Source organism: Bradyrhizobium sp. HKCCYLS3077, from assembly GCF_051167555.1.
GTDB lineage: Bacteria > Pseudomonadota > Alphaproteobacteria > Rhizobiales > Xanthobacteraceae > Bradyrhizobium.
The window spans coordinates 1,181,630-1,236,503 of sequence record NZ_JBNPTH010000002.1; the positions used below are offsets into that span (position 1 = coordinate 1,181,630).

Consider the following 54,874-nt stretch of genomic DNA (forward strand, 5'->3'; position numbering starts at 1 on the left):
TCAGCGATGCCGTCTTGCCCTCCAGCCCCTTCTTGCCCCAATCGACCACCATGCAGCCGATCGCGGCATCCGTCTGCACCGCGATCTCGGCGTCCTCCAGCTTGCGGGCGCGCACGACCTCGAAGCCCGAACGCTGGATCTCCTCGATGATCTGGTTGAAGCGGACGCCGGCGAGGTCGTCGGTCTCGAACACAGGTGCGGCGAACAGGAAGGTGAAGCGGCGGAAATAATCCATGGGCATCTTTCGGCTGGGTGGGGCAGAAACCTGTCGGATGGTTCGATGACAGTTGGATGACAGCCGGGCGCTGGCCGGAGGGAGGCGGTCGTCCGGCTGCCGGTTCCGCAGAAGCTGCCGATGCGCTTGTCTTGGCGGTGCGCCGGTGGCAATCGTCCGCGACCAGGAACGCTGAAAGGACCCATCTTGCTCCCCGACTGGATCAGCGCCGAATGCCCAGCGCCCTCCCACTCGCATCGCGAGGCAGCCCTGGCGCGCCAGGCGCAACTGACCAAGCCGCTCGGCGCGCTCGGGCGGCTGGAGGAGGTCGCGGTCGAGCTGGCGGCGCTGCAGGCCTCCGAGCGGCCGGCGGCGGAGCGGGTTCCGGTGGTGCTTTTTGCCGGGGACCATGGCATCGCCGCCCAGGGGGTCTCGGCCTATCCGCCGGAAGTGACGGTGCAGATGCTGCACAACTTCGCCGGCGGGGGCGCGGCGATCTCGGTGCTGGCGCGCAGTTTGGGCTGTCCGCTGGAGGTGGTCGATGTCGGAACGCTCGCCGTCGACGCGGTGCGTGGGGTTTCCGTCGACAAGCCACGGCGCGGCACTCGTGACTTCAGCGCGGAGCAGGCGCTGACGCCGGAGGAGGTCGCCTTCGCCTGCGAGGCCGGGCGACGCGCGGTCGCTCGGCAGGCCGACCACGCGCCCGATCTCGTGATCTTCGGCGAGATGGGCATCGGCAATACGACATCGGCCGCAGCGATTGCAGCAGCGCTGCTGTCCTGCGCGCCGCACGACATCGTCGGCAGCGGCACGGGGCTCGATGCTGACGGGCGAGCCAGGAAAGCCGCGGTGATTTCCGCAGCCCTGGCGCGGCATGGCTTGATGCCGAATGCGGCCGTGGCCGATGTCCTGGCCGCCGTCGGGGGCCTCGAAATCATCGCGATGGCCGGCGCGATGATCGCGGCCGCGCAGCGGCGCTGGCCGGTGCTGGTCGACGGCTTCATCGTCTCGGTCGCAGCCCTCGTGGCGGTCAGGCTCAATCCGTCGTGCCGGCCCTGGCTGTTGTTCTCGCATCGCTCCGCGGAGCGCGGCCATGCGGTCGTGCTCGACGCGCTCGGCGCCCGCCCGCTGATCGACCTCGATCTCAGGCTCGGCGAAGCCTCGGGTGCTGCCACGGCGCTGCCGATCATCCGGCTTGCCTGCGCGCTCCACAACGGCATGGCCACGTTCGCGGAGGCTGCCGTCTCCGGTCGCGAAACCTGATGCGGATCGATCTGCTGCGGCACGGGACCACCGGGCGAGACGGCCATCTCGATGGCCGCACCGATCCGCCGCTGAGCGAGGCGGGCTGGGATCAATTCCGGCAGCAGACCCAAAGCGGGGAATGGAGCCGCGTCGTGAGCTCGCCGTTGGTGCGCGCGCGTGCTGCGGCTGAGGATTATGCCCGACGGACCGGCTGCGCGCTGCACGTCGATCCGGATTGGAGCGAGCTCGATTTCGGGCAATGGGATGGACGCAAGCGCAGCGACATTATGAGCGCACCGGAAGAGGCTGCCTTGCTCGAGGCCTTCTATGCTGACCCGATGGTGGCGGCACCGGATGGGGAGAGCTGGGCCGATCTGCAAGCGCGGGTATCGCGCGCAGTTGACCGCATTCTCGTGACACCCGAACTGGCGTCGGTCCTCGTCGTCACGCATGGCGGGGCGATCCGCGCCGCGCTGGCGCACCTGCTCGGATGGCCCTTGCGCCAACTGTGGAGCCTGCGCATTCATCCTGGCACCCGTCTCACCCTGGAAGCCGGGCAGGGCGCGGATGGCGCGCCATGGGCCGAAATCGTCGAGATCATCCAGCCATGAGCTTGCGTGAATTCTGGATCGCCCTGCAGTTTCTGACGCGTCTGCCGACACCACGCGTGGCCGACTCTCGGCCCGATGATCTCGCGCGAGCGTCGCTGTGGTTTCCAGCCGTCGGCCTCGTGATCGGCGCCTGTCTCGCGATTGTCGCTCGAGTCTTTCAGAGTGCCGATCCCTGGATCGTCGCGCTCGCCGTACTGATCGCGTGGATCTGGATCACGGGCGCGCTGCATCTCGACGGGCTTGGCGATGTCGCTGATGCGTTCGGCGCATCGCATGGCAAGCCGGAGCGCTTCGTCGCGGTGCTCGGCGATCCCCATGCCGGCAGCTTCGCCGTCGTTGCGATCGCGCTGCAGATTGCCGCGAAGCTGGTGCTGATCGCCGAATTGGCGACCGGGCCGACGGCCTGGGCGCTCCTGCTCGTTCCGGCCTGGGCGCGCCTGGGGACGCTGGTCTGCACCAAGACGCTGCTGTCGTTGAAGCCAGGGATGGGCGCGAGCGTTACGAACGGCGTCGGCTGGAATGTCATCGTGATCTGGGGCGGCGTGCTCGCGGTCGCCGCACTCGCCGGAGCGCCGGCGACGCTCTTGGCCATCGCATTGATCCCGGCGATCGCGTTCTATTGGCAATGGCGGCTCGGCGGCATCACCGGCGACTGTCATGGCGCCAGCATCGAAGTGACGGAAACGCTGCTGCTCGCAGCCTGCGTGCTCGGCTAGCGTTCAAGCGCCTGTCCGAGCCGCTGCCACTGGGCTTCGTCGCCGGGCAGGCCGAAGCGGAGCCAGTTCGGACGTGCCGGGAAGCGTCGGACGTGGATGCCACGGCGCGCAAGCCGCTCGGCGATATCGGGCGCACCATCCGCGGCGACCAGCCGGAACAGCGGTGTGCCGCCGATCGCGCGGCAGCCGGCTGTAGACAGAAGCGCGTCGAGGCGCGCGCAATCCTGGGCCAGCCGCGCGCGGGTCTGTTGCAGCCAGGTGTCGTCGGCGAGTGCGGCCGTTCCGATGGCGAGCGCGGGCCCCGAGACCGCCCACGGTCCGAGGTCGTCGCGAATATGCTGGATCACGTCGTCGGAGCCGAGCGCGAAACCGAGGCGCACACCGCCAAGGCCATAGACCTTGCCGAACGAACGCAACACGATCGTGGCTGGCGGCAGATCGGCGGTGAGGCTTGCGTCAGCGGGATAAAGGTCGATGAAGGCTTCGTCGACGATCAGCAGGCCGTCATGTCGGCGCAAGGTCGACGCCAGTCGGACGAGCGCATCGCGCTGATACAGACGGCCGGTCGGATTGTTGGGATTGACCACGACCGCCACGTCGGCATCGGCGAGTGCCGCGATGTCATCGACGAGGTCGACCCGATGACCGCAGCGGCGCCAGCATCGCGCGTGCTCCTCATAGGTTGGCGCGAGCACGGCGACGGTCGAGCGCGGGCGCAGCCGCGGCAGGATCTGCAGCAGGGCCTGCGTGCCCGGCGCGGCCGCGATCATCTCGGACTGCGGGACGCCGTAGCGCGCCGCGGCCGCCGCGCGCAGCGCGCGTTCCTCGTCCTTGCCCGGCAGGCGCGACCAGCTTGCGGCGGAAAGTTCGGGCACAGAGTAGGGGATCGGGTTGATGCCGGTCGACAGATCGATCCACGGACGCGGCGCATCGGGGTAGCGGCGGCTGACCGCATCGAGATCGCCGCCGTGAACGATCGCTTCCGGCGCCTCGAAACGCGTGCTAGTCGCTCTCTGGTCCATATCTGTCCTTCAGCGGAGATCGATGTTCGTCTCTCTCGCGCTTACGGCGCTGCTCATCGAGGCGGCCGCCGGTTATCCCCAGATCCTGGTGCAGCGCGTCGGCCATCCCGTGATGTGGATGGGCGCGCTGATAGCATGGGCCGACCGCCACTGGAACGGGGACGGCGACAGCTTTGCCGTGCGTCGGGCGTCCGGCGTCGGGCTCGTGGCCCTGCTCGTGGCCGTGATGGCCGCCATCGGTCTCGCCGCCACCTGGCTCATGACCGCGCTTCTCGGCAACATCGGCGCAACGATCGTCCTCGGTATATTGGCCAGCAGCCTGCTGGCGCAGCGCAGCCTCGACACGCACGTTGCCGCTGTCGCGGAGGGGTTGGAGACCGGCGGGCTCGAGGGCGGCCGCCGTGCGGTGGCGATGATCGTCGGGCGTGATCCGGAACGGCTGGATGAGGCGGGCGTGTCGCGCGCCGCGATCGAGAGCTTGGCGGAGAATTTCTCCGATGGTATCGTCGCGCCGTTGTTCTGGCTGTTCATGGGCGGGCTTCCCGGGATCCTGATCTACAAGGCGATCAACACCGCCGACAGCATGATCGGCCATCTGTCCGATCGGCATCGCGCGTTCGGCTGGGCGGCAGCGCGGCTGGATGATCTGATCAACCTGCCGGCCTCGCGCCTGTCAGCAGTGTGGATCGCAGCGGCCGCTCGCCTGATTCCCGGAGCATCCTCGTCGTCGGCGCTGCATGCCGTCGCGCGCGATGCCTCGCGACACCGGTCGCCGAATGCCGGATGGCCGGAGGCCGCGATGGCGGGAGCCTTGGGCCTGCGCCTGGCTGGGCCGCGCACCTATCATGGACATCTGGTGACCGATGCGTGGATGGGCGACGGACGCGCCAATCTGAACGCGTCGGATGTCCGGCGCGCATTGCGCCTCTACCGGATGGCTTGCCTGATCCAGGCGCTGTTCGTCGCCGTCATCTTCCTCGTCAAGGTGCTGTAGGCGAGTCTCGGCGCCACGGCTCGGTGGCGAGCGCGAGAATGCGGCTGACGTCGACGTGGCGCTCGAGGTGTTCGGCCAGGGCATCCAGCGTCGCCTCGACATCGCTGTCATAGGCCAGACCGTTCGCCGTGGCGCCGAGTCCGCGCAGCCAATGCGCGCGCAGCCCATCATCGGCGAACAGGCCGTGCACATAGCAGCCGGCGATCTGGCCGCCGCGCGCGACCGCACCATCGCTGCGGCCGTCGGCGAAGGTGAGGAAGGGATGCCGGGCGGCCGGCCCCTCGGTGCGGCCGATATGCATCTCGTAGCCGCGGAACGGGATCTGCTCCGTCGTCAGCCTGCCGCTGACGTCGCGCAATGCCTTGTCATCGGTCAGGGTGGTGTCGACATCGAGCAGGCCGAGCCCTGCGACCGATCCGGGCGCGCCTTCGCGTCCGTCGGGATCACTGATGGTCCGCCCGAGCATCTGGTAGCCACCGCAGATGCCGAGCACGCGGCCGCCGCGCCGCAAATGCGCTGAGAGATCGATGTCCCAACCTGTCTCGCGCAGAGCGGCGAGGTCGGCGATGGTCGCCTTCGATCCCGGCAGGATCACGAGGGCGGCGTCGCCGGGAATCGGCATGCCTGGCCGCAGGAACTGCAGATCGATCCCGTCTTCGAGCCGCAGCGGATCGAACTCGTCGAAATTGGAGATGCGGGGATAGGCGAGCACGACGACCTTCGGACGCTGTCCGCCGGTAGCGGCATGTCCCGGCAACCCCAGCGCATCCTCCGCCGGCAGGCGTCGGGCATCGGCAAAGTGCGGGATGAGCCCGAGCGAGGCCCATCCCGTCCGCGTCGCGATCTCATTCATGCCCGAGGCGAACAAGGTCGGATCGCCGCGAAACCGGTTCACGAGAAAGCCGGCGACGAGCGCTGCATCGTCAGGTGCGAGCACGGCCTTTGTGCCGACGAGGCTTGCGATAACCCCGCCGCGGTCGATGTCGCCGATGACGACCACCGGAGTTCGCGTCGCCTGCGCGAACCCCATGTTGGCGATGTCGCCGGCGCGCAGGTTGATTTCCGACGCCGAGCCGGCGCCCTCGACCAGCACGACATCGGCATCCGCCGCGAGGTGATGGAAGCTGTCGAGCACCGCCGCCATCAATTGCGGCTTCATTGCCTGATAGGCGGAGGCCTTGGCGTTGCCGATGACGCGGCCCTGCACCACGACCTGCGAGCCGATCTCGCTCTGCGGCTTGAGCAGCACCGGGTTCATGTGCACCGTCATCGGCCGCCGCGCGGCGCGCGCCTGCAGCGCCTGGGCGCGGCCGATCTCGCCGCCATCGGCGGTGACGGCAGCGTTGTTCGACATGTTCTGCGGCTTGAACGGCGCCACCTTCAGTCCGCGCAAGGTCAGCGCGCGCGCCAGCCCCGCGACGATCAGCGATTTGCCGACGTCCGAGCCGGTTCCCTGGAACATGATCGCGCGCGCAGCCATCGCTTAGAACTCGATGCCTTCCTGCGCCTTCACGCCAGCCGAGAAGTGATGCTTCACGAGATTCATTTCAGTCACGAGATCGGCGGCCTCGATCAGCTCCGGCTTGGCGTTGCGGCCGGTGACGACGACGTGCAGATCGGCACGGCGCGCGGCGAGCGTCGCGACGACATCGGCAATCGGCAGGTGATCATAGCGCAGCGCGATGTTGAGCTCGTCGAGGATCACGAGCCGGATCGACGGATCTGCCATCAATTCTTTTGCCTTGGCCCAGGCGCGTTCCGCCGCGGCCACGTCGCGCGCGCGGTCCTGCGTTTCCCAGGTGAAGCCTTCGCCGAGCGTGTGCCAGGAGACCTGGTCGCCGAACGCCGCGATTGCCTTGCGCTCGCCGGTTTCCCACGCGCCTTTGCCGAATTGCACGACGCCGATGCGGAAGCCGCGGCCGAGCGCGCGCAGCATCAGGCCCCAGGCGGCCGTCGACTTGCCCTTGCCCTTGCCGGTGTGGACGATCAGCAGGCCTTTCTCCATGGTCTTCGAGGCGACCTCGGCATCCTGAATCGCCTTGCGATTTTCCATCTTGGCCTTGTGGCGCGCATCGTCGGCGTTCTCGGTCATCGGCAAGTCCTTCCTTATTTCAACGTCAGCGGCAGGCCGGCCGCCATCAGGATCACGCGGTCAGCCATCGCCGCGACATCCTGGTTGAGCCGTCCCTGCGCGTCGCGAAACGCGCGGGCCAGCGCATTGTCCGGCACGATGCCGAGCCCGACTTCATTGGAGACGGTAATGATCGGACCGCGCGCGACTGAGAGCGCCTCGACGAGCTCGGCGGATGCGGCCGGTACGTCCATGTCGGCGAGCATCACATTGCTGAGCCAGAGCGTGAGACAATCGATCAGGATCGGAGCGGACGCATCTGTGTGCGCGCGGACGAGGCCGGCGAGATCATGCGTGGTCTCCAGCGTCTGCCATCCCTCGGCGCGCCGTGCCTTGTGTTGTGCAATGCGCTCGGTCATCTCGTCGTCGAACGCCTGCGCGGTCGCAACATAGATCCAGGGTGGCGGATTCGCGGTGATCAGCGCCTCGGCGTACCGGCTCTTGCCCGAGCGCGCGCCGCCGAGCACCAAAGTGAGGCGCGGCAGGGCGGGGAACGGCGGGGCAGGGGGCATGGGGACGATTCCGATTGACGGGCTTTGGCCCGCCCCGTATCTAACAGATGACGGTTCTCCGAAAGGAGAGATTTAGGGAACACGGTGCGGGTCCTTCGGACCCCAGGCCGCGGCTGCCCCCGCAACTGTAATCGGCGAGTGTGAGGCCAAGACACCACTGGGAAACCGGGAAGGTGGTTTCACGCAGCGACCCGAGAGCCAGGAGACCTGCCGTCGACATTGCTGTTGGCCGACCCGTCGCGCGGGGCGTCGCGATGCTGGTTTTGATCCTGCCGAGGATTCGGCGGGATGCCGTCGGATGCAGCGCATCGTCCGGTCCTCTGGGGGAGCCGGCAAGCGACGGAGACGGCCATGAGATTCACCCGTAGCACCACTTTTGCCGTCGCGAGCTTCGTCCTGCTCGCGGCCCAGCCCGCGTTTGCGCATCACATGATGGACGGCAAGCTGCCGCAGACCTTTGCGCAGGGCCTACTCTCCGGCCTCGGCCATCCCGTGATCGGGCTCGATCATTTTGCCGCCATCATCGGTGCCGGCATCGTCGCGGCGCTGCTCGGCCGCGGTTTCGCGCCGGTGCTCGCCTTCACCACGGCGATGATCGCGGGCGTCGGGCTGCATCTGGCCAAGGCCAACATTCCCGCTGCCGAGCTGCTGGTCGGTCTCTCGACCGCCGTGGTCGGCCTCGTCGTGGTGATGCGCGGCCGGTTCGGCGTGCTACCCGTCGCGGCCCTGTTCGCGCTGACCGGCCTCGTGCATGGCTATGCGCTGGGCGAGTCGATCGTCGGTGCCGAGAATACGCCGCTCGGCGCCTATTTCGCCGGCCTGCTCGTGATCCAGACCTTGATCGCAGCCGGCGCGTTTGTCGCCACCCGGCTGCTGTCGGCGAAGGCTGATACACTTGCACCGATGGCGCTGCGCGTGGCCGGCGCGGCCATCGTGCTGGTGGGCGGTATCGCCGCGGCGACCGCCGCGGGCGTGATCGGCTGATTGATGACCGCTTCAGAGACTGGGCAGACGACGCTGTTCGTCTGCATCACCTGCCGCACGCAGGCGGCTGACGTCACGCCGCCTGAGCAGCCGCGCGCGGGAGCGCGCCTGCTCGCCGCGATCGAAGCCGTGCCGCCCGAACAGCGGGACGGTGTCACGGTGGTCGGCGTCGAATGCCTGTCGAACTGCAATCGGGCCTGTACGGTGGCCGTGACGGCGCCGGGCAAATGGACCTATGTGCTCGGCGCGCTCGATCCGGACTTTCATGCGCGGGATGTTTTGACATTCGCGCAACTGCATCAGCGCCACGAGGCGGGGCTGCCGGCCTGGCGCGAGCGTCCCGAATACATCCGCAAGAACACCGTCGCGCGTGTGCCCGCGCTGCCGGCGATGTCCTGAACACGAGAGAACTGATCCTCATGACCAAGTCGTTCGCGAAGACGCCGTGCACCATCGTCACCGGCTTCCTCGGAGCCGGCAAGACCACGCTGGTGCGCAACCTGATCGAGACCGCCAACGGCCGGCGGCTCGCGATCATCGTCAACGAGTTCGGCGATGTCGGCATCGACGGCGACATTCTGAAGGGCTGTGGCGTGCCGGACTGTCCGGAGGATCGCATCGTCGAGCTCTCCAACGGCTGCCTGTGCTGCACCGTGGCCGATGATTTCGTGCCGGCGCTGAAGAGCCTGCTCGACCAGAAGGAGCCGCCGGAGCACATCGTGATCGAGACCTCCGGCCTGGCGCTGCCGAAGCCGCTGGTGCAGGCCTTCAACTGGCCTGAGATCGCGACCCGCGTGACCGTCGACGGCGTCGTCGCCGTGGTCGACGGCCCCGCCGTGATGGCCGGCCGTTTCGCCGATGATCCGGAGGCCCTGGCCGCCCAGCGCGCGGCCGACGATTCGCTCGACCACGACAACCCGCTCGAGGAGGTCTACGAGGACCAGCTGCTCTGCGCCGATCTCGTCGTGATGAACAAGAGCGACCTGATGAACGATGATGAACGCAAGAGCGTCGCCTCCGAGATCGCTGCCACCGTCCAGCGCTCCGTCAAGGTGATCGCGACCGAGCATGGCAGGCTGTCGGCCTCCATTCTGCTCGGGCTTGGCGCGGCGGCGGAAGCCGATCTCGCGGCGCGGCCGTCGCATCACGACAACGAGGCCGAGCACGATCATGAGGATTTCGAGAGCTTCGTTCTCGACGTGCCCGCGCAGGCCTCACCGGATGTGCTCGTCGATCGCATTGCGGCCGCCGTCGATGCGCATGACGTGCTGCGCGTGAAAGGCTTCGTCGAAGTCGCCGGCAAGCCGCTGCGCCTCCTGGTGCAGGCTGTCGGCAACCGCATCCAGCATCAGTTCGAGCGCCCGTGGCGTGCGGGCGAGGCGCGGCAGGGACGGCTCGTGGTCATCGGCGAGCGCGGTCTCGACGCGGCTGCCATCAAGAGCCTGATCGCGGGCTAGGCGGGGGACATGCATCTCCTGGCGACCACAGGCGCTGATCTCGACGACCTCGAACAGGCCGTCGATCTCGCGCAGTCGCCGGCCGAGATCGTCGTGCTGTCGTTCTCCGACAGCGACCTGTCGGCGCTCGCAGCAGCGTGGACGGCGCATGCGGACGAACTGCCGAGCCTGCGGCTCGCCAGCCTGAAGCGGCTGAAGCACCCGATGTCGGTCGATCTCTATATCGACCGTGTCATCACCGGCGCGCGAGCCGTCGTGGTGCGTTGCCTCGGCGGGCTCGATTATTGGCGTTATGGAATGGAGCGGATCGCCGCGGTCTGCCGCAGCCGCAACATCCTGTTCGCGGCGTTGCCGGGCGATGATCGTGCCGACGACCGGCTCGACGCGCTCTCCACGCTGCCGCAGCAGGCAACCGCGCGGCTGTATGGCTATCTGCACGAGGGTGGCGTCGGCAACGCGCGCGAGGCGCTGCGCTATCTCGCCGTGCTGCTCGGACATGACGCGGCGTTCGCGGAGCCGGTTGCGGTCGGATCGATCGTCGGCTTCGTTCCGGAGCGCGGCGCCGTCATGGTCGACGATCTCTGCCTTAAGCAGGATGGCCGAGCAGTCGCGCTGATCGTGTTCTATCGCGCGAGCCTGCTCGCCGCGGACACCGCTGGCATCGCCGCGCTGATGCAGGCGATCGAGCGCGAAGGGCTCGCTGCATTGGCCGTGGCGGTGACGAGCCTGAAGGACCCGAGCATCCGCGACGCCATCGAGCGATTGGTCGCGGCGCGCCGTCCCGCCGTGGTGCTGAATGCCACCGCGTTCTCGGCGTTGCGTGACGATGGCTCTACGGTGCTCGATGTCGCCGACGCGCCGGTGCTGCAGGTCATTCAGGCGCAGAGCACCGAGGAGGCATGGACGTCGTCATCGCGCGGGCTGTCGCCGACCGACCTTGCTATGAACGTCGTGCTGCCGGAGCTGGACGGCCGGCTGCTGGCCCGCCCGATCGCCTTCAAGGGCGAGGCCGCAGTGGACGAGCGGCTGCAGTTCGGCGCGGTGCGCTACGTGCCGCAGTCCGATCGCATCGCCTATGTCGCGCGCCTCGCTGCGAATTGGGCGCGGCTGCGAACCACGCCCGCGGCCGACCGCCGCCTTGCGCTGGTCCTGTCGGACTATCCGGCGCGTGGAGGCCGGCGCGGCTACGCCGTCGGCCTCGACACCAGTGCGAGTGCTGCCGCGATTGCGCAGCATTTGGCGGAAGCCGGATGCGATCTCGGCAATGAGGTTGCCTCTGTTCAGCAGGTCGAAGCGCTGCTGCGTGACGAGGCGGATGAACTGATCGTTCCGCTCGCCGATTACCAGCAGGCGCTCGGCCGGCTGCCGGACGATCTGCAGCGCGGGCTGCATGAGAGTTGGGGCGAGATCGATGCCGATCCGGCCTTCCGCGACGGCGCCTTTCGCTTTCCCGTGCTGCGTGCGGGACGACTCGCCATCCTGCTGCAGCCGGATCGCGGCAGCCGCGGCGATCGCAAGGCGGGCTATCACGACACCAGCGTGCCGCCGCGGCACGCTTTTGTCGCGCTCTACACGCATCTGCGCGAGGCCGAGCGCATCGACGCGCTGATCCATCTCGGCGCGCATGGCACGCTGGAATGGCTGCCCGGCAAGGCGCTGGCGTTGTCGAATGCCTGCTGGCCCGAGGCCGTGCTGGGGCCGCTGCCCGTGATCTATCCCTTCATCGTCAACAACCCGGGCGAGGCGATGCAGGCCAAGCGGCGGCTGTCGGCGCTGACGCTGGGGCATCTGACGCCGCCGCTGTCGCAGGCCGGCCTGCATGGTCCGCTGCTCGAGCTGGAAGGGCTGGTCGAGGAATATGCCGAGGCCGACGGGCTCGACAAACGCCGCCTGAAGCTCCTGGAAGACGAGATCGTCGCGCGCGCCTGGCAGAGCGGCCTGGCCGCCGATTGCGGACTGGACCGTACCATGAACGGGCGCGAGGCGATTGCACAGCTCGACGCGCAGCTCTGTGACATCAAGGAGCTGACGGTGCGCGAGCGCCTGCACGTGTTCGGGCAGGCGCCCGATGCCGCGGCGAATGCCTTGCTCACCGATGCGATCACCGCCGCGGGCGCCACGATCGACCGGGTCGAGATCGGCGGCCGCATCGCCGCCAGCGCGGCATCGGAGCAGAGCGCGCTGCTCGCGGCCCTCGACGGCCGCCGTGTGGCGGCAGGTCCGGCCGGCGCGCCCAGCCGCGGCCGGCTCGACGTGCTGCCGACGGGGCGCAATCTCACTGCGGTCGATCCGCGCGCGATCCCGACGCGCACGGCCGCGCTGGTCGGCGCGCGCGCCGCCGACGAGGTGATCCGGCGCTATCTTCAGGACCATGGCGACTATCCGCGCGCGCTGATGCTCGATCTCTGGGCGTCCGCCTCGCTGCGCACCGGCGGCGACGATCTCGCCCAGGCGATGGCCTATCTCGGCGTGCGTCCGCGCTGGGATCTCAATTCCAACCGCGTCACCGGCGTCGACGTGCTGCCACTCGCGATGCTCGATCGTCCGCGCATCGATGCGACGCTGCGGATCTCCGGGCTGTTTCGCGACCTGTTCGAAGCGCAGATCGCGCTGTTCGATCTCGCCGTGCAGAAGGTCGCGGCGCTCGACGAGGACGATGCCGATAATCCGCTGGCGGCGGCGCGGCGGCGCGGCGAAAGCCTCGCACGCGTGTTCGGCGGCGCGCCCGGCAGCTACGGCGCCGTGGCCGCCGATCTCGCGCTTGGCATGGCTTGGGAGAGCCGGGCTGAGCTCGGTGACGCTTATCTCGACGCCACCGGCTTCAGTTTCGGCGGCGCGCATGACGGCCTGTCGGCCGCCGAGACGTTTCGAGCCCGCGTCCGCGGCGCCGATGCGCTGGTGCATCCGCAGGACGATCGCGAGCGCGACCTGCTCGATGGCGAGGAGGTCGCCGACTTCGCCGGCGGCTTCGCCGCGGCGGCCGCCGCGCTCGGCGCCACGCCGGCGCTGCTGCATCTCGACACCAGCCGGCCCGAGGCGCCGAAGGCGCGCACCTTCAGCGAGGAGATCGCCCGCGTCGTGCGCGGCCGCCTCACCAATCCGCGCTGGATCTCGGGCATGCTCGGCCACGGCTACCGCGGTGTCGCCGAGATTGCGCAAGGCGTCGACGCGCTCTATGCCTTCGCGGCGACCTCGGACACCGTGCCCGAGCACCTGTTTGATCTGGCGCATGGGGCGCTCTTGCGCGACGAGGCAGTGTTGGAGGCGATGATCGCGCGCAACCCGGCAGCGGTCGCGTCGATCGTGTCGCGCTTCGAGGATCTGCTGCGCCGGCAGCGCTGGGTGCCGCGCCGGAACGCAGTCGCTGACGAACTCGCGTCGGCCCGCGAGCGTCTGACCGAGAGGGAGAGTGTCTCGTGACCGCCGCCGAGATCAAGGGCTGGTGTCCGGGCGCGCGTCGGCCGATGCCGAGCGGCGACGGCCTCATCGTCCGCGTCCGACCGCATGGCGGCGCGCTGCCGGTCGCGGCGCTGCGCGAGTTGGCCGACGCCGCGCAGCGCTTCGGCAACGGCCAGATCGACCTGACACGCCGCGCCAATCTGCAGATCCGCGGCGTCTCGCAGCAAACCCTGGCGCCGTTGTGGGACGTCATGGCCTCGCTCCAACTGCTCGACGACAGCGCCGAGCTGGAGGCGATCCGCAACATCGTCATCAATCCGCTGGCGGGACTGGACCCGGCTGAGATTGCCGACATGCGCCCGATTGCGGCCGATCTGGAAAACCGGCTGGCCTCGGAGCCGGAGCTGCAGGCGCTGCCGGCCAAGTTCAGCTTTGCGCTCGACGGCGGTGGCAGACTGCCGCTGTCCGGTCTCGCCGCGGATGTGCGTCTCGTCGCCTGTGGTCCTGCGGGCAGCAACCGTATCGCGATCGGACTTGCCGCTGCCGACGGCGTGACATGGCTCGGCACGACCGTGATGGCTGGCGCCGCAGCCAAGGCCGTGCGTCTCGCGCGCTGTGTGCTGCAACTCAGCCCCACGCGTCGCGCCACTGCGCTGCCGCGTCCCGCGATCGCGGCCATCAGCGCCGAACTTGATCTCGATGTATCCAACGCAATCCCGCCGCAGTCGGCGTCGCCATCGCAGCGCTGCGGGCTGATTGCCTTGACGGACGAGCTCAGCGTCACGGGACTCGGTGTGCCGTTCGGCCGTCTCGACAGCGACACGCTTGCGCATCTTGCAGAGATCCTCTCCGCCCATGCTATCGGTGAGGTCCGCTTGTCGCCGTGGCGCACGCTCTATGTCGCCGCCGGGCGCGCGGTGGCCGGGCAGATCATCGCCGATGCGGCAACCCTCGGCCTGATCGTCGACGATGCTGATCCGATGATGCGGATCGATGCCTGTTCCGGCGTCGGCTGCTGTTCATCGACCGCGCTCGCCACGCGACAGCATGCGCGCGTGCTCGCGGACGCGATGGCTCGCACCAGGTTTCAAGGCTCGCTGCATGTCTCCGGCTGCGCCAAGGGGTGCGCGCGCTCGGCGTCTGCCGACGTCGTGCTGATCGGCGAGGGCGACCATTATCGCATCGTGCGCAACGGCACCGTGAGAAGCGAACCCTGCGGCATTGTCGATCCGGCTCATCTCGACCAGGTGGCGGTTGCGCTGTTCAAGGCAAGAGAGAAGGCCGATGTCTGACCTGCGCGACTACATCAAGGATGGCGCGGAGATCTATCGTCGCTCCTTCGCCACCATTCGTGCCGAAGCCGATCTGTCGCGCTTCCACGGATTGGAAGAGAAGATCGCCGTGCGCATCATCCATGCCTGCGGCATGGTCGAGATCACCTCGGATATCGAGATGTCCGATCATTTCGCCGCCGCGGCGCGCGCCGCGCTCGATCGCGGCGCGCCGATCCTGTGCGACGCCAAGATGGTGGCGCAGGGCATCACGCGCGCACGCCTGCCGGCCAGGAACGAGATCATCTGCACGCTCGATGACCCGCAGGTGCCGGCGCTGGCGGCAAAGCTCGGCACGACGCGTTCGGCCGCGGCGCTGGAGCTGTGGCGGCCGCATCTCGGCGGCGCGCTGGTGGCGATCGGCAATGCGCCGACCTCGCTGTTTCATCTGCTCGACATGCTCGACCAGGACGCACCGCGCCCTGCGGCCGTGATCGGCACGGCGGTCGGCTTTGTCGGCGCGCGCGAGTCGAAGGAGGCGCTCGCAGCCGATGGCCGCGTGCCCTATCTGATCGTCCGGGGACGCAAAGGCGGCAGCGCGATGGCGGTTGCGGCGGTGAATGCCATCGCGAGCGATGTCGAATGAGTCCGCTCGACATCATCGCGGGCACGGCCGAGGCCGGGACGCTGTATGGCATCGGCGTCGGTCCCGGCGACGTGCGCTATTTGACCTTGCGTGCCGCCGGCCTGATCCGCTCGGTCGATGTGGTGGCGTTCTTCGCCAAGCGCGGCATGGAGGGCAATGCGCGCCGGATCGTGGCGCCGCTGATGGATGCTGGCCGGCACGAATTGCGACTCGAGTATCCGGTCACCGAGGAGGTACCGGTTGCCGATCCCAGCTACCAGGCGCAGATCGGTGACTTCTATCATCGCGCCGCCGACAGCATCGCGGCGCATCTCGTGGCGGGTCGCTCGGTGGGCCTGCTGTCGGAGGGCGATCCCTTCTTCTACGGCTCGTTCATGCACATGTGGCGCCGCCTTGAGCAGGATCATCGCGTGGAGGTCGTACCTGGCGTGACCGGCATGTCCGGCTGCTGGACCAAGGCCAATGTCCCGATCACCTGGGGCGACGATATCCTCTCGGTGCTGCCGGGCACGCTGACCGAAGAGGTTCTGCGCGATCGGCTGACGCGCTGCGAGGCCGCCGTGATCATGAAGGTCGGGCGCAACCTGACCAAGGTGAAGCGCGCGATTGCCGCCGCGGGCTTGCTCGACCGCGCCGTCTATGTCGAGCGCGGGACGATGGAGGCCGAGCGCGTCGCGCCGCTGGCGGAGATCGATCAGGATCGCGGGCCTTATTTCTCCATGATTCTGATCCCGGGGCAGGGGCGCCGGCTGTGACGGGAACGCTCACCATCGTCGGCGTCGGTCCGGGCCGGGCCGAGCTGATGACGCCTGCGGCATCTGCTGCGATCGCTGCGGCGAGCGATCTGATCGGCTACGGACCCTATCTCGATCGCGTTACGACGAGCCGTCCGGGCCAGATCCGCCACGCCAGCGACAATCGCGTCGAGCTCGATCGTGCGCGCCACGCGCTGACGCTCGCCAGTGAAGGCAGGCAAGTCGCGGTCGTATCCGGCGGCGATCCCGGCGTGTTCGCGATGGCGGCGGCGGTGTTCGAAGCGGTCGAGGCGGGACCGCGGGCCTGGCGTGATCTGGATATCCGCGTCGAGCCTGGTGTCACGGCGATGCTGGCCGCCGCAGCCGAAGTCGGCGCGCCGCTCGGCGGTGACTTCTGCGCGATCTCGCTGTCCGACAATCTCAAGAGCTGGACCACGATCAGGCGAAGGCTGGAGGCGGCGGCCGCCGCCGATTTCGTCGTCGCGCTCTACAACCCGCTCTCCAAGGCGCGTCCGCATCAGCTCGGCGAAGCGTTTGCATTGCTGCGGCAGCTCAAGCCGTCGTCGACCGTGGTCGTGATGGTCCGCGCCGCAGGGAGCGGCGATGTCAGCCGGATCATCACGACGCTCGGCGAGGTCGATCCCGCGAAGGCCGACATGCGCACGCTGGTCCTGATTGGATCGGCGGCGACACGCCTGATCACGCGCGAGGGCAAGTCGCCCTACGTCTACACGCTCCGCCGCGAAGTCGAGGGCGGCGCATGAGCGAGCTGATCCTCGAGCCAGCGCACGGCCGCGGCCGCGCTCTCCAGCGCAACGCCATGCGGCTTGTCGGGCCGCGCGATCATCACCACGGGAATGCCGAGCCGGCGCGCCGCCGCGATCTTCGGGTAGGTCGCAGTGCCGCCGGAGTTCTTCGAGACGACGAATGCGATGCGCTCCTGGACCAGGAAATCATGCTCTTTGACGGCGTCGAACGGGCCGCGATCGGAGATGAAGCTGATGTCCGGCGGCAGCAGGATGTCGCCGGGCGGATCGATCGTGCGGGCGATGTAGTGATGCTGCGGAGCCGCGGCAAAGGCCGTCAGCTCCAGCCGGCCGAGGCTGAGGAACACGCGGACAGCAATTGCGCCGAGCGCTTCGGCCGCCGCCTCGGAACTGTCGACCTCGATCCAGCGGTCACCGTCTTCGCGCTGCCAGGCCGCGCGCCGGATCGACGCCAGCGGCAGCGCCAGCGCAGCGCAGGCCGCAACGACGTTGCGCGAGATCTGGTCGGCATAAGGATGCGTCGCGTCGATCACCGCGTCTACAGCATGATCGCGCAGCCACGCCTCCAGCCCGGCAGTGCCGCCGAAGCCGCCGATGCGTGTCGGCAGCGGCTGCGGCCGTGGCGCGACGGTGCGGCCTGCGAGCGAGAGCGTCGCCGCGAAGCGGCCGTCGTCCGCCAACAGCCGCGCCAGCTCCGATGCTTCGGTCGTGCCGCCGAGAATGAGAACGCGCATGCGGGGCAGGGTCCATGGTAAATCCGGGCGCAACTTGCAACGCGGCGCGCTGGCTGTCCATCATCGGCATCGGCGAGGACGGCGTCGAGGGGCTCTCGGCGCCCGCGCGTCGTCTCATTGCGCAGGCGGCCCTGGTTGTCGGCGGCGGGCGTCATCTGGAGCTCGCATCGCCCCTGATTGCTGGCGAGCGTCTGGCGTGGCCGAGCCCGCTCCATCTGGCCTTCGATCAGATCGCGGCGCGCCGGGGTGAGCCGGTCGTCGTGCTCGCCAGCGGTGACCCCTTCAACTACGGCGTCGGCAAGCAGCTGATGCAGCGCTTCGCTGGCGCTGAGATGCTATGCGTGCCGCAGCCCTCCGCCTTCAGTCTGGCGGCGGCGCGGCTCGGCTGGGCGTTGCAGGACACAGCCCAGGTGACGCTGCATGGCCGTCCTCTCGAAGGAATCATCCGGCATCTGGCGCCCGGCGCGCGCATCCTGGCGCTGGCCTGGGACGGATCAACGGCGGGGAAGCTCGCAACCTTGTTGACGTCGCGGCGGATGGGGCGCTCGCGCCTGACGGTGCTCGAAGCCATCGGCGGTCCGCACGAGCGGGTGCGAAGCGCGACGGCCAGCGCCTTCGACCTCTCGGACATCAACCCGTTGACGACGATCGCCTTGGAGGTGATTGCCGAGCCCGACGCGCCAGTGATCCCGCTGACCTCGGGTCTCGCCGACGATCTGTTCGAGCATGACGGCCAGCTCACCAAGCGCGATGTGCGTGCAGTCACGCTCTCGGCTCTTGCGCCGCAGCCAGGCGAGCTGCTGTGGGATGTGGGCCTGGGCTCCGGTTCGGTCGCGATCGAGTGGCTGCTGCGCCATGGCACACTGCGCGCGATCGGCATCGAGGCGCGGCAGGACCGCGCCGACCGCGCGATGCGCAACGCGCTCGCGCTCGGTGCGCCCGATCTCAGGATCGTGCTGGGGCGCGCACCGGCGGTGCTCGCCGATCTCGAGCCGCCGGATGCGATCTTCATCGGCGGCGGCATTTCGGAGCAGGGCGTGTTCGAGACGGCCTGGGCGAAGCTGAAGCCGGGCGGCCGCCTCGTCGCCAACGTGATTTCGCTCGAAGGCGAGGCGCGGGTCACCGATCTGTTCGGCAGACACGGCGGCGATCTCATTCGCATCGCCGTCTCGCGCATCGAGCCGGTCGGCCGCATGCATGGCTGGCGGCAGGCCATGCCGGTGACGCAGTGGCGGGTGACGAAGTCATGATCGCGCTCGGGATCGGCTGCCGCCGCGACGCAAGCGCCGATGCGATCGAGGCGGTGGTGGCTCAAGCTCTGACCGTTGCGCGGCTTTCGACCGGCGAGATCACCGTGATCGCAACGGCCGCCGACAAACAGGACGAGCCCGGCATCATCGAGACCGCAAAGCGCCTGCAGCGTCCGCTGCTTGGAATCGCGGCTGACGAACTCTCGGCGGTCGCCGATCTCACGGTCACCCGCAGCGATCGCGTGCAGCGTCTCAAGGGCGTACCGTCGGTCGCGGAAACTGCGGCGCTCGCCGCGGCCGGCCGCAATGCGCGATTGGTTCTGCCGCGGCTCGCGCATGCCTCCGCGACCTGCGCCATCGCGGAAGGCGAGGGCCCTGCGGAGCTGATGTCATGACGGTCCATTTCATCGGCGCCGGCCCTGGCGCAGCAGACCTGATCACCGTGCGCGGCCGCGATTTGATCGCGCGCTGTCCGGTCTGTCTCTATGCTGGCTCGCTGGTCCCGAAGGCGCTGCTCGATCATTGTCCGCCCGCCGCGCGCATCGTCGATACGGCGCCGCTGTCGCTCGACGAGATCATCGCCGAAATGGCGCGGGCGACGGAAGCCGGTCAAGACGTCGCGCGGCTGCATTCCGGTGATCTCTCGATCTGGAGCGCGCTCGGCGAGCAGCTGCGGCGGCTCGATGCCATGAACATCGCCTATACGATCACGCCCGGCGTACCCTCGTTCGCGGCGGCCGCAGCGGCGCTCGGGCGCGAGCTGACGCTGCCGGGGCTTGCGCAGTCCGTGGTGCTGACACGCACCTCCGGCCGCGCCTCGGCGATGCCGGAGACGGAGCAATTGTCGCTGTTCGCGCAGTCGCGCGCCACGCTCGCCATTCATCTGTCGATCCACGTTCTCGACAAAATCGTCGACGAGCTACGCCCGCATTATGGCGACGATTGTCCGGTCGCGATCGTCTATCGCGCGAGCTGGCCGGATCAGCGCGTCGTGACCGGCACGCTTGCGACGATCGTGGACCAGATCGCGACCGAAGCGATGGAGCGCACCGCGCTGATTCTCGTTGGTCGCGCGCTCGGCTCGGAGGATTTTCGTAACAGCGCGCTGTACGACGCCGACTATCAGCGGCGTTTCCGCGGGAGAGGCGAATGAGCCGGTCCGCTGCTCTGACCGACGAGCCGCCCGTCACGGTCGAACACGGCGACATCGAGCGCGATCGCCTCGTTGCCGAGCGCGCGGTGCGCCGTCTGCCACGCAGCAGACGCAACGATGGCTCCCGCGGGGAAGCCCGCCCGTTCGGACTCTTGCAGCACCTGCAATGCGGTGTTCGCGCCGCGGGCGCGCGTGACCAGCGCCTCCGGTGCACCGGCGTCGTGGAGCGTATCAGCCAGCCATTCAACATCGACCTCGCCTGCGCGCGAATGCAGGTCCAGCAGTCCCTGGCCGAGCTTGGTCATCTTGGCGAAGCCGCCGGCCACGGTGACGCGCGCCACCGGATGGCGGCGCAGATATTTCAGCATGCCGCCGGCGAAGTCGCCCATGTCGATCAATGCAGCCTCCGGCAGGCCGAACAGCTGCTGCACGGCTTTTTCCGATGTGCTCCCCGTGGCGCCGGCAATGTGCGGCAGGCCAGCGGCACGCGCGACGTCGATGCCGCGATAGATCGAGTGGATCCAGGCGGCGCAGCTGAAGGGCACGACGATGCCTGTGGTGCCCAGGATCGACAGCCCGCCGACGATGCCGAGCCGCGGGTTCAGCGTCTTCTTCGCCAGCTCCTCGCCGCCGGGGATCGAGATCTCGACGACGACATCCCGCGTCGCGCCGAGCGCACGGGCAGCCTCGTCGAGAGCTGCCGTCATCATCTCGCGCGGCACCGGATTGATCGCGGGTTCACCGGGCGGCAGCGGCAGGCCGGGCCTGGTGATGGTGCCGACCCCGGGGCCGGCGAGAAACGTGACACCTGCGTCCGCAAGGCCCCGCTGCACCGTGGCCTTGACCAGGGCGCCATGCGTGACGTCGGGATCGTCGCCGGCATCCTTGATGACGCCGGCCGTGGCGCGTGTGCCGTCGCTCTCGTGCATCGCCACGGCGAAGCTGACGCGGCGTCCGCCGGGCAGGGCGATCTCGACCATGGCGGGACAGCTGCCGGTGATCAGCAGCTCATATGCTGCGCGCGCGGCGGCCGTGGCGCAGCTGCCGGTGGTCCAGCCACGCTTCAGCGGTCGGTTCGGCGCCTCGCTCGTTCCCGTCATCCCGCAGCGCATAGCACATTTCGTTGCGACGTGGCGGTGCTCCGGCCATGACCATCACGGCGCCAAGGGGGATCATCATCGCGGCGCCGCGCTCGGGCGCCGGCAAGACCACGGTGACGCTCGGACTGCTGCGGGCGCTGGCCCGGCGGGGCATGCGGGTGCAGCCGTTCAAATGCGGGCCCGACTACATCGACCTCGCCTTTCACACCGTGGCGGCGCGGCGCACGAGCTTCAATCTCGACGGCTGGGCGATGTCGGCGGCTCAGCTGCAGGGGCTCGTGTCCGCCGTCACCGCAGACGCTGACATCGCCGTCGTCGAGGGCGTCATGGGCCTGTTCGACGGCGCGCCGCAACCCGGCCGGGCGGGCCGGGGCTCGGCCGCTGATATCGCCGCGCTGCTCGGCTGGCCTGTCCTGCTCGTGCTCGACGTGAGCGGACAGACCGAGACGGCCGCGGCCATCGCGCTTGGCTGCGCGAAGTTCCGCGCCGACGTGCAGATTGCCGGCGTCATCCTGAACCGGGTCGCGAGCGAACGGCACCGCGCCCTGATCGATCCCGGCTTCAAGACCATCGGCCTCGATGTGCTCGGCGCGCTGGCCCGCAACGAGACGCTCACGCTGCCGGAGCGCCACCTCGGCCTGGTCCAGGCGCAGGAGATCACGGCGATCGAGAGCCATCTCGACAATCTCGCCGACCAGATCTCCCGATCGGTCGATCTGGACGCATTGTTGGCGCGCGCGCGCATTGGGCATAGCCGCGAGCAGGCCGGCGACGCCGGCTTCGGGATCCGGCCGCCGGGTCAGCGCATCGCGCTGGCCTCCGATGCCGCGTTCTCCTTCAGCTATCCACACCTGTTGCGACATTGGCGCGCTGCGGGCGCCGACATCGTGCCGTTCTCGCCGCTGAACGACGATGCGCCCGATGCGGCCGCCGATGCGGTGTGGCTGCCCGGCGGCTATCCCGAACTCCATGCCGGGCGACTTGCGGCCGCTCAGGCTTTTCTCGCCGGCCTCCGCGCGATGGCGGCGCGCGGTGTGCCGATCCATGGCGAGTGCGGTGGCTATATGACGCTCGGTGCGGGGCTCGAAGATGCAAAGGGTACGCGGCACGGGATGGCCGGATTGCTCGGGCTGGAAACATCGTTCGTCAGCCGCCGGCTCCATCTTGGCTACCGTCATGCCACCTTGCTGGCCGACTGTAGCCTCGGTGTGAAGGGAGCTTCCGTTCACGGTCACGAGTTCCACTACGCGACGATCCTGAGCGAAGCGGACGATCCGCTGATCGCCTGTCGAGACGCCTCGGGCCGAGCGATCGCCGAGCGTGGCTCGCGGCGCGGCTCCGTGACGGGATCGTTTCTGCATGTCCTGAGCGGAGAGGCCGCATGAGCTCTGCCAAGCAGGTGCCGCCGCAATTCGATGCCTCGTTCAGGGCGCGCTTCGCCGAGCTGGTTCGCTGGCGCCGCGACGTGCGCCGCTTCCGCAGCGATGCCGTATCCTCGGAACTGATCCAGCAGCTTCTGACCCTCGCATCCCATGCGCCGTCGGTGGGCTTCTGCCAGCCCTGGCGCTTCGTGCTGGTCGAAAGTGCGCAGCGGCGCGCAGCCGTCATCGCAAATTTTAAGCGCAGCAATGAGGCGGCACTGGCCGGCTATGACGGCGAGCGGCGTGCGCTGTATGCGAGCCTCAAGCTGGAGGGTCTCACACAGGCACCCGTGCATCTCGCGGTCTGTGCCGACGAGGGCGCTGCGACCGGTCATCGTCTCGGCCGCGTCTCGATGCCGGAAACGCTGCGCTATTCGGTGGTCGCGGCGATCCAGACCTTCTGGCTCGCCGCGCGCGCCGAGGGACTCGGTGTCGGCTGGGTGTCGATCGTCGATCCCGCGGCGCTGTGCCGGGATCTCGATTTGCCGCCGGAGTGGAGCCTGATCGCTCATCTCTGTATCGGTTGGCCGCAGGAGGAGCACGACGATCCCGAACTCGACCGTCACGGCTGGGAAACGCGGCTTGCGCCAAGCGTGCTTGCGCCGCTCCGGCGGTAGTCACGAGGCTCCGAGAGAGGCTGCAGGCGGGCGGTTCCGGCGCAGCGGGTCACGGCGATTGAAACCATGAGCCGCTCCGGAGGTTTGTTGACGGGCATCTCGTCGGCGGACCTCGCATGGATCAAACATCTCGAAGCTTCAGCCACGGTTTGCGCGCCGTCGCAGAGAATGTCTGGATCGTCGATGCCGGGCGCATCAGCGCGGCCGGTCTGCCGCTCCCGATCCGCATGACCGTGATCCGCCTGTCGAGCGGAGATCTGCTGTTGCATTCGCCCACGCGCTATTCCCTCGCGCTGCGCGAGGAGCTGGAACGGCTCGGTCCGATCAAATATCTGCTCGCTCCGAACGTCGCGCATTGGATGTTCCTGCCGGACTGGCAGGCCGCGCTTCCTCACGTTCGCGTCTATGCGGCGCCCGGTCTTGCCGAGCGTCAGCAGGTGCGGCGCAGCCGCCTGCGCATCGATCGCGAGCTTACCGATGTCACCCCGGACGAATGGTCCGAAGATCTGCAGCTGGTCTTGGTCTCGGCCCCGTTCTTCACCGAGGTCGAAGTATTTCATCGGCCGAGCCGGACCCTGATCCTGACCGATCTCGTGCAGAATCTCGCGCCGGAGAGCTTGGGTCTCCTGTCGCGCCCGGCTGCGAAGCTGCTTGGCATCACGGCACCGGATGGCAAGGCGCCGGCCTATTTGCGGATGCTGTTGCGGCTGGGAGGTCGCGCCGTGCGCCTTGCTGCGGCGCGCCTGATCGCGCTGTCGCCTGAGCGCGTCATCTTCGCGCATGGTCGGTGGTTCGACAGCGGCGGGACGCAGCAACTGCGTCGCTCGCTCGGCTGGCTGATCGATGCCTCGCCGGAGGCGCGACGGCTGATGCGCGATCTGCGAGGAACCCGCGTCGTCGTTACCGGCGCCTCCAGCGGCATCGGCCGGGCAACGGCGCTCGCGCTTGCGCGGGAAGGGGCGAGCATCGTGCTCGCCGCGCGGCGCGAGGACGTGCTGAAGGATGTTGCCGCCGAATGCGAGACGCTCGGCGGACGCGCCCTGGCGGTCGGCACCGATGTGACCGACGCTGAGCAGGTCAAGCGGCTGGCCGAGCAGGCCGTGCAGACCTTCGGCGGCATCGACATCTGGATCAACAATGCCGGGACCGGGGTGTTCGGCGCCTATCAGGATGCCGATATCGCGCTTCACCGCAAGACGATCGAGGTCAATCTCCTTGGCACGATGAACGGCGCCTATGCGGTGCTGCCGATCTTCCTGCGGCAGCGACGGGGCACGTTGATCAACAACATCTCGCTGGGTGGCTGGGCGCCGACGCCGTTCGCAGCGGCCTACACGGCGAGCAAGTTCGGCTTGCGCGGCTTCTCGGCCAGTCTGCGCCAGGAGCTCGCGGCTCACAAGGACATTCACGTCTGCAGCGTGTTCCCTGCGATGGTGGATACGCCCGGCTTCGTTCATGGCGCCAACATGTCCGGCCGCAACCTCGACCCCGGTCCGCTGCTGTATCGGCCCGAGGACGTGGCAGAGACGTTCGTGCAGCTCATTCGCGCGCCGCGCGACGAGATCGCCGTCGGTTGGCCGGCCCGGCTCGGACAGGTCTCCTACGCCTTGGCGCGGCGGCCGACGGAGCGACTGATGAGCTCGGCCTTCCGCTTCCTGCTGTCGCGAGCCCACATGGCGCCGCGCAGTTCCGGAGCCGTGCTGGCTCCGATTGCAGCGGGCACGGCGGTGAGCGGCGGATGGCTCGGTCGCAAGAAGCTGCCGCCTGCGGGCCAGCTCAGCAAGATCGGTCTCGCGGTCGGGCTCGGCGGCCTGGCGTTGGTGATGATTGCACGGGGACGCCGCCCGCGCGCCACGCCGAGTGTCCGCTCGCATCACTGAACCGGAGGCTGCATGCTCGGCAAGCTCGATTGGTCGGCCATTCCGTTCGGCCAGCCCATTCCGCTCGCTGCCGCCGGGCTGGTGCTGGTCGCGATCCTCGGCATCCTCGGCTGGGTGTTCGCGAAGGGATACTTTCCCTATCTCTGGCGCGAATGGATCACCAGCGTCGATCACAAGCGGATCGGCGTCATGTACATCCTGCTGGCGTTCGTGATGCTGCTGCGTGGCGGGACTGATGCGATCATGATGCGGACGCAGCAGGCGGTCGCGTTCCATTCGAACGGCTATCTGCCGCCTGAGCACTACAACCAGATCTTCTCCGCCCACGGCACCATCATGATCTTCTTCGTGGCGATGCCGTTCGTGATCGGACTGATGAATCTGGTGGTGCCTTTGCAGCTCGGCGTCCGTGATGTCGCATTTCCGACGCTCAATTCGGTCGGCTTCTGGCTGACCGCGTCCGGCGCGCTGCTGGTCAATGTCTCGCTCGTGGTCGGCGAATTCGCGCGCACCGGCTGGCTGCCGTTTCCGCCGCTCTCCGAGATGACTTATTCGCCCGGCGTGGGCGTCGACTATTACATCTGGGCGCTGGAAATCTCCGGGATCGGAACGCTGGTCGCCGGCATCAACCTGGTCACGACCGTGCTCAAGCTGCGCACGAGGGGCATGAGCTATCTGCGCATGCCGATGTTCTGCTGGACCACGCTTGCCTCCAATCTTCTGATCGTCGCAGCCTTTCCGATCCTGACGGCGACGCTGACGATGCTTATGCTCGACCGCTATTTCGGTTTCCACTTCTTCACCAACGAGGCCGGCGGCAACATGATGATGTTCATGAACCTGATCTGGGCCTGGGGCCATCCCGAGGTTTACATCCTGGTTCTGCCGGCCTTCGGCATCTATTCCGAGGTCGTCGCTACGTTCTCGAGCAAGTCGCTGTTCGGCTATCGCTCGATGGTGCTGGCGACGATGGCGATCTGCGTCGTCTCCTTCATGGTCTGGCTGCATCATTTCTTCACGATGGGGGCGGGGCCCAACGTGAACGCGATCTTCGGGATCGCCAGCATGATCATCGCGGTGCCCACGGGCGTGAAGATCTACAACTGGCTGTTCACGATGTACGGCGGCCGAGTGCGTTTTACGACCCCCATGCTGTGGTCCATCGGCTTCATGATCACCTTCATGATCGGTGGGCTGACGGGCGTGCTGGTCGCGGTGCCGCCGGCGGATTTTCTGCTGCACAACAGCCTGTTCCTGGTGGCGCATTTCCACAACGTGATCATCGGCGGGGTGCTGTTCGGCGTGTTCGCGGGCATCACCTACTGGTTTCCGAAGGCCTTTGGCTTCCGCCTCTACGAGAGCTGGGGCAAGGCGGCGTTCTGGTTCACGCTGATCGGTTTCTACGTCACGTTCATGCCGCTCTATGTGGTAGGACTGCTCGGCATGACCCGGCGCATGCAGCATTACGACGTCGCCGAATGGCGCCCCTGGCTGGCGGCGGCGACCGTCGGCACGGCGCTGCTCGCGATCGGCGTCATCCTCCAGATCCTCCAGCTCGTGTTCAGCATCCGCGACCGCGAATGGCTGCGCGATACGACCGGCGATCCCTGGGACGGCCGCTCGCTGGAATGGGCCACGTCCTCGCCGCCGCCGGTGTTCAACTTTGCGGTGCTCCCCAATGTGACGGGGCAGGATGCGTATTGGCGGATCAAGGAAAACACCAAGGACCAGCAGCTTCACACCAGGAAGACGGACTATCAGGACATCGAACTGCCGAAAAACTCTCCTACCGGGTTCGTCTGCGCGTTCTTCGCCACGGTCATGGGCTTCGCGCTGATCTGGCACATCTGGTGGATGGTCGCGCTCGGTGCAATGGGGGCGTTCGCGACGTTTGTCGTGTTCGCCTGGCGCGACCACGATGAGTACGTCATCCCGGCGGCCGAGGTGGCACGGATCGATCGGCACCTCATCGAAGCGCGACAGCGGCCGGCAGCAGCGGCCGAAGCGTGAAGAGGTCGTCCCGGTGCGAGCGGGTGGCCGATCGCACCGGGACGTGAACCATCACCAGCGATGGTGCGTGCGGATCACGCCATGGCCATGGCGGTGTCCGAAATGCCGGCCGCCGTGCCAGCCGTGATGATGGCCAAACCCGGGACCGCGGTAGTAGCCATAGCTGTGCCGCCAGGGGCGATGGTGGTTGTAGTAGCCATAGCTGCGATAGACCGGACGCGGGGCATAGCTGTAGCCATAGCCGCCATAATACGGGCGGTAGGAGCTCACCGGGTAGTAGCCGCCGCCGTAGCCGTAATACGGGGAACTCGCGTAGCGATAGCCGCCATAGCCGTAGGACGGGTAGGGCGCGTAGCCATAGCTCGGCGCGGCAATCGCCGATCCGATCACGGCACCGGCCAGAAGCCCGGCTCCGATCGCCGCACCGCCGCCCCAGCCGCCATGATGGTGCCAGCCGCGATAGCCGACCTGAACGGCGTGCGGTGTCTCAGCCGGCTTTGCTGACGCGGAGAGCGATGTCAGCGGCGCTGCGGAGGCCGATTGCAGGGTGGACAAAGAGATCGCGCCGGCGATGGCCAGGGTCGCGGCGGCCTTGAAAGTCATCATTCTGATTTCTCCCGTGGTGATGGGTCTTGCTCAATCCGAACGACAGAAGCTTGGTTTCAGTTCTCGCGGCGGACCGATTGTCGCGCCACGTTTGTCGTAGACGCGCCTGCAGCATCCGCCGGACATCTTGCTAGCGGCAGAGATGACGGCGGCCATCCTTGCCGAGATAGGTGCCCGAGCGCGGGTCGTAGGACCGGTGGCGTTGCGAGCAGGCAATCTCCGCGCGGCTCGCCTCCGCGCGGCTGTTCGCGACGGCGCTGCCGAGCGTCGCGCTCGCGGCGACGGCGGCGCCCTTGGGTTCGTGATGGGGCCGGTAGCCGTATTGATAGCCGTGACGACGTCCGAGACCGGGGTGCCAGTCATGTCCGCCGCGCCAGTGCCGGTACGCGATGGTCTGAACTCCACCGGTGTCGGCGATTCCGGCTGCCGGGGCCGGATGAGCCGGCAGCATCGGCGCCGCGGTCGCGGATGTTGCGACGGACAGCGCGAGAGTTCCGACGGTCGCTGCGGCCGCAAGTTTTCGCAGGTTCATCTGCGTTGCTCCTTTCTGCGACCGAGATAGGAGAAGCCACGTTTTGCCACAACGGCCTGCTCTGCGTCACCGCGTCGCCTCAATCGGTGGCGCGACGTCGCATCGTTGCCATAAGGTCGCAGCGGCTCGACGAGCCGCTGCGATGTGTTGCTTGCGTCAGCGCGGCGGAACGACGCCGTTGGTCGACGGGGTCCGCTCGTTGCGCATGCCGGGCGGGCTCGACGCGCCCTGGCCGCCACGCTCCACATGGCTGGGACCACCGCCGCCGGCGGAGCTGCCCGAACCGGAGCCCGCGCCAGATGATCCCGCTGCACCGGCGCCCGCGCCACCGGCCCCGCCCGAGCCGGCGCCGCCGGCTCCAGATCCGCCGGCGCCTGCTCCGCCGGCGCCAGAACCACCTGCGCCGGATCCGCCGGCGCCCGCTCCGGCACCGCCGGATCCTCCACCTGCGCCGCCGCCCGATCCGCCGCCGCCACCGCCGCCTTGCGCGAAGGCCGCACCGACCGAGCCGGCCGCGATCACGGTCGCGGCGAGCAGCGTGAGAATTGTCTTTCGCATTGTTGCGCTCCTTGAGGTTTCACCAACCACCAATCGAGCGCGTTACACCGCGTTCCTAATTCTCACGGGCGCAAAGGTCGCGCCCCAGATCGCCTTCGTTCCGCGACGGAACAACCAGGCGCAACTAATCGATCAATGCGTCGAGCAGCGCGTCTGGACATTCCGCCATCATCGTATGTCCCGCACCCGGCAGCACGATCGTGCGCGACTGCGCGATCGCCGCGGCCAGCGCCTTGCCGGCCTTCACCGGCGTCATCATGTCCTTCTCGCCGAGGATGAGACGCGTCGGCACCGTGATCCTGGCCGCCGCTGCCAGCGCATCCTGATAGTTGTTGCAGGCGGAGAGATCGTTGAACAGCACGCCCGGCGCACAGCGCTCCAGCGTCGCCTGCGCGCCGCCATGCATCCACAGGCCGGGCGCGCGGCTGCCGCCGAGCTCGGCTGCAAAGCCGAGACCCCAGATCGAGACCATGTCGATCGCGCTGTGATCATTGGCTTCCGCGGCCTTCAGCAGATCCGGCCCGACGGTCATCGCGGCTGCGGTGCCGATCAGACTCAGCGCCGAGACGCGATCCGGATGGCGCGCGGCGGCGTCGAGCGCGATCAGCGAGCCCATCGAATGGCCGATCAGATGCGCCGGCTTCGCGTCCACCGCCTGCAACAGCGCGACGATCCAGTCAGCCATCGCGGCGATCGTCGGCAGCGCCGGGCCGGCGGAGCGGCCATGGCCGGGCAGGTCGGGGGCCAGCACGGCAAAGCCGTGATGGGCGAACCAGCGGCTGTGCAGCGCCCAGACCGAATGGTCGAAGCCGGCGCCGTGCACGAAGACGACGGCGGGGAGGGGGGCATCGAACGCGCGGCCGCCGGTCGCCACGAACACCTCGCGGTCCTGGATGGACAGTTGCATGGCTCACACCTTCTGCGAGGCGCGCAGCGCCTGTCCGAGATCGTCGATGATGTCAGAGGCCGCCTCGATGCCGACCGACAGCCGGATCAGCTCCTCGCCGATTCCCGCCGCCGCGAGCTGCGCCGCGTCCATCTGCTGATGCGTGGTGGAGGCCGGATGAATCACCAGCGTCTTGGCGTCGCCGACATTGGCGAGATGGCTGATCAGCTTCAGGCTCTCGATGAACTTGCGGCCCGCGGGGCGGCCGCCCTTGATGCCGAACGAGACAATCGAGCCGGCGCCGCGCGGCAAGAGCTCCCTGGCGAGCGCGTGGTCCGGATGCGTCTCCAGCGAGGGATGCAGCACCCAGTCGACGGCCTTGTTTGCGGTGAGCGCGGAAAGCACCGCGGCCGTGTTGGCGACATGGCGCTCCATGCGCAGATGCAGGGTCTCGACGCCCTGCAGCAGATGAAAGGCGTTGGTGGGCGACAGGCAGGCGCCGAAATCGCGCAGGCCCTCGGTGCGCGCGCGCATGATGAAGGCGGCGGTTCCGAACTGCTCGTCGAAGACGATGCCGTGATAGCCGGCATAGGGCTCGGTGAGCTGCGGAAACTTGCCCGACGCCCGCCAGTCGAAGCGGCCGCCATCGATGAGGGCGCCGCCGATCGCGATGCCATGGCCGCCGAGCCATTTGGTCGCCGAATGCATCACGATGTCCGCGCCTTGCGCGATCGGCTGGCTGAGATAGGGGGTGGCGAAGGTGTTGTCGATCAGCAGCGGGATGCCGGCGGCGTGCGCGATCGCCGAGACCTTGGGAATATCCAGCACCTCGAGGCCGGGATTGCCCAGCGTCTCGCCGATGACGAGGCGCGTGTTCGGCTTGATCGCGGCGCTGAAGCCATCGAGGTCGCGCGGCTTGACGAAGCTCGTGGTGATGCCGAACCGCGGCAGCGTGTGCGCCAGCAGGTTTATGGTGCCGCCATAGAGCGAGGACGAGGCGACGATGTGGTCGCCGGCATTGAGGATGGTGGCGATCGCCAGATGCAGCGCCGCCTGGCCGCTCGCGGTGCAGACCGCGCCGACGCCGCCTTCCAGCGCCGCAAGGCGCTCCTCGAGCACCGCCGTGGTCGGGTTGGAGATGCGGGTGTAGATGTGGCCGGCGCGTTCGAGATTGAACAGAGCTGCCGCGTGCTCGGTATCGTCGAACACGTAGGATGTGGTCTGATAGATCGGCACCGCACGGGCGCCGGTCGCGGGATCCGGATGCTGGCCCGCATGCAGGCTCAGTGTCTCGAAGGCAGGCGGTTTCGGCGGCGGCATGCGGATCTCGGCTCTCGTCTGACGATGGTCCCGCTTTCTGCCACAGATTTCACCGGGCGTCAGGGGCGGCGCATCACGCCGTCCCTGAACGCGTCGCGTCGTCAGCCGAAGCTCTTCGGGAACAGGCCCGCCGCGGCGATCTCGGCAATGGCGAGTCGCGGGCTCGGCTTCTCGCGGTCCTTGAGCCCGGCCGGAAGCTTCTCGCCGTCGCCCTTGCGTCCCACCGCGATCGCGATCTCCACGGCGAAGCCGTCGGGCACGCCGAGCGCGGTCTGCGCGGCGGCGACGTCGAAGCCGCTCATGCCGTGGGTGGCCCAGCCCGACAACGCGGCCTGGTTGGCGAAGTTGGCCCAGGCGGCGCCGGCATCGAAGGAATGCGTGCGGGTCGGCGCCGGCTCGGTCTTGCCGGCCGGAATGAAGGTTTTCTTGGAGATCACGTAGACCAGCGCGGCGGCGTGCTGCGCCCAGCCGCGGTTGAATTCGATCAGCGGCGCCAGGAAGGTGTCGAATTCAGCCGAGCCGCGCAGCGCGTAGAGGAAGCGCCAGGGCTGTGAATTATAGGAAGAGGGCGCCCAGCGCGCCGCCTCGATGAAGGTAAGCAGCGCGCTCTCCGGCAGCGCCTCGTCGGTGAAGCCGCGCGGCGACCAGCGGTCGACGAAGATGCGATGTGCCGGATGCTCGGTGGTGCGGTCGGTCGGCGCGGGAAGATGGGCAGTCACAGTCGTCTCCTTGCAGTCAGGCCCGCCGTCGGGCTGCGTGCGCCGCTTCGTTGCGGCGCACGGTTCCGTCGCATCTTTGGCTCACGGCGCCTTCGGAGTCCAGATCGCCAGCGCCGAGGTATCGACCTTCGCAGGAAGAACCCGCTCGGCGAGAAAAGCGTCGGCGATCTTCTGCTGCTCCGACAGGCCGGCCGGGGTCACGGCGCCGACCTGGTAGGAGCGGTGGCTGTTGGCCTCCTCGACGGTGGCCGCATCGATCCCCCAGAGCGCGGCGAGCTGGCCCGCCGCCGCGGCCGGATTGGCTTTCACCCATTTGCCGGTCTCGACGAGCTTGCCATAGATGACGTTGAGCGCATCGCCGTGTTTGGCGGCGTAGTCGGCGGAAGCGAGGTAGTAGCGCTTGTAGCTGGCGAGCCCGTCGCTGCCGTCGGCGAGCACGCGCGCGCCGGACTGGCGGATCGTGCTGGTCAGGAACGGATCCCAGGCGACCCAGGCGTCGACATTGTTGCTGACGAAGGCGGTGCGGCCGTCGGCCGGCGGCAGATAGGCCGGCGTGATGTCCTTGAAGGACAGGCCAGCCTTGGCGAGTGCCGACAGCAGCAGATAATGACTGCCGGCGCCCTTGGTCACGGCAATCTTCTTGCCCTTGAGGTCGGCGAGAGTCTTCACCGGCGAGGCGGTCGCCACGAGGATCGCCTGTGCCGACGGCGACGCGGCTTCCTCCGCGACATAAGCGAGCTTGGCACCGGCAGCTTGCGCGAACACCGGAACGGTGTCGGCGACATCGGCGCCGACATCGATGCTGCCGATGTTGATGGCCTCCAGCAGCGGCAGGCCGCTGGAGAATTCGTGCCAGGAGATCTTGATGTCGAGCGGCGCCAGCGCCTTCTCCAGCTCGCCATTGGTCTTCAACAGCGCGATCAGGGTCGAGGATTTCTGGTAGCCGATGCGCAGCGTCTCGGCGGCTCCGGCCGGTGTGATCGTGAGCGCGCTGAGTAGGGCCACGCTTGCCGCCAGCAGGGCGCGACGGGCAAGCTGCCATGGCCGCGCGTGCGGAGGCCGGGGGGCGGAAGAGGGGATCATGTGCGGAAATCTCCTGACAGTCATCGATGCGGGTCTGATCGGATCAATCGCAGGATCGTTTATCCCTTGCAATTTTGCAGATCGGCCGGAATGGAGGCGAACATTCTTCATTCGATGCCAATGCGAGAAATCTGTTGCTGTTTCGCATCCCCAGGTAGCCGCTCGCAGCCTCGCGGCGTGCTTGGCGCCCGAGCTATGTCTGCCGTTCGTCCCTCCCGGAAGGAGAGGGCGCAGGGAAGGCCGGGCGTCGACTGACACCCATGGCCCGCGTGCAACAAAAAAGCACGCGGCGGTCACCACAGGATCAGCCGGACATCCGGCCTTCCCTGCGCGATGGGCTTACGGCTTATACGCGATCTCCCCGGTGCGCCGGGCTTTCTGGCCACCGTTGCGCATGATGCTTGCGCATCAGCGCGTGATACTAGCGTCGGAGTATCAGGACCACGCGACTTCGCCGTCCGGCTCCCCTCGTACGTCGGCGCGCTTGACGCACGCTGCGACGAGAACCGGCCACCGCATCCCACCCAACGCTTCGTGACGTTCGCGACAGCGCCCCTCGATCGGACGGGATGCGCGGATATGATCATGATTTCGGTAAAAAAGAAACAAGAATATTTTTCGCAGCGGGACTGGACAGGGCAAATCAGCTTGAGATCGCTGGGGATTATCGGGTGTTCGCGCATCAGGAAAAGCAGTTGTCGACGCAACCGATCCCGGCGGGGCCGGTGCAACCTCTCCCCGCCCTTTGCGGGGAGAGGTCGGATTGCGCAGCAATCCGGGTGAGGGGCATGGCACATCCGTAGCCTCGATCGCGAGTCCATCGGACGTGCACGTCAATGTGAGACGTGCTGTGCATGATAGATAGCAGGCCTCGGAAGGTGAGCCGCGTGCAGAGACGCCGCACCGCCCGCGTGCCCCTCACCCCAACCCTCTCCCCGTGAAGAACGGGGAGAGGGAGCACACCGCACGAGCCGAAATGGCGTGGATTGCGAGGTAGGAAGACGGCAAACGCGCGTTCCTACCTGGCAAACGATGTCGTTAAGCGGCGCTGCCACATCGGCGGCCTCAGGTGGCCCCGGCGGATGGCGAGGAGGAGAAGGATGACGCCAGCGGTGGTGCAGAACACCAGCGCGACCACCGAATGCTCCATGCCGAACGCGCCGCCGGTCAGCAGCTCCGGTCCCTCGATGGTGGCCTTCAGCAGGCCTGGATCGCTCACGGCACCGGAGACGACGCCGGAGAAGACCGCCGACTGGAAGTAGTTCCACGCCATGTGGAAGCCCATGCAGATCCACAGGCGACGGGTGACGAGATAGGCCGCGGACAGGAGCAGCCCGGCCTCGATGCTGATGTAGATGGCACCGCCCAGCGTCGCCCCCGGGTTCGTCAGATGAAGGAGCCCGAACGCGAGCGATGAGACCAGGATTCCGACCCAGCTTCCGAACATGTCCTCGACCGATCGGAACAGGACGCCGCGGAACAGCAGCTCTTCGAACACGCCCGACTTGATCGCCATCGAAAGGTTGGGAAGCAGGAACAGCACGGGATTGAATCCCTCGACCTTGTAGATGCCGAGCAGCATCAGGACTGTCGCGCTCGCGGTGTAAAGGCCCGCGCCACACAGCGCGCCGATGGCCCATTCGCGGCCGAGTCCGGGCGTCGAAAGCTCGGTCGCCTCGCGTCGGTCGATGAATGTCTGATAGGCCACGTACACGCCGATCGCAGCAACACCCAGCACGATCTGGATGACCGCGTTCAGCACGGGTGACTCGTGGAATTGCTCGAGACGGGCCTGGGCCCATCCCATGAAGTAGAACAGGGCAGCTCCCAGGACGATGAGGCGGGTCAGCGGAAACTGCAGAATGCGCTGCCAGAGCGGCTGACCGGAAAGGCTGATATCCGTCATGTAAAAAACGTCTCCCCCAGATTTGAACCTGCTCGCTCCAGACGCGCCTCGCGGCGACAATGGCGACGACATGGTCCATCGTCCCCGCGCCGCCAGATCCAACCGTCTTTCGGGTCTGACGGCCTCTCGGTATCGGTCTTTGCGGTTTTGCTTGGCAGGTGACCGCACGGAGAGCCCCGGCAAGCAGGGTGCCGCATCTCCTCTCTCATTTGATATGAGGCGCAGGGTCATGCCGCAATCCACTTTGCGACGCCGGACCTGCTGGCGCGGCGTGTTTGCGGACGTTGGCTCGGTCATATGCTGCTTATCAGGCACTGACCCCCGGTGCATCCGCGGGGCGAGCCCGCGCCTGTCGGAGACGCGCCGGTTGCGGGACTACCGGGCCTTACGCCTCCCGGGCTTGTCTGCGGTCGTGAGGTACGCGCTGAACATGTCCGCCATCGCATCGGCATAGGCCGATATCTCGGCGCGGCTGCGCGGCGTCTCCGAGAAGTGCTTGCCGACTTGGGCGAGCGTCGTCTTGATCAAATCGGTGGCGCGCGCCCGCTCAGCCGGCTGGGCGTGTGGCAGCGCCTCGCGCATGAACGCCAGCATGGCGCGGCGGCCGCTCGCCTGGGCGGCTTTCGATTCCGGCGCATCGCGATACAGTGGCGCGGCGTCGTCGAGCGCGCCGCGAATGGCCGCCTCGTCGCATTCCGATTGCAGGAAGGCGTGGACCAGCGCGCGGAGCCGCACGAGCGGTGGACGGCTGGTGTCCTCGAGGATGCCGGTGAGCAGCGCGGAGGTCTGCCGCCACTCGTCGCTCTGCAGCCGGAACAGGATCGCCGCCTTGTTGGGGAAGTACTGATACAGCGAGCCGACGCTGACGCCGGCCTTTTCGGCGACGCGGGCGGTGGTGAAACGCTGCGCGCCCTCGCTCGTCAAAACCTGAACAGCGGCCTGCAGAATCGCCGAGACGAGATCCGCGGAGCGCGCCTGTTGCGGCTGTTTTCTCGCGGCAATCGAGGCTTTTCGAGCTGGCGCCATGACTGGATCCGGAATGCGATTAGCGAATGCGAATGATTAGTCGTATTTTGACGGGGAGGCAAACACCCACGCGAAACACGGAGACGATTCATGATCACCCTCACCACCGCGCCCGTGGCGCCGCTGCTGGATCGCCTGCTGGCCGAGGCCGCGCGGCTGCGCCCGGAGACGAGCCCGGTCTTTGCCGGCATGGCCGAGCGCGGCGAAGAGCTGATGCGCAGCAAGTCCGGCCATGTCGAGCTCTACGCGCAACTGAAGGACTTTCCGCTGCCGGTCTCGCGTGACACCGGCACGCTGCTCTACATGCTGGCGCGCAGCTTCGCCGCGAAATCGATCGTCGAATTCGGCACCTCGTTCGGGATCTCGACGTTATTTCTAGCCGCGGCGTTGCGCGACAATGGCGGCGGCCGGCTGATCACCACCGAGTTCGAAGCATCGAAGGTTGCGCGGGCCCGCGCCAACCTGGCCGAAGGCGGCTTGGCCGACCTGGTCGAGATCCGACAGGGCGATGCGTTGCAGACGCTGCTCGCCGATCTGCCGGAGACCATCGACCTGGTGCTGCTCGACGGCGCCAAGCCGCTGTATGGCGACATCCTGGCGCTGCTCGAGAGCCGGCTCAGTGCGGGCGCGTTCATCGTCGCCGACAATGCCGATTATTGTCCGGAGTATCTCGCTCATGTCCGCTCGCCGGCGAACGGCTATCTCTCGGTGCCGTTCGGCGACGAGGTCGAATTGTCGATGCGGATCGGGTGAGGGCAGGCGCGCATTGCCCGCATCAGCGCCACGGCCGTGATCATCGGCGGCCGCCAGCGCTGGCGGCCGATCAGCTGTAGCCGCAATCGGCGATGCGGATTCTCGAGCCGATCGCCGCGGTTTTCACGCCGGTGGGACGAGGGCCTGGAAATGTGCGGCGATGTCGGCGCGGCGCGCGATCCAGACGCGGTCGCCGAGATCGGCGAGCCTGGCGAGAATTGTCTCGACGGCGGCGAACCGCGCCGGCCGGCCGGTGATGCGCAGGTGGAAGCCGATCGTCAGCAGCGAGGACGCGCCACGGCCGGCCTCGGCGAGCAGCGTGCGCAGCGCCGAGGCCACGTAGTTCGAGAAATCTTCGGGCTGCACGAAGCCGTTGGGATGGAAGAACTTCATGTCGTTGGTATCGAAGCCGTAGGGGAGCACGAGCAGCGGCCGGCCTGCCGCGCGGGTCCAATAGGGCAGGTCGTCATCGAGCGCATTGCAGTCATAGGCGAAGCCGAGCTCGGCCAGCAGGTCGCGCGTCCACGGGCTCTGGCTGCCGCGTGTCATGAAGCCCACGGGCCGCACGCCGGTCGCGGATGTGATGATGTCGCGCGTGCGCTCGATGTCGCGGCGCTCGGTGTCCGCGTCGGTATAGAGCGCGTGCGGCAGCCAGCGCCAGCCATGCACGGCCGGCTCGTGGCCGCACTCGACCGCAACGCGCGCCAGATCGGGCACCCGCTCGACAGCGCGGCCGCACATCATCAGCGTCGCGCACATGTTGCGCGCGGAGAAGGCGTCGAGGAAGCGCCACAGACCGACGCGCATCCCGTAATCGAACACCTGCTCCTGAACGAGGTCGCGCGCGCCGGACGGCAGCGTCGGCTGCACCTCGCCGTAGCGCTCGGTCTCGGCGTCCCCCTGTTCGACGGCGAGTTCGGCGCCTTCCTCGAAATTGATCACCAGCGATACCGCAAGGCGGGCGCCGTTGGGCCAGACGATGTCCGGGCGCTGCCGGCCATAGCCGCGGAGGTCTCGGATGATGGTCATCTCTCGGGTGTCCCGAAGCTGCGGCTGACTCCGCCGAGCGCCTCGGCGCAGACGAGGCCAATCAGGGTGAGAACCACGATGACGCCGGAGACGGCGGCAACGCGGACGTCGAGGCTGCCTTCGAGAATCGCCCAGAGCTTGATCGGCAGCACCTCGGTGCGCGCGTCCGCCAGGAACAGCGAGACCGGCACGTTGTCGAACGAGGACAGGAACGCAACGAGGCTGCCTGCGACGATGCCGCGGCGGATCAGCGGCAAGGTGATGCGGCGGAAGGTGTACCAGCGGCTGGCCCCGAGGCTGAGCGAGCAGGTGACGAGCACCGGATCGAGCTCCTGGACGGCGGCCCCGACCATGCGGATCACGAACGGCACGCAGACGATGGTGTGGCCGAGCACCAGCGTGGAGAATGACAGCCGGATGCCGATGACATTGAAGACCAGCAGCAGCGACAGGCTGAAGGCCATCGCGGGCAGCACCATCGGCGACATGAACAGCGCGTCGAGCATGCGGGCGATCCGCAGCCTGCTGCGCGCGATGCCGAGTGCGGCGGCGCTGCCGAGCACGGCAGACATCACCGTGGTGCACAGCGCGACCTTCAGGCTGGTGAGCGCCGGCGCGAGGATCTCGGGGGAGCGCAGCAGCTCGACATACCAGCGCGTCGACCAGCTCGGTGGCGGAAATTTCAGCGTCATGCCCGAGGTCAGCGAGATGATGAGCACGACGAGGGTCGGGGCGAGCAGCAGCAGCGCGGAGGCGATCGCGATCACGGCGATCGACGCACCATAGATCCGGTCGGTCAGGTCACGCTGCATCGAGGCCTCGCGTCATCCGCCGCGCGGTCGCGCCGATGATTGCGACGACGCCGATCACCGCCGCGGTGAAGACCAGCGACAGCGCCGCGGCGAACGGCCAGTCCTGAACGCCCATCGACTGCTGATAGATGTAGCTCGGCATCAGGATGATGCGGCCGCCGCCGACCAGCGTCTGCGTGATGAAGGCGGTCGCGGCCGCCGCGAACACGAGCAGGCCGCCCGCGACCGCGCCGGGCAGCGTCAGCGGCAGGATCACGGTGAAGAACACGCGGAAGCGGCCGGCGCCGAGGCCCTCGGCGGCCTTGGCGAGATTGCCGTCGAGCCGCAGCAGGCTGTTGATGATCGGCAGCGCCATTAGCGGCAGCTGGATCTGGGTCAGCGCCAGCACCAGGCCGCCCCAGCTGTAGAGCAGGCGGGCCGGGCTGTCCCACAGGCCGAGCGACAGCATCGTCGCATTGACGATGCCGTCACGGCCGAGGATGACGATCCAGGCGAAGGTGCGGACCACGGTGCTGGTCAGCAGCGGCAGCAGGATCAGGAAGGTGAGAACGGTCCGGATCAGCGCGCCGCTGGCGAGGTAGACCAGCGCCAGCGGATAGGCGAGCACGAGCGAGCACAGCGCGACTTCGAGCCCCAGCATCACCGTGTCCGCCAGCACGCGCAGGCTGAACGGATCGGTGACGAAGCGCAGATACTGCACCGGCGACAGTTCGAGGAACTGCGGCGTGCGGTAGCAGCTGATCGCGAGCAGCGCGATCAGCGGCAGGACGAAGGCGCCGAGGAAGATCACAGCCAGCGGCAGCGCCGGCGCGAGCTCGCGGTGCGCAAGGAAGGAGCGCGACATCGGGACGGACGCCTAGATCTTGACGTCCTTGTTGAAGCGCGTGATCCACTCGCCGCGAAGGCCCTGGAACTTGGTCCAGTCCAGCAGCACGTTGCTCGCGATGAGATCGTCGACGCTCTTGGCGACCGACAGGTTGGCGCCGGTCAGCGCGACGTTCTTGTTTGTCGGCATCATCACCCAGGGCGCGGCCTCCAGCCCCTTCTGCGCCTCCGTCGACATCACGGTGTCGAGATAGTCGAGCACGAGCTTCGGATCCTGGTTGTTCTTCACGATCTGCGCGCTGGAGCGGATGATGACGGCGCCGGATTTCGGCTTGGCGAAAGCGACGTCGACGCCCTTGGCGGCGAGCAGCGCGACATTGTTCCAGTAGTTGAAGGCGATATCGATCTCGCCCTGCTGGAACAGCGCCGCCAGCGCGCCCGGCGAATTGGCGATGGCGCCGACATTGGGCAGCAGCTTCTTCATCGCCTCGAACGCCGGCTCCAGATTGGTCTCCGAGCCGCCGTTGAGCTTGGCGATCTCGACCATGAAGGCGGTGCCGAGGGAGGAGCCCATGCCGGTAATGCCGACGCGGCCCTTGTATTCCGGCTTCCACAGATCCTCCCAGGAGGTTGGCGGCGTCGTGATCTTCTTCGGATTGTAGGCGATGCCGATCAGCTGCACCGTGACGACGGGGGCGTAGCCGTCGGGGTGACGGAACGCCTGCGGGATCTGCGCAAAGCTCTTCGACGTCTCGGCCGGGAATTTCTCGAGCACGCCGCTATTGATCGCCGGGATCAGCGGTCCCTCGTCGAACAGCACGACGTCGAACGGGGGAGCGTTGCGCGAGGCCTGGATCTTGCCGATCTGATCGACGCCGAGCAGGGGCGTGAAGGCGACGTCGCCGCCGCTGCTCTTCTGGAAGGCGGGCCCGACGACGGCGCGGAACGCTTCGTCGAAGCTGCCGGGATAGGTGGTGGCGACGATCGAGCCGGCCGCGCGGGCGCGCGACGGCAGCATGAGATGGGGCGCCGCGAGTGCGGCAGCGCCGGTGGCGAGCAGGCGGCGGCGGGACAGGTTCATGGCGGGACTCCTCAGGCTGCAGCGATGGAAGGGGGCGGCGCGTCGAAGACGTGCACCTTGGCGGGGTCGGTGATCGTGAGCCACGCGGGCTGGCCCGGCCGTCCCGCCCAGGCGGCGCGGGACTGGCTGACCTTGATGGCTTCGCCCGCGGCGGTGGCGCATTCGATGACGCTGACCGCGCCAAGCGGCATCGCGACGCGGATCGTCACGGGAATCGCTCCGGGGCCGTCGTGATCGGACAGCGTCAGATTCTCAGGGCGCACCGAGACGGTGACGCCGCCATTGCCCGCGCGGCGCTCGGCCTGCGGCAGCACCAGCGCGCCGCCGGCGGCGAGCGTCACGACACCGGGCCGGTCGCCGAGGCTGCCCTTGAGGAAATTGGCGTGGCCGATGAAGCCGTTCACGAACGGGCTGGCGGGAGCATCATAGAGCGCGTCCGGCGTGTCGATCTGCTCGATGCGGCCCTTGTTGAGCACGACGATGCGATCGGCCATCGACAGCGCCTCCTCCTGATCGTGCGTCACCAGGATCGAGGTGACGCCGCAGCTCTTGAGCAGGCTCTTGATCTCGATCTGCATGTCGAGCCGGAGATTCTTGTCGAGCGCCGAGAACGGCTCGTCGAGCAGCACCAGCACCGGATCGATCGCGAGCGCGCGCGCCAGCGCGACGCGCTGCTGCTGGCCGCCGGACAGTTGGCGCGGGAAGCGGCCTGCGAAGCCCGCCATCTGCACGCGCGCCAGCATCTCGTCGACGCGGCTCGTCACCAGCGCGCCGGGCACCTTCCGCGCGCGCAGGCCATAGGCGACGTTCTCGGCGACGGTGAGGTGGGGAAACAGCGCGTAGTTCTGGAACACCATGCCGATGCGCCGCCGATTGGCGGGGGTGTGATCGACCCGTACGCCGTCGAAGGTGACGGCGCCGCGGCTCGGCTGCAGGAAGCCGGCGATGATCTGCAGCAAGGTGGTCTTGCCGCAGCCGGACGGACCGAGCAGGGCGATCAGCTCACCCGGCGCGACTGCGAGATCGATGGTGTCGAGCGCCACCGTCGTACCGAACCGGTGGCCGATGCCGCGGAGCGCCAGCGCACAGCCGCGCGCCTGCGGGGGCGACGTCACATTCTGCATCATCATTGCGGGATCGGGCTCGCGCATCTCCATTGCCGGGGGATGTCAGCAAGCGGCGTGCCAGTGATGGCGTTTATTCAAGCTCATGAAAGTGCGAGGGTATTTTTATGGCGCCAAGAATTGGCGCCAATTTATTGGTGAGATTGGTGACAAAACATGCGTCCTCTGGTGCAAGAAGCGGCAGGCGGGATGTTTTCAATTCCGCGCTCATTCGCTAGATGAAGAGCATGACAAGGACTCGCGCCAAAGCCCGCGCCGGGAAGCGGCCGCCCGCAGCCGCGAAGCGGCGCCCCGCGGCCAAGCCGGAGCCCGAGGCGATCGATCCGCGCAGCATGGACGACGATCCCGTCGTGCAGGGCATTCTCACGGCGATCAGCCAGAAGCGGCTCAAGCCGGGCACCAAGCTCGGCGAGGACCGTCTGGCGCACGCCCTCGGCACCACGCGCATCCATGTCCGCCAGGCGCTGGCGCATCTCGCCTCGCGCAAGATCGTCGTGCAGTTTCCCAATCGCGGCGCCTTCGTCTCGCGGCCGACCTGGCAAGAGGCGCGCGAGATGTTCGCCGCGCGCCGCGTCATCGAGGCGGCGACGGTGGCGGCCGCGATCGACCGGCTCGACAAGCAGGGCAAGGCGCTCTTGAAGGCGCACATGGCGCGCGAAGCGGCCGACGACCGCAGCGACCGTTGGGCCTCGCTGTCGCTGACGGCCGATTTCCACATCCTGATCGCCCGATTGGCCGGCAACCACGTGCTGCTCGACATGGCGCGCGAGCTGATGCTGCGGACGTCGCTGGCGATCGCGACCTTCGAGCAGCCGGGCGAGCCGGACTGCTCGCCGGATTCCCATCCCGACATCGGTGAACTGGTGCTGGCCCGCGACAAGGCGGCGGCGGTCGCGGCCATGACGCATCACCTCGAGGACATCGAGCGCCGCATCCAGCCCCGCGACGGCGAGGGGGAGATGGACGAGCTGACTGCGATCTTCAGGGATCTCGGCGTGGCTGTTGTGCGCCATGACGACTGAACCCGTGATACGGCCCGTGCCGCGCATCCTGCTGATCAATCCGAACAGCTCGGCAGCGACCACAGCCATGATGGTGTCGATTGCGCGTGCGTGCTGCACCAGCCGGGCCGAATTGGTCGGCGCGACCGCGACGCGGGCCCCGAGCATGATCGTCGATGCCGAGGCCCTGACCGCCTCGGCCACTGAAGTCGTCGAAATCGCCCAGCGACAGCTCGACGCCTGTGACGGCATCATCGTCGCCGCGTTCGGCGATCCCGGTGCGGCCGCGATCCGCGCCGCGATGGCCGTGCCGGTGGTCGGCATCGGCGAGGCGTCGATGCGGGAGGCGGCGCTGGGCGGCCGGCGCTTCGGGATCGCCACCGTGACGCCCGCCCTGGTCGCGAGCATCGCGGCGCTGGCCGAGGGCATCGGGCTGTCGGCGCAGTTCACCGGAACGCGCCTCACGCCGGGCGACCCCGCCGCACTTGCCGCCGATCCCGCGCGGCTTGCTGCCGCCCTGGCCGAGGCCGTGCGCGCCTGTATCGAACAGGATGGCGCCGAGGCCGTCATCATCGGCGGCGGGCCGCTCGCCCAGGCCGCCAATCAGCTGCAGCCGCAATTCGCGGTGCCGATCATCAAGCCGATCGCGGCGGCCGTGACGCAGCTGCTGGCGACGCTCGGCGTCTGAACGCCTTCATTATTGTTCCCATCGACGCGCCGCGCGCTGGCTCGCGCGCGGGCAGGGCGCGGCTTACAATTTCGGCATGAGTAATAAATTTTACGCTTTTAAGATTGGGCGTAATGAAACAGATTTCTCCGCGCCGGTGACCATCCAACGAATGCCCGCGATGCGGCGCGTTCATGCGAGGAGGAGCCAACGTGACGACAGCGGGTTTCATCGAGGCCCATGGCCTCTGGAGCGACGAGCAGAAGGCGGCCGCAGGCGAGGCGCTGGCCGCCGTCAAGGAAAAGGGCCTGCGCTGCATCCGCGTATCGGTCGCCGACCCGCAAGGCAAGCTGCGCAGCAAGACGCTGATGCCGGGGCCGTTTCACGCCGCGCTGAAGAACGGCATCGAGTTCACCAACGCGCAATACGGTTTCGATTCCGCCGAGGGCATCGCCTACAATCCGTTCATGGACGGCGGCGGCTTCGGCATGGCCGAGATGGCCGGCTTCGCCAACGTCATCCTGGTGCCCGATCCCACGACCTTCCGCGTGCTGCCCTGGTCGCCCGGCACCGGCTGGGTGCTCGGCGATCTCTATTTCCGCGACGGTCGTCCCGTGCCGTTCGATGCGCGCCACAAGCTGAAGGCGGCGCTCGCCGAGCTGGCGCGCGAGAAATACACCTTCATCACCGGCCTCGAGATCGAGTTCTACGTCACCAAGGTGCTCGATCCGAAGCTCGCGCCCGAGGACATGGGCACGCTCGGCGTGCCGCCGACGCCGCCGCTGGTCGAGGCCGCCGCGCGCGGCTTCTCCTACCAGGTCGAGGACAATCTCGATCGCATGGATGATTTTATCTGCACGCTCGCCGACCATTGCATGGCGCTCGATCTGCCGCTGCGCACGATGGAGAACGAGATGGGCCCGGGCCAGCTCGAATTCACCTTCGACGTCCAGACCGGCCTCAAGACCGCCGACACGATGTCGCTGTTCCGCTCGATGGTGAAGCAGGTCGCGACCCGCATGGGGCTGCATGCGACCTTCATGACGCGGCCGGGGCTGCCAAACTACGTCGCCAGCGGCTGGCATCTGCATCAGAGCCTCGCCACCGCCGACGGCCGCAACGCCTTCGCCTCGGAGCCCGGCTCGGGCGAGCTGCTCTCCGACGTCGGCCGCCACTTCGTCGGCGGCCTGCTCGAACACGCCGCGGCCGCCTCGGTGTTCACGACGCCGACCGTCAACGGCTATCGCCGCCGCAAGCCGAACTCGCTGGCGCCGGACCGTGCCACCTGGGGCTATGACAACCGCGCGGCGATGATCCGGGTGCAGGGCATGCCGGGCGAACAGTCGGCGCATATCGAGAACCGCATCGGCGAGCCCGGCGCCAATCCGTATCTGTACATCGCCTCGCAGGCGCTGGCGGGCCTCGACGGCCTGCGCCGCAAGCTCGATCCGGGTCCCTTGGAAACCAGCCCCTATACGGCCACCCACCGGCCGCTGCTGCCGACCAATCTGATGGAGGCGCTGGAGGCACTCAAGACCAGCAGCTACTTCCGCAGCCAGATGGGCGATGTCTTCGTCGACTGGCTGCTCGGGATGAAGCAGTGCGAGGTGAACCGCTTCCTCGCCGCCGAGCCGGATTGGCAGGCGACGCCGGACGACGTCACCGCCTGGGAGCATCGCGAATATTTCACGCGCTACTGACCGCGGCGCAGGACGCGGGCGCCAATCGCTCGCGTCCTGCCAGCTTCGAGGAGATCCCATGACCCATCCGGCTGAACTGCCGCTCGACGCGCTGGTGCAGGAGCATCGCGTGCATCGGTCGCTCTATACCGACGAAGCGATCTTCGCCGCTGAGATGAACCGCGTGTTCGGCGCGACCTGGACGTACCTCGCCCATGAGAGCGAGCTGCCGGCGCCGCACAGCTTCGTGCGCCGCAAGCTCGGCCTGCGGCCGGTGATCGTCAGCCGCGATCGCGACGGCGCGCTGCACGTGTTGCTCAACCGCTGCACCCATCGCGGCGCCACCGTCTGCCGCCAGGACGAGGGCACGGCGCGGCGCTTCACCTGCCCGTATCACAACTGGTCGTTCGACAGCGCAGGCGCGCTGGTCGGCGTGCCGATCGAGGAGGGTTACGGCGAGGGGTTCGACAAGACGGCGCTCGGCCTCGGCAAGGCGCGGGTCGCGAGCTATCGCGGCTTCATCTTCGCGACCCTCAATCCGGAGATGCCGGATCTCGTTGATCATCTCGGTCCTGCCGCGCAGCTGATCGACGAATGGCTCGACCGCTGGCCGGGCGCCACCCTGAAGCTGCAGCGCGGCACCCATCGCATGATCTGCCTCGGCAATTGGAAGCTGGTCTACGACAACTCCGCCGACGGCTATCACCCGGGCTTCTCGCACATGTCGCTGCTGCGCATGCGCAAGGACCGCTACGGCGCCGGCGTCGACATGCAGTGGACCATCGGCAATGTCGATCACGGCCTGCAGACGGTGGCCGATGTCGGCAACGGCCACACCTTCATCGACCAGCGCGCCGAGATCAAACGCTATTGGGAGCAGGCGGCGCCGATGCCGGGCGAAAGCCGTTACGAGCAGGCGATCCGCGCCAAGCTCGGCGCCAAGGCCGATGCCGCGCTCGACGTGGTGATGGGCTCGGGCATGAACCTCAACATCTTCCCGAACCTCCTGATCATCGGCAACCAGATCCAGGTGATCGAGCCGCAGAAGGTCGATCTCACCCATCTCACCTGGTACGCGACCGCGCTCGAGGCGCCGGATCTGCCGGACGAGGTCAACGCGCTGCGCATGCGGCTGCAGGAGGATTTCCCGAGCTTCGGCGAACCCGACGATCTCGCCAATTTCGAGGAGTGCCAGGCCGGCCTCTCGATCCCCGAGATGGAATGGGTGCTGACCAACCGCCATCTCGGCACCGGCACGGAATATGTCGGCCCGAAGGGCATGCTCACCGGGCCCGTGACCGACGATCTGCCGCTGCGCGCGTTCTGGCGCGAGTGGAAGCGTCTGATGACGTCAACGACACGATTGGCCGCAGCATGACCCCGCTCGATCTCAACATGGATGATGGCTTCACGCTCAAGGATATTCTGCGCGACAGTCTGGAATCGACCTATGTCGACGATGACTATTACGCGCGGCTGCGCGCCGATCTCGACGAATGGCAGGCGATCGGCACGCCGCTCACCGAGGCCGAGCGGCAGCGCTACGAGGCGCTGATCCTGCACGAGCACTGGCTGCTCGACCGCCGCGCCTTCGAGCGCTGGTATCAGCTGTACACGCGGCAGTGCCTGTACTGGGTGCCCGCGGCCGGTGACATGCCGGATGCGGCGCGCGGCGATCCGCAGCGCCAGGTGACGATCGCGTTCGACGATCGCCGGCGGATGGGCGACCGCATCGTCTGGCTGCGCACCGGCGTGGCGTCGTCGCAACTGCCACCATCCTATACCAGCCATCTCAATTCAGGCTTCGTGCGGGTTACGAGCGCCGCGGGCGACGAGGTCAAGATCCGCTCGCAATTCATCGTCCATGAGATGCGGGCCGGCCATACCGTGCAGACCCTCACAGGCTGGATGGGCCACGTGCTCAAGGAGGAGGACGGCCGGCTCAAGATCGACCGCAAGCTCGTGGCGCTGCTCGACGCCGCGAGAAGCCAGCACAACATGACCTTCCTGCTCTAAGGCGCTCGCTTTTGCGGATCGGCTTTTCATGCTAGCTGCGTGGTGATGATGATCACCATGCCCCTCGAAGCGCGGGTCGGCCTGTCGTGAGCGCGCCGGTCCCGAGCGACGGCACGGTCGCGGAGCGCATCCGCGTCGTGCGCAACCATCTGGCGCCGGCCGAGCTCGCGGTCGCCAAGGTGATCCTGGAGAACTATCCGACCGGAGGCCTGGTGCCGATCGTGCAGCTGGCGACCGCCGCCGAGGTTAGCGCGCCGACGGTGCTGCGGCTGGTCGGCAAGCTCGGCTTCGACGGCTACGGCGCGTTTCATGAAACTTTGCGCGCCGAAATCCACCAGCGCATCTTCTCGCCCGTCGATGCCTATCCCGATGCGAAGCGGCAGCCGGCGGCAGAGACGCCGGCGGCGCGCGCGCAGGCCGCCTATGTCGACTGCATCCGCTCGACCTTCTCGCATCTCGATGCGAAGGAGCTGAAGGCGGCGGTGACGGCGCTCGCCGACGTCTCGCGGCCGGTGCTGGTGATGGGCGGCCGCATCAGCGCCATCCTGGCGACGCAGCTTGCGACCTATCTCTCGATGCTGCGCAAGGATGTCGTCCACATCGCCTCCGATGGGACGGAGCGCATCTCCGCCCTGGTCGATCTCAGGCCGAAGACTGTCGTGGTGCTGTTCGATTTCCGCCACTACCAGCAGAGCACGCTCGATTGGGGCCTTGAGGCGGCCAAGCGCCGCGCGCATCTGATCCTGGTGACCGATCAATATCTGTCGCCGCTCGCCTCGCATGCGACGACCTTGCTGACCAGCAGCACCAGGGGGCTCGAGCCGTTCGATTCGATGGCCGGCGGCTTTGCGCTCACTGAGCTCCTGATCTCCGAGGTCGCGCGGTCCCTCGGCTCTCCCGCGCGCAAGCGGCTCGGCGAATTCCTGGCGCTCCAGCAGGCCGACGAGCAGGGCTCGCCGGGCATGACGCCGATCCAGAAAGGGCTGCGTGAGAAGTAGCGGCCTTATGGCCGGTAGCCCGCCGCCGGATGTGGCGCCGCCAGCCGTGCGCGCCCGAACATCTTCTCGCGCAAGGTGCCCGGCTGATACGCCTTCTTGTAGCGGCCGCGCCTGGTCAATTCCGGCACCAGCATGTCGGCGACATCGGCAAAGCTCTCCGGCGACAGCGCGAAGGCGAGGTTGAGGCCGTCGACGCCGGTCTGCTCGACCCAGCTCTCGATGAGGTCTGCAACCTTCCCCGGCGAGCCCACGAACACCGGCCCGATGCCGCCGATGCCGATATGCTCGGCGACCTCGCGCACGGTCCAGACCCGGTCTGGATCGGCGCGGGTGACGTTGTCCATCGCGCTGCGGCCGGCGTCGTTGAGGACGTGGCGGACCTGCTGGTCGAGCTCGTAGGTCGAGAAGTCGACGCCGGTCCAGCCCGACATCAAGGTCAGCGACGCCTCGTGGTCGATGTAGCGGCGATAGTCGGCGAACTTGGCCTCGGCCTCCGCATCGGTCTCGCCGAGCACGACGGTCGCGATGCTGAAGATCACGATGTCGCCCGCCGCGCGGCCGGCCTCGACCGCGGCCTGGCGGATCGCCGCGACGCGCGGCGCGATGATCTTGGCCGATGGGCCCGACATGAACACGCATTCGGCGTGGCGGCCCGCGAACACGCGGCCGCGTGGCGAGGTGCCGGCCTGGTACAGCACCGGCGTCCGTTGCGGCGACGGCTCGGACAGATGGATGCTGTCGAGCTGGTAGTTCTCGCCCTGATGGCTGACGCGGTGGACTTTCGCCGGATCGGTGAAGATGCCGCTGGCACGATCGCGCTTCACGGCATCGTCTTCCCAGCTGCCTTCCCACAGCTTGTAGACCACCTCCATGTATTCGTCGGCGATGTCGTAGCGATCATCGTGGCCGGTCTGGCGCTGCTTGCCCATGCCGCGCGCGGCGCTGTCGAGGTAGCCGGTGACGATGTTCCAGCCGATGCGGCCCTCGGTGAGATGATCGAGCGTCGACATCCGCCGCGCGAACGGGTAGGGCGGCTCGTAGGACAAAGTGCAGGTGACGCCGAAGCCGAGATGCTCCGTCACGGCGGCCATCGCCGAGATCAGCATCATGGGGTCGTTGACCGGCACCTGGATGGCGTGGCGCAGCGCGGCGTCCGGATTGCCGCCATAGACGTCGTAGACGCCGAGCACATCGGCGAGAAACAGGCCGTCGAAGCGGCCGCGCTCCAAGGTCTTGGCGAGGTCGATCCAATAGGGCAGGCGGTTGTAATCGGAGGAGCGGTCATGCGGATGCCGCCACAGGCCGGGCGACTGGTGCCCGACGCAGTTCATCGCAAACGCATTCAACCGGATGTCCGCAGCCATGATGTCCCTCGATCGTGTGGTGCCGACAGATGGCACGCTTCGGCCGATGTTTTCAATTGCGCGTGAGCGCACGGCCGCTTGCGGCGCGCGCAGGCTGGGCTATGGTCGCGATGTGATCAAGCGCGCTGCGAAGCAATGATGGCGCGCGACGGGCGAAGGCCCGGATGTGGGGAGAGGACGAGACTGATGCAGATCCGGATGGCGGCGCTGGCCGCGGTCTTGCTGACGGGGTCAGCAATGTCATGCGCCCATGCCGAGGATTTCAAGGCGAGCTGCGCGGCGCTGGCGCAGGGCTTTTCCGGCAGCGGCCGCATCGTGACGGCGGAGTTCGTCGCGGCCGGCGGCGTCCAACTGGCGCCGCCGGCCCCTGCGGGGGTCACCAGCCCGGCGCCGGATCATTGCCTGATCCGCGGCAAGATCAACGAGCGCACCGGGATCGATGGCAAGCCCTACGCTGTTGGCTACGAGCTGCGATTGCCCGCGACGTGGAATGGCAAGTTCGTCTTCCAGGGCGGGGGCGGCGTCGACGGCGTGCTGCGGCCGGCGCTCGGCCTGTTGACCGGCACCACGCCGCCGAACGCGCTCTCCAACGGCTATGTCGCGGCCTCGACGGACGCCGGCCATCTCGAGGAGCCCGGTCCGCTCGGACCGTATCTGTTCGGCCTCGATCCGCAGGCGCGGCGCGACAAGGGCTACAGCTCGATTCCGCCGGTGGCGGCCGCCGCCAGGGCGGCGAGCGAGAAGCTCTACGGCAACGCGCCGCGCCGCTCCTACTTCGCCGGCTGCTCCAATGGCGGACGGCAGGCGATGGCGGTGACGCAGCGCTTTCCAGAGCTGTTCGACGGCGTCATCGCCGGCGCGCCCGCCTACCGCGTGCCGCTGGCCGGCATCGACGTGATCGCGCAGGAGCAGGCATTGTTGGCGATCGCGCCCCCCGGTCATGACGGCAAGGCCGATGTCGGCAGCGCGCTCACCGACGAGGATCTGAAGCTGGTCGCCGATGGCGTGACCGAGGCGTGCGATGGCGCCGACGGCGCCAAGGACGGCATGGTGCAGGACGTCATGGCCTGCCGCTTCGATGCGGCGGTGCTGGCCTGCAAGGACGGGCAGAACGCGCAGTGCCTGTCGCCGCCCAAGCTGAAGGCCGTCAAGCTGATGTTCGACGGCAGCCGCAACGCCATGGGCGGGTTGATCTATGCGCGCTGGCCCTACGATCCCGGCCTCGCCGCGCCCGGCTGGCGGGCCTGGAAGCTCGGGACGCCCAAGGCCAGCCCGCCGAACGCACGCAATCTCACGCTCATTCCCGGCGGCGTCGCCTATGACTTCATGAGTCCGCCGCAAACGCCCGACGATCTCGTCTCCTGGGTGCGCAATTTCGATCTCGACCGCGACACGCCGAAGGTGATGAAGGGCGCGGATGGCTTCGACGCCGGCATGGAATATGAGGCGGCGACCTCGACCGATCTCGACGCCTTCAAGTCGAAGGGCGGCAAGATGCTGTTCTATCACGGCGTCGCCGATCCGATCTTCTCGGCGCTCGATACGATCGACTATGTCGACCAGCTCAAGACGAAATACGCCGACGCCGACGGCTTCGCGCGGCTGTTCCTGGTTCCCGGCATGAACCATTGCGGCGGCGGACCCGCAACCGACCAGTTCGATCTGTTGAGCGCGCTCGATCAATGGGTGGAAGGCAAGGCGGCCGCACCGGAGGCGATCCGCGCGACGGCGCGGCGTGCGCCGGACGTGCCATGGCCGGGGCGTACACGTGATCTCTGCGCGTTTCCGAAGGTTGTGACCTACAAGGGCAGCGGCAGCCTCGAGGACGCCGCCAATTTCGAGTGCCGCTGAACGGATCGTGCAAGTCGTCCGCATGGCGTGCACGATCGCTTGATGGGTGGTTGACGTGCCGTGCGCGAGCCCCGATCTCCCGGCCAGCGCCGGCCCGCCTTCGCGGCGTCCCATCGGCCCGCACTCGTGTCCTCATGGTTGCCGTCAAAACTCGCGCCTTCACCATCCTGTACGAGTTCGAGCATGCTCAGACCGAGCTGATCGGGAAGTGCGTGGCGTTGAGCGACGGCAAGGCCGGAACCGTGGAGCAGGTCCATCTCGACGAGCTGCATGGTCTGCGCATCTCGATCAGCGGCCATGACGGGCGCTGGCCGGTGTCGACGATCAGGTTTGCGCAGGATTGAGCGGAGCAGGGCGGAGGCGTCAGCGCCGTCTCGCATGCGCGACGGCGAAGCTTTCGATCAGTTGCCGCAGCTTGCTCCGATGCACGAGCCGCGCAGCCTCGGGCGCCGGCAGCCACAGCAGCTTGCGCTCGCCGCGCTCGGGCAATCGCCGATGCTGCTTGGTGACTTCGAGCGGAAACAGCGCCACTTCGCACTGGATCTTGCGCTTGCCCTTGCGCTTGCTGTGCTTGAAACGGCCGAGCGCATGGCGGCTGATCTTGCCGCGCAGGCCGGCCTCCTCATAGGCCTCGATCGCCGCCACCCGGTGCGCGCGCTTGCGCAGCATCGGCGACCCCTTCGGCACTGACCAGCGCCGCTTGCGGCGGGTTGTGATCAGGAGAATGCGAAGTTCCGCGGCTTTGATCCGAAAGGGCAGGGCGGCGAATTGCTTCTGCTTCATGGGACCCCCTTTCATTCCGGTTTTGAACCGCTGCGGCCGACCTTGGTTCCTTTGTCCGCGCAGCCGGCGCCATCCAGATCATTTGATACGTGGCGGTCGCTGCATTGCGACTAACCTTCGGGATGTCGTGTAGCGGAAAGCTGTCCTGCAGCCCAGCATCAAGCCATTTCGGATTCACCTATGTGGGTGCGGTGAAGGCGTGATCATCTAGGGTTGCGCACACGTCGAACTTGAACCGGGTCCGGATCGCATGGATGACGTAGAGGTTGAGAAGAAACGGCGGCGGCGCGTCAAGCAGACGATGTCGCTTGGCGAGCGGCTGATGCAGACGGCGCGCGAGGCGCGTGATCTCGCCAAGCGACTGCCGCCTGGCATCGAGCAGGCGAGGCAGTTGCGCCGCGCGCGCGAGGCGGAGGCGATCGTGGAGCTCGATCGCTTCCTCACCGCGCCGGCGCGGAGTAGTCCGACGCGGAGGAGCTGACGACGCGCGACGCCGTCGTCGCCTTCGGCTTGCGGCATCGCCGGTCGACAATGTCGCACCTGCATCAATTTGCTGCACAAGAGCACGTTTTGATGCAGGCATCGCTGCTACAACGCGCTTGACAGGTGAGGTGTTCTAAGAGACCGTAACGTCCACGCGTTGGGCACAGCGGCCCTTTGGACGCGAGCACGATCAAACCATTTCCAACGCCGCGCTGTTTCAAGCGTGTTTGGTTGGTGGCGAGGGCGCCCTCGGCTTGACAGCCGACGGGCGCTTTTTTGTTTTTGGGACGCGGGATGACACGGACGACGTTTCGCATCGGGGTGATGTTCTCGACGACGGGCTCGTACAGCGTCGTCGCGCGCTCGATGCTCAACGGCGCCCAGCTCGCGCTCGCCGAGGTCAACGCCGCCGATGGGCCGATCACGCTGGAGCCGGTCGTGGTGAACCCGTCCGGCGACCTCGCGCAATATCGGGTGCTGGCGCGGGAGCTGTTGAGCTCCGGCATCCGCCAGGTGGTCGGCTGCTACACCTCCTCGAGCCGCAAGGAGGTGATTCCCTGCTTCGAGAAGTTCGACGGCCTGCTCTGGTATCCCTCGCACTACGAGGGGTTCGAAAGCTCGGACAACGTCATCTACACGGGTGCGGCGCCAAACCAGCACGTGCTGCCGCTGGTCGAGTATCTTGCCTCGCGCGTCGGCACGCGCGCCTTCTGCGTCGGCTCGAACTACATCTGGGCGTGGGAGAACAACCGGATCTTCCGCGAGGCGCTGACCGCGCGGGGCGGCACGGTGCTGGCCGAGCGCTATCTCACGGTCGGCGACACCGAGTTCGACCAGGTGATCGCGGCAATCCTGGAGCAGCGTCCCGATGTCGTCTTCAACAACCTGATCGGCACCAGTGCCTACGCCTTCTTCCGCGCTTTCCGCGCCGCCTGCCGCTCCGCCGGCATCGATCAGCCGAACGAGATTCCGGTTGCGAGCTGTACCTTGTCCGAGCCGGAGCTGCAGGAGATCGGCGCCGAGGCGGTCGACGGCCATCTGTCGTCGAGCGTGTATTTCTCCTCGCTGAGCTCGCCGGAGAATGCCGCCTTCATGCAGGCCTATACCGCCGCGTTTCCCGATGGTCCGGTGGTCTCGGCCGACGCCGAAGCCTCCTACATCGCCGTCAAGCTGCTCGCCGCGACGTTGGCGCAGGCCGGCAGCGACGAGTCGCGCCTGGTGCGCTGCGCCGTCGCCAATCAGCGCCTGCTGGCGCCGCAGGGCGAGGTGCGGATCGATCCGCAGACCTATCACGCCTGGCTCACGCCGCGGATCGGCCGCTCCTCGGCCGGCGGCCAGTTCGAATTGCTGCTGGAAGCGCGCCAGCCGATCGTGCCCGATCCGTATCTCGTGCAGTCGTCGCCGCGCTTTGCGACTTCCATGCGTCCACCGCTGCTCCGAATGGTGAAGTCATGACCTTCCGCTTGCTGCAGAACTTCAAGGGTGGCCGCGCGCTGGTGATCACGCGGCGGGCAGGGTGGGAAACCACTCTGGAGTCGACGCTCGCCAAGCTGGGCGTTGCCTGCGAATATCCCGAAATCGTCGAGGGCCGCGCGCAGCTCGACGTCAGCGCGCTGCTGCCCGAGCGCGACATTCTGTTCATTGACGGCGACCTCGAAGGTGCTGTGGCGCTCGAGGTCAATCCCGCCTCGAAGCTGCCGCCGGTGCCGGTGATCGGCCTCGTCGGCGTGGAGGCGCCGAGCCGGCTCAAGGCTCTGGTCAATCTCGGCGCCACCTCGTTCCTGCGCAAGCCGGTGCACGGCGGCGCCGTTTACACCGCGTTGTTTCTCGGCATCAACCAGTTCCTGCTGCGCACCGACATGTACGAGAAGCTGCAGGACCTGGAGAGCCGCCGCCGCGGCCGCCGCGCCGTGATCCGCGCCGTCGTGTCTCTGATGCAGGACACCGGCCTCAACGACGACGATGCCTATTCCGCGCTTCGCCGCGACAGCATGCGGGCGCGGCAAAGTCTGGAGCTCTATTGCGAGGAGTTCCTGAAGAGACGGGCGATGCCGCCCGATACGCCGGAACGCCCGAGCAGCATCACGCTGCAAGGCGGCAACAAGCAAGCGATGTAGGAGCATCACATGACCAGATCTGGAATGCGGGGGCTGCGTGCCGCAGCCCTCACGGGGACGCTTGTCTTCGCGGCAGGCGCATATGCCGCCGAGGCGCCGATCAAGCTCGGCGTGCTGGAGGACCAGTCCGGCGATTTCGCCGCCGCGACCATCGGCAAGGTCCACGCTATCCAGCTCGCGGCCGAGGAGATCAACAAGGCCGGCGGCATCATGGGCCGTCCGCTGGAGCTCGTGACCTACGACACCCAGTCGGACAACACCCGCTACCAGGAGTTCATGCGCCGCGTGCTGCAGCGGGACAAGGTCGACGTCGTGTTCGCCGGCTTCTCCTCGGCCTCGCGCGAGGCCTACCGGCCGATCGTCGACCAGTTCAACGGCTTCGCCTTCTACAACAACCAGTATGAAGGCGGCGTCTGCGACGGCCACATGGTGGTGACGGGCGCCGTGCCGGAGCAGCAGTTCTCGACGCTGATCCCGTACATGATGCAGACCTACGGCAAGAAGGTCTACACCTTGGCCGCCGACTACAATTTCGGCCAGATCTCGGCCGAATGGGTGCGCAAGATCGTCAAGGAGAACGGCGGCGAGATGGCCGGCGAGGAGTTCATCCCGCTCGGCGTGTCGCAGTTCTCGCAGAGCATCCAGAACATCCAGAAGGCCAAGCCCGACTTCGTCGTGACCCTGCTGGTCGGCACCGCGCAGGCCTCCTACTACGAGCAGGCGGCGTCCGCCAACGTCAACCTGCCGATGGCCTCGTCCGTCAACG

55 protein-coding genes and 1 riboswitch (2 of these 56 cut by a window edge) are annotated in these 54,874 nt (G+C 67.7%); of the genes, 32 read left to right on the forward strand and 23 right to left on the reverse strand.

Annotated features, from left to right (window positions below):
• A protein-coding gene (locus tag ACQR0Z_RS11565) for an Orn/Lys/Arg decarboxylase N-terminal domain-containing protein (RefSeq protein WP_434918655.1) crosses the window boundary here: on the reverse strand, window positions 1-235 show its start. 2,123 nt of this gene lie to the left of the window's left edge; the window shows 235 of its 2,358 coding nt (coding positions 1-235); it begins with the start codon at window positions 233-235; its stop codon lies beyond the left edge, outside the window.
• A gap of 186 nt (window positions 236-421) precedes the next feature.
• Here ACQR0Z_RS11565 and cobT point away from each other — a divergent pair, with 186 nt between their 5' ends.
• From cobT to cobS, 3 genes are read left to right on the forward strand one after another with little or no spacing between them, the layout of a single operon-like run.
• Entirely contained in the window at window positions 422-1,477 is a 1,056-nt protein-coding gene (gene cobT / locus ACQR0Z_RS11570; protein ID WP_434918656.1) for a nicotinate-nucleotide--dimethylbenzimidazole phosphoribosyltransferase, read from the forward strand.
• Complete coding sequence (locus tag ACQR0Z_RS11575) at window positions 1,477-2,070, forward strand: histidine phosphatase family protein (RefSeq protein ID WP_434918657.1); 594 nt, start codon at window positions 1,477-1,479, stop codon at window positions 2,068-2,070. Before cobT ends, ACQR0Z_RS11575 begins: the two co-directional genes overlap by 1 nt.
• Entirely contained in the window at window positions 2,067-2,786 is a 720-nt protein-coding gene (gene cobS, locus ACQR0Z_RS11580; protein WP_434918658.1) for an adenosylcobinamide-GDP ribazoletransferase, read from the forward strand. The genes ACQR0Z_RS11575 and cobS overlap by 4 nt, the downstream gene beginning before the upstream one ends.
• On the opposite strand, the gene cobD is transcribed toward cobS, so the two are convergent.
• The gene (cobD, locus tag ACQR0Z_RS11585) at window positions 2,783-3,808 is read right to left on the reverse strand and encodes a threonine-phosphate decarboxylase CobD (RefSeq protein WP_434918659.1); all 1,026 of its coding nucleotides are present in this window, start codon (window positions 3,806-3,808) and stop codon (window positions 2,783-2,785) included. The two genes, cobS and cobD, sit on opposite strands and share 4 nt — an antisense overlap.
• Window positions 3,809-3,830: 22 nt before the next feature.
• Here cobD and cbiB point away from each other — a divergent pair, with 22 nt between their 5' ends.
• Window positions 3,831-4,802, forward strand: coding sequence for an adenosylcobinamide-phosphate synthase CbiB (gene cbiB, locus ACQR0Z_RS11590; RefSeq protein WP_434918660.1), 972 nt, complete (start codon window positions 3,831-3,833; stop codon window positions 4,800-4,802).
• On the opposite strand, the gene ACQR0Z_RS11595 is transcribed toward cbiB, so the two are convergent.
• The 3 genes from ACQR0Z_RS11595 to cobU are packed head-to-tail and all read right to left on the reverse strand — an operon-like array spanning window position 4,789 to window position 7,445.
• The gene (locus tag ACQR0Z_RS11595) at window positions 4,789-6,282 is read right to left on the reverse strand and encodes a cobyric acid synthase (protein WP_434918661.1); all 1,494 of its coding nucleotides are present in this window, start codon (window positions 6,280-6,282) and stop codon (window positions 4,789-4,791) included. The two genes, cbiB and ACQR0Z_RS11595, sit on opposite strands and share 14 nt — an antisense overlap.
• A gap of 3 nt (window positions 6,283-6,285) precedes the next feature.
• Complete coding sequence (gene cobO, locus ACQR0Z_RS11600; RefSeq protein WP_434918662.1) at window positions 6,286-6,894, reverse strand: cob(I)yrinic acid a,c-diamide adenosyltransferase; 609 nt, start codon at window positions 6,892-6,894, stop codon at window positions 6,286-6,288.
• A 14-nt stretch (window positions 6,895-6,908) separates the two neighbouring features.
• Window positions 6,909-7,445 carry a bifunctional adenosylcobinamide kinase/adenosylcobinamide-phosphate guanylyltransferase gene (cobU, locus tag ACQR0Z_RS11605; RefSeq protein WP_434918663.1) on the reverse strand — a complete coding sequence of 179 codons (537 nt, stop codon included), beginning with the start codon at window positions 7,443-7,445 and terminating at the stop codon, window positions 6,909-6,911.
• Between the two features lie 34 nt (window positions 7,446-7,479).
• A riboswitch (cobalamin riboswitch) is annotated at window positions 7,480-7,674 on the forward strand.
• Window positions 7,675-7,796: 122 nt separating this feature from the next.
• Here cobU and ACQR0Z_RS11610 point away from each other — a divergent pair.
• The 8 genes from ACQR0Z_RS11610 to cobJ are packed head-to-tail and all read left to right on the forward strand — an operon-like array spanning window position 7,797 to window position 16,721.
• A complete protein-coding gene (locus tag ACQR0Z_RS11610; protein ID WP_434861944.1) occupies window positions 7,797-8,429 on the forward strand; it encodes a HupE/UreJ family protein in 633 nt (210 codons plus the stop codon).
• A 3-nt stretch (window positions 8,430-8,432) separates the two neighbouring features.
• Window positions 8,433-8,828, forward strand: coding sequence for a DUF1636 domain-containing protein (locus tag ACQR0Z_RS11615; RefSeq protein WP_434918664.1), 396 nt, complete (start codon window positions 8,433-8,435; stop codon window positions 8,826-8,828).
• Window positions 8,829-8,848: 20 nt separating this feature from the next.
• Complete coding sequence (gene cobW / locus ACQR0Z_RS11620) at window positions 8,849-9,886, forward strand: cobalamin biosynthesis protein CobW (protein WP_434918665.1); 1,038 nt, start codon at window positions 8,849-8,851, stop codon at window positions 9,884-9,886.
• Window positions 9,887-9,895: 9 nt separating this feature from the next.
• Window positions 9,896-13,306 carry a cobaltochelatase subunit CobN gene (cobN, locus tag ACQR0Z_RS11625; RefSeq protein WP_434918666.1) on the forward strand — a complete coding sequence of 1,137 codons (3,411 nt, stop codon included), beginning with the start codon at window positions 9,896-9,898 and terminating at the stop codon, window positions 13,304-13,306.
• Window positions 13,303-14,577, forward strand: a complete 1,275-nt coding sequence (gene cobG, locus ACQR0Z_RS11630) for a precorrin-3B synthase (RefSeq protein WP_434918667.1) — start codon at window positions 13,303-13,305, stop codon at window positions 14,575-14,577. The genes cobN and cobG overlap by 4 nt, the downstream gene beginning before the upstream one ends.
• The gene (locus tag ACQR0Z_RS11635) at window positions 14,570-15,202 is read left to right on the forward strand and encodes a precorrin-8X methylmutase (protein WP_434918668.1); all 633 of its coding nucleotides are present in this window, start codon (window positions 14,570-14,572) and stop codon (window positions 15,200-15,202) included. Before cobG ends, ACQR0Z_RS11635 begins: the two co-directional genes overlap by 8 nt.
• A complete protein-coding gene (locus ACQR0Z_RS11640; RefSeq protein ID WP_434918669.1) occupies window positions 15,199-15,957 on the forward strand; it encodes a precorrin-2 C(20)-methyltransferase in 759 nt (252 codons plus the stop codon). The genes ACQR0Z_RS11635 and ACQR0Z_RS11640 overlap by 4 nt, the downstream gene beginning before the upstream one ends.
• Window positions 15,954-16,721: a precorrin-3B C(17)-methyltransferase gene (gene cobJ, locus ACQR0Z_RS11645; protein WP_434918670.1), complete on the forward strand. Its 768-nt coding sequence runs from the start codon at window positions 15,954-15,956 to the stop codon at window positions 16,719-16,721. The genes ACQR0Z_RS11640 and cobJ overlap by 4 nt, the downstream gene beginning before the upstream one ends.
• On the opposite strand, the gene ACQR0Z_RS11650 is transcribed toward cobJ, so the two are convergent.
• Window positions 16,685-17,458 carry a cobalt-precorrin-6A reductase gene (locus ACQR0Z_RS11650; protein WP_434918671.1) on the reverse strand — a complete coding sequence of 258 codons (774 nt, stop codon included), beginning with the start codon at window positions 17,456-17,458 and terminating at the stop codon, window positions 16,685-16,687. The two genes, cobJ and ACQR0Z_RS11650, sit on opposite strands and share 37 nt — an antisense overlap.
• 14 nt (window positions 17,459-17,472) lie before the next feature.
• Here ACQR0Z_RS11650 and cbiE point away from each other — a divergent pair, with 14 nt between their 5' ends.
• Genes cbiE through cobM form a run of 3 tightly spaced genes read left to right on the forward strand, consistent with a single transcriptional unit; the run spans window position 17,473 to window position 19,861 of the window.
• On the forward strand, window positions 17,473-18,708 hold the full coding sequence (cbiE, locus tag ACQR0Z_RS11655) for a precorrin-6y C5,15-methyltransferase (decarboxylating) subunit CbiE (protein WP_434918672.1): 1,236 nt from the start codon (window positions 17,473-17,475) through the stop codon (window positions 18,706-18,708).
• Window positions 18,705-19,103, forward strand: a complete 399-nt coding sequence (locus ACQR0Z_RS11660) for a cobalamin biosynthesis protein (RefSeq protein ID WP_434918673.1) — start codon at window positions 18,705-18,707, stop codon at window positions 19,101-19,103. Before cbiE ends, ACQR0Z_RS11660 begins: the two co-directional genes overlap by 4 nt.
• On the forward strand, window positions 19,100-19,861 hold the full coding sequence (gene cobM, locus ACQR0Z_RS11665; protein WP_434918674.1) for a precorrin-4 C(11)-methyltransferase: 762 nt from the start codon (window positions 19,100-19,102) through the stop codon (window positions 19,859-19,861). The genes ACQR0Z_RS11660 and cobM overlap by 4 nt, the downstream gene beginning before the upstream one ends.
• Here cobM and ACQR0Z_RS11670 read toward each other — a convergent pair.
• The gene (locus ACQR0Z_RS11670; RefSeq protein WP_434918675.1) at window positions 19,831-20,973 is read right to left on the reverse strand and encodes a cobalt-precorrin-5B (C(1))-methyltransferase; all 1,143 of its coding nucleotides are present in this window, start codon (window positions 20,971-20,973) and stop codon (window positions 19,831-19,833) included. The genes cobM and ACQR0Z_RS11670 overlap by 31 nt on opposite strands.
• Window positions 20,974-21,008: 35 nt before the next feature.
• Here ACQR0Z_RS11670 and ACQR0Z_RS11675 point away from each other — a divergent pair, with 35 nt between their 5' ends.
• The 4 genes from ACQR0Z_RS11675 to cyoB all read left to right on the forward strand — a co-directional run bounded on the left by ACQR0Z_RS11675 (window position 21,009) and on the right by cyoB (window position 26,889).
• On the forward strand, window positions 21,009-22,346 hold the full coding sequence (locus tag ACQR0Z_RS11675; protein ID WP_434918676.1) for a cobyrinate a,c-diamide synthase: 1,338 nt from the start codon (window positions 21,009-21,011) through the stop codon (window positions 22,344-22,346).
• Window positions 22,343-22,999, forward strand: coding sequence for a 5,6-dimethylbenzimidazole synthase (bluB, locus tag ACQR0Z_RS11680; protein WP_434918677.1), 657 nt, complete (start codon window positions 22,343-22,345; stop codon window positions 22,997-22,999). The genes ACQR0Z_RS11675 and bluB overlap by 4 nt, the downstream gene beginning before the upstream one ends.
• Before the next feature lie 116 nt (window positions 23,000-23,115).
• Window positions 23,116-24,879 (forward strand): SDR family oxidoreductase, encoded by a 1,764-nt coding sequence (locus tag ACQR0Z_RS11685; protein ID WP_434878276.1) that lies wholly within the window; start codon window positions 23,116-23,118, stop codon window positions 24,877-24,879.
• 12 nt (window positions 24,880-24,891) lie between these two features.
• The gene (gene cyoB, locus ACQR0Z_RS11690; RefSeq protein WP_434878275.1) at window positions 24,892-26,889 is read left to right on the forward strand and encodes a cytochrome o ubiquinol oxidase subunit I; all 1,998 of its coding nucleotides are present in this window, start codon (window positions 24,892-24,894) and stop codon (window positions 26,887-26,889) included.
• Between the two features lie 51 nt (window positions 26,890-26,940).
• Here cyoB and ACQR0Z_RS11695 read toward each other — a convergent pair whose 3' ends face one another.
• The 9 genes from ACQR0Z_RS11695 to ACQR0Z_RS11735 form a co-directional block, all read right to left on the reverse strand.
• Entirely contained in the window at window positions 26,941-27,495 is a 555-nt protein-coding gene (locus ACQR0Z_RS11695) for a hypothetical protein (RefSeq protein WP_434918678.1), read from the reverse strand.
• A 130-nt stretch (window positions 27,496-27,625) separates the two neighbouring features.
• Window positions 27,626-28,027: a BA14K family protein gene (locus tag ACQR0Z_RS11700; protein WP_434918679.1), complete on the reverse strand. Its 402-nt coding sequence runs from the start codon at window positions 28,025-28,027 to the stop codon at window positions 27,626-27,628.
• A 156-nt stretch (window positions 28,028-28,183) separates the two neighbouring features.
• Window positions 28,184-28,585, reverse strand: a complete 402-nt coding sequence (locus ACQR0Z_RS11705) for a hypothetical protein (protein WP_434861963.1) — start codon at window positions 28,583-28,585, stop codon at window positions 28,184-28,186.
• Window positions 28,586-28,709: 124 nt separating this feature from the next.
• Window positions 28,710-29,492, reverse strand: coding sequence for an alpha/beta fold hydrolase (locus ACQR0Z_RS11710; protein WP_434918680.1), 783 nt, complete (start codon window positions 29,490-29,492; stop codon window positions 28,710-28,712).
• Window positions 29,493-29,495: 3 nt separating this feature from the next.
• Window positions 29,496-30,791: an O-acetylhomoserine aminocarboxypropyltransferase gene (locus ACQR0Z_RS11715; protein WP_434878271.1), complete on the reverse strand. Its 1,296-nt coding sequence runs from the start codon at window positions 30,789-30,791 to the stop codon at window positions 29,496-29,498.
• A gap of 101 nt (window positions 30,792-30,892) precedes the next feature.
• On the reverse strand, window positions 30,893-31,510 hold the full coding sequence (locus tag ACQR0Z_RS11720) for a nitroreductase family protein (protein WP_434878270.1): 618 nt from the start codon (window positions 31,508-31,510) through the stop codon (window positions 30,893-30,895).
• Between the two features lie 81 nt (window positions 31,511-31,591).
• Window positions 31,592-32,593, reverse strand: a complete 1,002-nt coding sequence (locus tag ACQR0Z_RS11725) for an aliphatic sulfonate ABC transporter substrate-binding protein (protein ID WP_434918681.1) — start codon at window positions 32,591-32,593, stop codon at window positions 31,592-31,594.
• Window positions 32,594-33,611: 1,018 nt separating this feature from the next.
• On the reverse strand, window positions 33,612-34,499 hold the full coding sequence (locus ACQR0Z_RS11730) for a CPBP family intramembrane glutamic endopeptidase (protein ID WP_434878267.1): 888 nt from the start codon (window positions 34,497-34,499) through the stop codon (window positions 33,612-33,614).
• Between the two features lie 375 nt (window positions 34,500-34,874).
• Window positions 34,875-35,525, reverse strand: coding sequence for a TetR family transcriptional regulator (locus ACQR0Z_RS11735; protein ID WP_434918682.1), 651 nt, complete (start codon window positions 35,523-35,525; stop codon window positions 34,875-34,877).
• A gap of 90 nt (window positions 35,526-35,615) precedes the next feature.
• On the opposite strand from ACQR0Z_RS11735, the gene ACQR0Z_RS11740 reads away from it, so the two are divergent.
• Complete coding sequence (locus tag ACQR0Z_RS11740) at window positions 35,616-36,278, forward strand: O-methyltransferase (protein ID WP_434918683.1); 663 nt, start codon at window positions 35,616-35,618, stop codon at window positions 36,276-36,278.
• Between the two features lie 123 nt (window positions 36,279-36,401).
• On the opposite strand, the gene ACQR0Z_RS11745 is transcribed toward ACQR0Z_RS11740, so the two are convergent.
• The 5 genes from ACQR0Z_RS11745 to ACQR0Z_RS11765 are packed head-to-tail and all read right to left on the reverse strand — an operon-like array spanning window position 36,402 to window position 41,155.
• On the reverse strand, window positions 36,402-37,307 hold the full coding sequence (locus tag ACQR0Z_RS11745; RefSeq protein ID WP_434918684.1) for a polysaccharide deacetylase family protein: 906 nt from the start codon (window positions 37,305-37,307) through the stop codon (window positions 36,402-36,404).
• Window positions 37,304-38,119 (reverse strand): ABC transporter permease, encoded by an 816-nt coding sequence (locus tag ACQR0Z_RS11750; RefSeq protein ID WP_434918685.1) that lies wholly within the window; start codon window positions 38,117-38,119, stop codon window positions 37,304-37,306. Before ACQR0Z_RS11750 ends, ACQR0Z_RS11745 begins: the two co-directional genes overlap by 4 nt.
• The gene (locus ACQR0Z_RS11755) at window positions 38,109-38,963 is read right to left on the reverse strand and encodes an ABC transporter permease (RefSeq protein ID WP_434862402.1); all 855 of its coding nucleotides are present in this window, start codon (window positions 38,961-38,963) and stop codon (window positions 38,109-38,111) included. Before ACQR0Z_RS11755 ends, ACQR0Z_RS11750 begins: the two co-directional genes overlap by 11 nt.
• A gap of 12 nt (window positions 38,964-38,975) precedes the next feature.
• On the reverse strand, window positions 38,976-40,025 hold the full coding sequence (locus ACQR0Z_RS11760; protein ID WP_434918686.1) for an ABC transporter substrate-binding protein: 1,050 nt from the start codon (window positions 40,023-40,025) through the stop codon (window positions 38,976-38,978).
• Between the two features lie 11 nt (window positions 40,026-40,036).
• Window positions 40,037-41,155 (reverse strand): ABC transporter ATP-binding protein, encoded by a 1,119-nt coding sequence (locus ACQR0Z_RS11765; RefSeq protein WP_434918687.1) that lies wholly within the window; start codon window positions 41,153-41,155, stop codon window positions 40,037-40,039.
• 221 nt (window positions 41,156-41,376) lie between these two features.
• On the opposite strand from ACQR0Z_RS11765, the gene ACQR0Z_RS11770 reads away from it, so the two are divergent.
• The 6 genes from ACQR0Z_RS11770 (at window position 41,377) to ACQR0Z_RS11795 (ending at window position 47,510) form a co-directional block, all read left to right on the forward strand.
• Complete coding sequence (locus ACQR0Z_RS11770) at window positions 41,377-42,171, forward strand: GntR family transcriptional regulator (RefSeq protein WP_434918688.1); 795 nt, start codon at window positions 41,377-41,379, stop codon at window positions 42,169-42,171.
• On the forward strand, window positions 42,161-42,838 hold the full coding sequence (locus ACQR0Z_RS11775) for an aspartate/glutamate racemase family protein (protein ID WP_434918689.1): 678 nt from the start codon (window positions 42,161-42,163) through the stop codon (window positions 42,836-42,838). Before ACQR0Z_RS11770 ends, ACQR0Z_RS11775 begins: the two co-directional genes overlap by 11 nt.
• A 173-nt stretch (window positions 42,839-43,011) precedes the next feature.
• Window positions 43,012-44,517: a glutamine synthetase family protein gene (locus tag ACQR0Z_RS11780; RefSeq protein WP_434918690.1), complete on the forward strand. Its 1,506-nt coding sequence runs from the start codon at window positions 43,012-43,014 to the stop codon at window positions 44,515-44,517.
• A 58-nt stretch (window positions 44,518-44,575) separates the two neighbouring features.
• Window positions 44,576-45,874 (forward strand): aromatic ring-hydroxylating dioxygenase subunit alpha, encoded by a 1,299-nt coding sequence (locus ACQR0Z_RS11785; protein ID WP_434918691.1) that lies wholly within the window; start codon window positions 44,576-44,578, stop codon window positions 45,872-45,874.
• A complete protein-coding gene (locus ACQR0Z_RS11790; RefSeq protein WP_434918692.1) occupies window positions 45,871-46,512 on the forward strand; it encodes an aromatic-ring-hydroxylating dioxygenase subunit beta in 642 nt (213 codons plus the stop codon). The genes ACQR0Z_RS11785 and ACQR0Z_RS11790 overlap by 4 nt, the downstream gene beginning before the upstream one ends.
• 86 nt (window positions 46,513-46,598) lie before the next feature.
• The gene (locus tag ACQR0Z_RS11795; protein WP_434918693.1) at window positions 46,599-47,510 is read left to right on the forward strand and encodes a MurR/RpiR family transcriptional regulator; all 912 of its coding nucleotides are present in this window, start codon (window positions 46,599-46,601) and stop codon (window positions 47,508-47,510) included.
• Between the two features lie 5 nt (window positions 47,511-47,515).
• On the opposite strand, the gene ACQR0Z_RS11800 is transcribed toward ACQR0Z_RS11795, so the two are convergent.
• Entirely contained in the window at window positions 47,516-48,874 is a 1,359-nt protein-coding gene (locus tag ACQR0Z_RS11800) for an LLM class flavin-dependent oxidoreductase (protein WP_434918694.1), read from the reverse strand.
• A 186-nt stretch (window positions 48,875-49,060) separates the two neighbouring features.
• Here ACQR0Z_RS11800 and ACQR0Z_RS11805 point away from each other — a divergent pair, with 186 nt between their 5' ends.
• Together ACQR0Z_RS11805 and ACQR0Z_RS11810 are read left to right on the forward strand one after the other, a co-directional pair.
• Window positions 49,061-50,725: a tannase/feruloyl esterase family alpha/beta hydrolase gene (locus ACQR0Z_RS11805; RefSeq protein WP_434918695.1), complete on the forward strand. Its 1,665-nt coding sequence runs from the start codon at window positions 49,061-49,063 to the stop codon at window positions 50,723-50,725.
• A gap of 134 nt (window positions 50,726-50,859) precedes the next feature.
• Window positions 50,860-51,069, forward strand: coding sequence for a PRC-barrel domain containing protein (locus ACQR0Z_RS11810; RefSeq protein WP_434862392.1), 210 nt, complete (start codon window positions 50,860-50,862; stop codon window positions 51,067-51,069).
• 19 nt (window positions 51,070-51,088) lie between these two features.
• Here the strand turns inward: ACQR0Z_RS11810 and ACQR0Z_RS11815 are convergent, their stop codons facing one another.
• On the reverse strand, window positions 51,089-51,508 hold the full coding sequence (locus tag ACQR0Z_RS11815; protein WP_434918696.1) for an NUDIX hydrolase: 420 nt from the start codon (window positions 51,506-51,508) through the stop codon (window positions 51,089-51,091).
• A 250-nt stretch (window positions 51,509-51,758) separates the two neighbouring features.
• Here ACQR0Z_RS11815 and ACQR0Z_RS11820 point away from each other — a divergent pair, with 250 nt between their 5' ends.
• The 4 genes from ACQR0Z_RS11820 to ACQR0Z_RS11835 all read left to right on the forward strand — a co-directional run.
• Window positions 51,759-51,989, forward strand: coding sequence for a hypothetical protein (locus ACQR0Z_RS11820; protein ID WP_434878252.1), 231 nt, complete (start codon window positions 51,759-51,761; stop codon window positions 51,987-51,989).
• 296 nt (window positions 51,990-52,285) lie between these two features.
• Window positions 52,286-53,446 (forward strand): transporter substrate-binding domain-containing protein, encoded by a 1,161-nt coding sequence (locus ACQR0Z_RS11825; RefSeq protein ID WP_434918697.1) that lies wholly within the window; start codon window positions 52,286-52,288, stop codon window positions 53,444-53,446.
• Window positions 53,443-54,108: an ANTAR domain-containing response regulator gene (locus tag ACQR0Z_RS11830; RefSeq protein WP_434918698.1), complete on the forward strand. Its 666-nt coding sequence runs from the start codon at window positions 53,443-53,445 to the stop codon at window positions 54,106-54,108. Before ACQR0Z_RS11825 ends, ACQR0Z_RS11830 begins: the two co-directional genes overlap by 4 nt.
• 9 nt (window positions 54,109-54,117) lie before the next feature.
• Window positions 54,118-54,874 carry the 5' portion of an urea ABC transporter substrate-binding protein gene (locus ACQR0Z_RS11835; RefSeq protein WP_434918699.1) on the forward strand. The gene runs 482 nt beyond the window's last position, so the window shows 757 of its 1,239 coding nt (coding positions 1-757); the start codon lies at window positions 54,118-54,120; the stop codon falls past the right edge of the window.

Coding starts and splice junctions, on each gene's coding strand:
- cobM (WP_434918674.1), top strand. CDS start 19,100: ATGACGGTCCATTTCATCGGCGCCGGCCCTGGCGCAGCAGACCTGATC.
- ACQR0Z_RS11695 (WP_434918678.1), bottom strand. CDS start 27,495: ATGATGACTTTCAAGGCCGCCGCGACCCTGGCCATCGCCGGCGCGATC.
- ACQR0Z_RS11800 (WP_434918694.1), bottom strand. CDS start 48,874: ATGGCTGCGGACATCCGGTTGAATGCGTTTGCGATGAACTGCGTCGGG.
- ACQR0Z_RS11635 (WP_434918668.1), top strand. CDS start 14,570: ATGTCTGACCTGCGCGACTACATCAAGGATGGCGCGGAGATCTATCGT.
- ACQR0Z_RS11670 (WP_434918675.1), bottom strand. CDS start 20,973: ATGCGCTGCGGGATGACGGGAACGAGCGAGGCGCCGAACCGACCGCTG.
- ACQR0Z_RS11780 (WP_434918690.1), top strand. CDS start 43,012: ATGCGAGGAGGAGCCAACGTGACGACAGCGGGTTTCATCGAGGCCCAT.
- ACQR0Z_RS11650 (WP_434918671.1), bottom strand. CDS start 17,458: ATGCGCGTTCTCATTCTCGGCGGCACGACCGAAGCATCGGAGCTGGCG.
- ACQR0Z_RS11805 (WP_434918695.1), top strand. CDS start 49,061: ATGCAGATCCGGATGGCGGCGCTGGCCGCGGTCTTGCTGACGGGGTCA.
- ACQR0Z_RS11755 (WP_434862402.1), bottom strand. CDS start 38,963: ATGTCGCGCTCCTTCCTTGCGCACCGCGAGCTCGCGCCGGCGCTGCCG.
- ACQR0Z_RS11735 (WP_434918682.1), bottom strand. CDS start 35,525: ATGGCGCCAGCTCGAAAAGCCTCGATTGCCGCGAGAAAACAGCCGCAA.
- cobD (WP_434918659.1), bottom strand. CDS start 3,808: ATGGACCAGAGAGCGACTAGCACGCGTTTCGAGGCGCCGGAAGCGATC.
- ACQR0Z_RS11615 (WP_434918664.1), top strand. CDS start 8,433: ATGACCGCTTCAGAGACTGGGCAGACGACGCTGTTCGTCTGCATCACC.
- ACQR0Z_RS11610 (WP_434861944.1), top strand. CDS start 7,797: ATGAGATTCACCCGTAGCACCACTTTTGCCGTCGCGAGCTTCGTCCTG.
- ACQR0Z_RS11745 (WP_434918684.1), bottom strand. CDS start 37,307: ATGACCATCATCCGAGACCTCCGCGGCTATGGCCGGCAGCGCCCGGAC.
- bluB (WP_434918677.1), top strand. CDS start 22,343: ATGAGCTCTGCCAAGCAGGTGCCGCCGCAATTCGATGCCTCGTTCAGG.
- ACQR0Z_RS11785 (WP_434918691.1), top strand. CDS start 44,576: ATGACCCATCCGGCTGAACTGCCGCTCGACGCGCTGGTGCAGGAGCAT.
- ACQR0Z_RS11765 (WP_434918687.1), bottom strand. CDS start 41,155: ATGATGATGCAGAATGTGACGTCGCCCCCGCAGGCGCGCGGCTGTGCG.
- ACQR0Z_RS11770 (WP_434918688.1), top strand. CDS start 41,377: ATGACAAGGACTCGCGCCAAAGCCCGCGCCGGGAAGCGGCCGCCCGCA.
- ACQR0Z_RS11660 (WP_434918673.1), top strand. CDS start 18,705: ATGATCGCGCTCGGGATCGGCTGCCGCCGCGACGCAAGCGCCGATGCG.
- ACQR0Z_RS11750 (WP_434918685.1), bottom strand. CDS start 38,119: ATGCAGCGTGACCTGACCGACCGGATCTATGGTGCGTCGATCGCCGTG.
- ACQR0Z_RS11820 (WP_434878252.1), top strand. CDS start 51,759: ATGGATGACGTAGAGGTTGAGAAGAAACGGCGGCGGCGCGTCAAGCAG.
- cyoB (WP_434878275.1), top strand. CDS start 24,892: ATGCTCGGCAAGCTCGATTGGTCGGCCATTCCGTTCGGCCAGCCCATT.
- ACQR0Z_RS11790 (WP_434918692.1), top strand. CDS start 45,871: ATGACCCCGCTCGATCTCAACATGGATGATGGCTTCACGCTCAAGGAT.
- ACQR0Z_RS11575 (WP_434918657.1), top strand. CDS start 1,477: ATGCGGATCGATCTGCTGCGGCACGGGACCACCGGGCGAGACGGCCAT.
- ACQR0Z_RS11775 (WP_434918689.1), top strand. CDS start 42,161: ATGACGACTGAACCCGTGATACGGCCCGTGCCGCGCATCCTGCTGATC.
- ACQR0Z_RS11715 (WP_434878271.1), bottom strand. CDS start 30,791: ATGCCGCCGCCGAAACCGCCTGCCTTCGAGACACTGAGCCTGCATGCG.
- cobU (WP_434918663.1), bottom strand. CDS start 7,445: ATGCCCCCTGCCCCGCCGTTCCCCGCCCTGCCGCGCCTCACTTTGGTG.
- ACQR0Z_RS11700 (WP_434918679.1), bottom strand. CDS start 28,027: ATGAACCTGCGAAAACTTGCGGCCGCAGCGACCGTCGGAACTCTCGCG.
- ACQR0Z_RS11730 (WP_434878267.1), bottom strand. CDS start 34,499: ATGACGGATATCAGCCTTTCCGGTCAGCCGCTCTGGCAGCGCATTCTG.
- ACQR0Z_RS11825 (WP_434918697.1), top strand. CDS start 52,286: ATGACACGGACGACGTTTCGCATCGGGGTGATGTTCTCGACGACGGGC.
- cobN (WP_434918666.1), top strand. CDS start 9,896: ATGCATCTCCTGGCGACCACAGGCGCTGATCTCGACGACCTCGAACAG.
- ACQR0Z_RS11830 (WP_434918698.1), top strand. CDS start 53,443: ATGACCTTCCGCTTGCTGCAGAACTTCAAGGGTGGCCGCGCGCTGGTG.
- ACQR0Z_RS11685 (WP_434878276.1), top strand. CDS start 23,116: ATGGATCAAACATCTCGAAGCTTCAGCCACGGTTTGCGCGCCGTCGCA.
- cbiB (WP_434918660.1), top strand. CDS start 3,831: ATGTTCGTCTCTCTCGCGCTTACGGCGCTGCTCATCGAGGCGGCCGCC.
- cobW (WP_434918665.1), top strand. CDS start 8,849: ATGACCAAGTCGTTCGCGAAGACGCCGTGCACCATCGTCACCGGCTTC.
- cbiE (WP_434918672.1), top strand. CDS start 17,473: ATGGTAAATCCGGGCGCAACTTGCAACGCGGCGCGCTGGCTGTCCATC.
- ACQR0Z_RS11810 (WP_434862392.1), top strand. CDS start 50,860: ATGGTTGCCGTCAAAACTCGCGCCTTCACCATCCTGTACGAGTTCGAG.
- ACQR0Z_RS11640 (WP_434918669.1), top strand. CDS start 15,199: ATGAGTCCGCTCGACATCATCGCGGGCACGGCCGAGGCCGGGACGCTG.
- ACQR0Z_RS11725 (WP_434918681.1), bottom strand. CDS start 32,593: ATGATCCCCTCTTCCGCCCCCCGGCCTCCGCACGCGCGGCCATGGCAG.
- cobO (WP_434918662.1), bottom strand. CDS start 6,894: ATGACCGAGAACGCCGACGATGCGCGCCACAAGGCCAAGATGGAAAAT.
- ACQR0Z_RS11740 (WP_434918683.1), top strand. CDS start 35,616: ATGATCACCCTCACCACCGCGCCCGTGGCGCCGCTGCTGGATCGCCTG.
- ACQR0Z_RS11710 (WP_434918680.1), bottom strand. CDS start 29,492: ATGCAACTGTCCATCCAGGACCGCGAGGTGTTCGTGGCGACCGGCGGC.
- ACQR0Z_RS11595 (WP_434918661.1), bottom strand. CDS start 6,282: ATGGCTGCGCGCGCGATCATGTTCCAGGGAACCGGCTCGGACGTCGGC.
- ACQR0Z_RS11815 (WP_434918696.1), bottom strand. CDS start 51,508: ATGAAGCAGAAGCAATTCGCCGCCCTGCCCTTTCGGATCAAAGCCGCG.
- ACQR0Z_RS11760 (WP_434918686.1), bottom strand. CDS start 40,025: ATGAACCTGTCCCGCCGCCGCCTGCTCGCCACCGGCGCTGCCGCACTC.
- ACQR0Z_RS11675 (WP_434918676.1), top strand. CDS start 21,009: ATGACCATCACGGCGCCAAGGGGGATCATCATCGCGGCGCCGCGCTCG.
- cobS (WP_434918658.1), top strand. CDS start 2,067: ATGAGCTTGCGTGAATTCTGGATCGCCCTGCAGTTTCTGACGCGTCTG.
- ACQR0Z_RS11705 (WP_434861963.1), bottom strand. CDS start 28,585: ATGCGAAAGACAATTCTCACGCTGCTCGCCGCGACCGTGATCGCGGCC.